Here is a 57,671-nt window from a genome sequence, read left to right as displayed (position 1 = left end):
ATTCAGAATCTCGAAAGCCAGGCCATACATATGTGCCATCGGCAACATGCAGACCACACTGTCTCCCGGATGGATAAACGGCAGGTTGTCGTAAGCAAACTGCGTATTGCTCCATAAGCTGCGGAAAGGAATCATAACCCCTTTGGAGAAGCTGGTCGTCCCCGAAGTATAGTTCAATACAGCCAGTTCTTCCGGTTGTTCGACATGATATTTAACATCGGCAGTTGTGAAGGAGCGGGGATATTTCTTTCCGAAATACTCGTTAATCCTGTCGCGCACCATCCGTACTTCCTTGTTCTTGCTCTTGATGATGGAGAAATTGTCCAGCATCATGAACAGTTTGACATCGGGCATCATCTGCTCGTTCATATTCTCCCAATTGTTGGCTCCGGCCAGTACAGCCTTTGCCCCCGAATGGTTTACGATATGATGGATATTATCCGGCTTAAACTCGTGGAGGATGGGGACGGCAACCGCACCATACGCCAGTATGCCGAAAAAGCAGATGGCCCAGTTAGACGAATTTCGTCCGACCAAAGCTACTTTGTCTCCTTTCTTTATTCCTGCATGTTCGAGTATTATATGAAATTTTTCGATACGCCGGGCCACATCTTTATAATGGTACGTGTGTCCATTATAATCTGAGAAAGCAGGCAGATCCCAATGTTCCTTGATGCTGTTCTCTATAAGTCCTAAAAAACGATTTTCCATGAAGATATATTTATATGAATAACCATGAAAACAAAACGAATGTTGCAAATATAGTAAAAAATACAGACGCTATTATTTTGTTTATTCATGAAAAGTATTTATGTTTGCGGTATTCGTATAAATCTTTGTATATTATATGATTATAAAAGGTTACAGAAAACTCTTCAATTGTTTGATGTTCTATCTTTAAACAATACATTCTTTCCCGGACAGAACCGTCTGTGGCACGGTTTACTATTTTCTTATTCTTAGTTATTTCTTAAAAAATACTGTGTTCAATATGAGTACAACAACAGCTCAGCGTGCACCCCGCAGTGCATCCAATTTTGCTCCGGCGGCGGAAGCAAATGGGTATGGTATGAACGACCGTATCAAACGGTTACGCCGGCTTTCTTTTGAGGCTGAACCTTCCCTGTCTATCGAACGGGCGCTTATCGAAACCCGTTTCTACAAGGAGAATTACGGGAAATATCCTGTTCCAATCCTGAGAGCATTGAACTTTCTTGAGATATGCAAACAAAAGACCATCTATATAGGTAAAGACGAACTGATTGTGGGGGAGCGTGGTCCGGCACCGAAAGCCGTTCCTACTTTTCCCGAACTGACCTGCCATAGTGTGGAAGACCTGCATGTGCTGAATACCCGTGAATTGCAACGTTATACCATCAGCCAGGAAGATATAGATACTTATGAACGCGAAGTAATCCCATACTGGAAAGGCCGTACACAGCGTGAACGTATTTTCAGCCATGTCCCGAAAGAATGGAAAGAGGCCTATGAAGTCGGTATGTTTACCGAATTTATGGAACAGCGTGCTCCGGGACATACGGCTCTTGACGGAAAAGTCTACCGTTACGGTTTGCTGGACCTGAAAGAACGGATTGCCGGCGAACTGGCAAACCTCGATTTCATGAATGACCCTGAAGCGACGGATAAACAGGAGGAACTTACCGCCATGTCTATCTCCTGCGATGCCGCCATTCTCTTTGCCGAACGTCATGCCGACCTGGCGGACGAAATGTCGATGGCGGAGAAAGACCCGGTGCGGGCTGCCGAACTTCGTAAGATAGCTGAAGTTTGCCGTTGGGTTCCGGCCCATGCTCCCCGTACTTATTGGGAAGCTATCCAGATGTATTGGTTTGTCCATCTGGGAACTATTACCGAACTGAACGGCTGGGATGCCATGAACCCGGGACATTTCGACCAGCATCTGGCTCCTTTCTATGAAAAAGAAATAGCTGCGGGAACCCTTACCCGTGATGAAGCCAAAGAATTGATGTCCTGCTTCTTTATCAAGGTAAATAACCATACGGCACCGTCGAAGGTCGGTATTACCGCCAAGGAAAGCGGAACCTACAATGACTTTACCAACCTGAATATCGGAGGAGTGAAAGCCGACGGCAGTGATGGGGTAAGCGAAGTTTCTTATATCATGCTTGAAACGATTGAGGAATTGCATATCCTGCAACCGGGAAGTGCCATTCATATCAGTGCCCGTACGCCGGAACGGTTTCTGCGGGCCGGATGCAAGGTGATTCGCCAGGGACACGGTTATCCTTCGGTGTTCAATCCGGACGTGTATATCCAGGAACTGATGCGACAGGGGAAATCCCTGCATGATGCCCGGGAAGGGGGGTGCAGCGGTTGTATCGAGGTGGGTGCTTTCGGGAAGGAGGCTTATGTGCTGACCGGCTATCTGAATGTCCCGAAGATACTGGAAGTAACCCTTCACAATGGTGTCGACCCGGTATCCGGCCGTAAAGTAGGACTGGAAACCGGTAATCCGTGTGACTTTGCCGGTTACGATGATTTATACGCCGCCTTTATGAAACAAGTACATTATTTTGTGGATATGAAGGTGCGTGTAAGCAATTATATCGACCGGATGTTTGCCAAATATGCACCGGCCACATTCCTTTCCCTGTTTATCGACGATTGTATTGCCAAAGGACGCGATTATTACAACTGCGGACCGCGTTATAACACCACTTATATACAATGTACGGGGCTGGGTACAATAACCGACAGTCTCTCCTCCTTGAAGAAACATGTCTTTGAAGACAAACGCTTTTCGATGGATGAAATGCTGAAAGCAATGGCTGACAATTTTGCCGGAGCGGAAGTTATGTGCCAGACAATCCTGAACCGCACGCCTTTCTTCGGTAATGATGACGAATATGCCGATGCTATTGCCGTCAAAGTATTCGATGATTTGTATGATGCTATTGAAGGCAAACCGAATACGAAAGGGGAGTGTTTTCACCTGAATATGCTGTCGACTACCTGTCATGTTTATTTCGGTAAGGTGATGGGAGCGACCCCGAACGGCCGTCTGGCAGAAAAGGCTATTTCCGACGGGACTTCTCCTTCACATGGTGCCGATACGCACGGACCGTCTGCCGTTATCAAGTCATTGGGCAAACTGGACCAGGTGAAGAGTGGCGGAACATTGCTGAACCAGCGTTTCCTTCCGAGCCTGTTGAAGCGGGAGGAAGATATTTCGAAACTGGCCTCTCTGATTCGCAGTTACTTCGCTTTGGGCGGACATCATATCCAGTTTAATATTGTGGATACGGAAACGCTGTATGCCGCCCAGAAATGTCCGGAAGATTACCGTGACTTGTTGGTTCGTGTAGCCGGTTACAGTGATTATTTCAATGATATGAATGCTGACTTGCAGGCAGATGTGATTGCCCGTACGGAGCAGGAAAGCTTTTAGTAATTGAAAATTAGTTGATGGGGTTAATATTCGATATTAAGCGTTATGCAATAAACGATGGGCCGGGCATCCGGACGACTGTCTTTATGAAAGGGTGCCCGTTGTCGTGTGTTTGGTGTCATAATCCGGAGGGGGTATCCAGCCGGAAACAGAAACTCTATACAAAGAAGAAATGTATAGGATGTCGGACGTGTATGGAGAATTGTCCGCAAAAGGCACTGGCATTGACACCCGAAGGGATTGTCACCGACAATGCTCTCTGTAATTTGTGCGGCAAATGTGCGGAGGTCTGTCCGGCTCTGGCAATGGAGATATCCGGAACCGAATATTCCGTAGATTACCTGATGAAGGAGATTGAAAAGGAAACGGTATTCATGGATCGGTCGGAGGGAGGCGTAACCTTTTGCGGAGGGGAGCCGTTGTTGCATCCGGATCTGTTGCTGGAATTACTTCGCCGTTGTGGTGACCTGGGTATCCATCGTACCGTTGATACGACATTGTTTGCCGGAGAGGAGATCGTCCGGGAGGTGATGCAACATTCCGAGCTTTTTCTGGTAGACCTGAAGCATATGGATACAGTTAAACATAAACTTTACTGCGGAGTGTCTAATGAATTAATATTGTCTAACTTACGCATGGTGGCGGAAGCCGGTCATGCGTTTCATATCCGTATCCCTCTGATAGAAGGTGTGAATGCGGATGAAGAAAATATAACCCGTTCGGCCGCATTCCTTTCCTCCTTACCCTGGCAGTATCGAACGGTGAATCTGCTCCTTTATCATGATATTGGTAAGAATAAACATGAAAAGCTGGGGACGGTATATAATCCGGCCCATTATCCGATGGCGACGCCGTCGGAAGAAACGGTGGAGCGTTGTAAGGATATTTTCAGTACGTATGATATAAATGTAATAATCGGGGGATAAAGGCGATATTATCCCCTATCGTTTTCTGTATTCTTTGGGAGATATTCCTGTGTGATGCTTAAAGTATTTTCCGAAGAAAGACTGGTTGGCAAAGTTTAAACTATCGGCTATTTCCTGTATGCTCATCTGGCTTGACTTCAATAATGTTTTTGCTTCCAGAATCACATATTCGTCAATCCAGTTTCCGGCAGGCTGCCCGCTGACTTCTTTGGATATGAGTGAAAGGTATTTGGCTGTGACACAAAGTTTATCGGCATAAAAGGCAACACTCCTTTCCTGCTTGTAGTTTTCCAGAACCGTCTGCATAAACAATCCGAACAACTCTTCTTTGCGGGACCTTTTGCCATCATCGACTGGCTGGTGTTTGCGGAAGATATTGCAGACATCGTAGAATAATGACAGTAACAGGCTTTGAATAACCTCTTTCCGGTACACATGCTCTTTCATCTTAACCCTTTTCCATAACATGGGATGATATTCGGAAAGATAATCCAACTCTTCCTCAGTCAGGATAGTGCATGGATGGTCCCTGACGTAGAAGAAAGCTGATAAAAGATTCTTCATTCCCGGGGTTGTATCGTCGATGAACTGTTTGGATACTCCCAGAAAAATACCGGCAAAGTCATCACTGCGTTCGTAATGCTGTACTATCTGGTCCGGCAGGAGAACTACCAGGTTATTAGGAACGATTGTATATTCTTTCAGATTGATGCTGATTCGTACGGAACCTTTCTGGCAAATGGCAAAAACGGCGGCATCTGCAATACGGCTGGGATAATCGAACAGTGGAATTTCATTCAAATCGTCGAAAATAACGAAATCGTCATCAAAGAAGTCTATTTTGGATGAATGTTCGACCTTTGAGATATCTATTATGGGAACTGTTTGGTTCATCTTTTCTCTATTTATATGCAAATATAGGAAAAGAATGCATACGAATGCGAAAAATAGAACAATTCTACGGCTCAACTGACCTTTTATAAAATAAGGATTCTCATCACTTTTGCATCGTTTATTTCTCTTTAAAATACTAATAAATAGATAGGTATGAAGATTGTAGAATGTGCGGGTATCTCTTTGTTTATAATTCTGTTGATGAGCTGTTCCGGCCAAAAGGATAAGCCGACGGAAGAGAAGGTAATACCGGTGAAAGTGGTTGAAATAATGGGCAGCAGCCTTGTTGATGGTCAAAATTATGTTGGAACGGTGGAGGAAATGTCTGCCTCTTCCCTGAGTTTCCAGGTTATGGGGAATGTGCAGGAGATTCTTGTCCGTGAAGGGCAGAAAGTTCATAAAGGGCAGCTTCTGGCTTTGCTGAATCGTGCGACTCTTCAGGATACGTATGACGCATCCCGCGCTTCCCTGGTGCAGGCGCAGGACGCTTATGACCGTATGAAAACATTGTATGAAAATAAAAGTCTCCCGGAAATCAAATGGGTGGAAGTACAGAGTAAGTTGCAACAGGCACAGTCGATGGAAAGCATCGCCCGGAAGAATCTGGAAGATGCCAGCCTGTATGCTCCTTTTGACGGTGTAATCGGGAAAAGAAATGTAGAGGCAGGCGAGAATGTGCAGCCCGGTAAACCGGTTTTCACCTTATTGGATGTAGGGACAGTGAATATTAAGATTGCCGTACCGGAAAAAGAAATACCGTTCATCGACCACCGGAAAGCGGCTATAACCGTTGCTGCTTTGGGAGGTCGGCTGTTTGAAGGCATGGTTACAGAGAAAGGCATTACCGCTAATCCGGTATCCCATACCTATGAAGCCAGGATAAAGCTGGATAATAGGGATGGAGCGTTATTGCCGGGAATGGTTTGCCGGGTGAGAGTGGAAGATAAGGACAGGGTTACTACCATCTCGTTGCCTAATAATGTGATACAATTATCGCACACCGGCGAACGGTATGTCTGGTGCCTGCGTGACGGAAAGGCCAAAGCGGTAACGGTTCGTATCGGAGAGTTGACCGACAATGGCGTACAGATAACGGACGGACTGAGCGAAGGTGACCTTGTCATAACAGACGGTTATCAGAAGGTAAGTGAGGATATGAAAGTGAAAGCCTTATGAAAAGACAGCAGGGAATTATAGAATGGGCCATGCATTATTACCAGATCACCTTATTGGTGCTGATCGTCTTGGTCGGTCTGGGAATTTATGGCTTGGTAAATATGCCGAAGCAGGAGTTTCCGGAATTTACCATCCGCCAGGGTGTTGTCGTGGGTGTTTATCCCGGGGCGACTTCTGCCGAGGTGGAGGAACAACTGGCAAAGCCTTTGGAACGCTATCTTTATACTTTTAAGGAGATAAAGAAGAAGAAAACATATTCCATGTCGCGTGACGGAATGGTGTATATCATGGTGGAACTGAACGATGAAGTGAATAATAAGGACGAAGTCTGGTCAAAGATTAAGCTGGGTTTGCAGAACTTCAAATCGCAATTGCCTTCGGGTGTCCTGGCTGTCATTGCGAACGACGACTTCGGTGATACCTCCGCTTTGTTGATTACGCTTGAATCGGAAGATAAAACATACCGTGAACTGGAGGATTATCTGGAATCACTGGAAGATCGCCTCCGTCGTATTGAGTCTGTTTCAAATCTGCGCCGTTACGGCATACAAAAGGAACAAATCAGTGTCTATCTCGACAGGGATAAACTGACGGCTTACAAGCTGGATACCCGAATGTTGATGACAACACTTTTCGCACAAGGATTTACCACATCGGGAGGCTCGTTGAAAAGTGAAGACCTCGATATTCCAATCCATTTCTCTAACACCTATGCTTCTGAAAAAGAGATAGCCGACCAGATTATCCTGGCGGATGGTGACGGGAATATAATCCGTCTGAAAGACATAGCACGCATTGTCCGTGAATATCCCGAGCCTGACAGTTATATAATGAATAACGGAAAGAAGGCTATCATCCTTTCCATGGAGATGCGGGAAGGTAATAATATTGTACAGTACGGGAAGGAAGTGGATAAGGTGCTGGCAGCTTTCCAAGAAGAACTTCCGGAAAGCGTGTCCATTCAACGGATTGCGGACCAGCCTAAGGTGGTGGATGATTCGGTGAGTTCGTTTGTGCGTGACCTGTTTGTCTCCATCGTGGTCGTTATCCTGGTGATGATGCTGCTTTTTCCTTTCAAATCGGCTATTGTTGCGGCTACTTCCATTCCGATCAGTATTTTTATATCTATCGGGATTATGTATGCTGTCGGCATCCCGTTGAATACGGTTACATTGGCTGCTTTAATTGTTGTTCTGGGGATGATTGTGGATAATTCCATCATCGTTATAGATGCTTATCTGGAACGGCTGGATAACGGAATGTCCCGCTGGCATGCCGCAGTATCGAGTGCCAAGAACTATTTTTCTTCCATCTTTCTGGCAACGCTCAGCCTTTGCATTATCTTCTATCCGTTGCTGTTTACGATGACGGGGCAGATGCTGGACTTTCTGAACTGGTTTCCCTGGACGATAACGATTTCATTGATGACCTCGCTGGCTATCGCCATGATATTTATTCCCATGTTGGAGCATACCCTTATCAAAAAGGGATTGAAAAACGGGCAGAAGACGGACGGAAAGAAACGTTTCAACTTGTTGGATACGGTACAGGCTGTCTATGAAAAGGTACTTGAATGGACTTTTCGCTATCCCAAAACAACGTTGTTTATCGGGGTACTATCCGTGTTGCTGGCTGTGGTGATTATGATGCGTATCCCGCAACGAATGATGCCGGAAGCAGACCGTGACCAGTTTGCTATAGAGATTTATTTGCCGCAAGGTTCGTCATTGGATAAAACGGCAGCCGTTTGCGACAGCGTATATGCTTTATTGAAAGATGACGAACGGGTTTTGTCGGCTACCGCATTTGTGGGAATGGCTTCCCCGCGTTTCCAGGCAACTTATGCTCCGAATATGGGTGGAAAGAATTATGCGCAGTTTATTGTAAATACAACATCCGTAGAGGCAACAACCGACCTGTTGGATGAATATGCCAATGCTTATGCCGATTATTATCCGGATGCTTTCATCAAGTTCAAGCAGTTGGATTATCAGACTGTGAGTTTCCCGATAGAAGTTCGCTTTATGGGAGATGATATAACAGCCTTGAAGCAGGTGGCCGATACATTGATGACATCATTGCAGGATATGGATGGCCTGGTTTGGGTTCATACGAATTTTGAGGAGATGCTGCCCGAAGTTCGTGTAACGCTTGACCCTGTGGAGTCGTCCCGCCTGGGAATTTCGAAAGCGATGGCGGCGGCTGATATGGCTATTCGTTATAACGGTATGTCGGTCGGCTCTGTCTGGGAAGGCGATTATCCGTTGGCTATCTGCCTGAAATCGGATAAGGGAGAGGATGCATACGATTCGTTTGATAGGATAGGGGATGCTTATTTGCCGACGGCTGTTCCGGGTGTCAGTGTTCCGCTTCGCCAGGTGTCTGAGATACAGGGAGGATGGAATGAAGGGCAGATTGTTCGCCGTAACGGAGTGCGTACGTTGAGTGTGATTACTCAGGTTAAACGCGGCTTTAATGAAACGAATATGCAGAAGAAGGTAGAAAAGGTGATGAACAGCCGAGTGATACCCAATCTTCCGGAGGGCGTATCTTTTGAATACGGAGGTGTAAAAGAGTCTGACGAGGAAATTATTACTCCTATAATAGAGGGGCTTTCGATTGCCGTCATTATTGTCTTCCTGTTCTTGCTGATAAACTATAAGAAAATCGGATTGGCTGTTGCTGCCCTTACTTCTATTTTACTGTGCCTGTTCGGTGCTGCTCTCGGTCTCTGGGTGTCCGGGATGGAGTTCAGTATCACTTGTGTGTTGGGTATAATCAGTTTGATAGGTATTGTGGTACGTAATACGATTATGATATTCGACCATGCCCAGGATTTACGTATCAATCATCATATCTCTGTCAAAGAGGCTGCTATGGATGCCGGTAAACGTCGTATGTTACCGATTTTCCTGACGTCGGCAACAACTGCGGTGGGGGTTGTCCCGATGATTATCAGTAACAGTGCCTTATGGACTCCGATGGGAGTCGTGATTTGTTCGGGAACAGTATTTGCCATGATATTGGCCGTTATTGTTATTCCGGTATTTTACTGGATGATATTCGGCGGGAATAAAAAGGTCGTATAACTAAATTAAGAGTAAAGAATATGTCTGGAAAAAAGATAATATATGTTTTAGGCAATCTCCTTTGTCTTTTGCTGGTACCGGCTTTATCTGTCGAAGCCCAGCGTAGTTTGACACTGGAGGAATGCAGCCAACTGGCATTGGAGAATAATGCCCGGATGAAGAACGCCCGTTTAGATGTAAAAGGTGCGGAAGAGGTGCGTAAAGAGGCTTTCACGAAATATTTTCCATCTATAAGTGCGACGGGAGGCGCTTTTACCTCAGACAATGGAATGGCAGAGTTGGCGCTGGTCCCCGGTCTGTTAGAAATGACAATGGCAAAGAACGGTATTATGGGAGGAGTGACAGCAGTCCAGCCGGTTTTTGCAGGAGGACAGATACTTAATAATAACAAACTGGCTGCCCTGGCGGTGGAAGTGAGCCGTTATCAGATGAAACAATCGGAGAATGAAGTATTGCTGACTGTCGAACAGTATTACTGGCAGCACGTTTCTTTGCAGGAAAAGAGAAAAACGGTTTCCTTACTGGAAACATTAATCGACAACTTGTATAAGGATGTGGAGGCTTCCGTTCGTGCCGGCGTGGCAAACAGGAATGAATTGTTACAGGTTCAACTAAAAAAGAATAGTATAGCCAGTGACCGGCTGAAAGTGGATAATAATTTGCGTCTGTCAAAAATGTTGTTGTCTCAGTATATCGGAATGCCGGAAGATGATTTCACCGTTCAGGCAACTTTACAGGAGCCTCTGCCTTCGCCGGAGACTTACCGGATAGACCTGATGAGTGCCTTGCCGACGACTGTTGCCTATAAACTGCTTGATAAAAATGTGGAAGCCAGCCGTCTGCAATATAAATTGAAAGTCGGTCAGAACCTGCCGTCGGTAGGAATAGGTGCCGGCTATATGTATCATAATATTCTGGATACCGATCATTCTTTCGGGATGATTTTTGCTACGGTTTCTGTCCCCTTAACCGATTGGTGGGGCGGTTCGCATGCTATCAGGAAGCAGAAGTTGCAATTGAAAGCGGCTGAATATACACGGCAGGATACCAATGAGAAACTTCTTTTGCAGATGCAAAAACTCTGGAATGAATTGGAAGAGGCCTATGAACAGGCAAAGATATCGGAAGAATCGGTAAAAACGGCAGAAGAAAATGTACGTCTGAGTACAGATTATTATCAGGCAGGAACGGAGACATTGAGCGATTTGCTGAATGCCCAGTCTTTACTACAACAAAGCAGAGACCAATATACGGACGATTATACCAATTACCTGATTAAACGGACGGAATATTTACAGGCAACCGGACGGTAAGTTAAGAAGTTGTGTTATTTAAAGAATAATGGGGGAAGCTAACTGGATTTTAGCTTCCCCCCTCGTTTTATTGTAAATACTTACTGATGACTCCCATTAGTGCCGTTAGGCCAATGGGTTTTATAAGCAGTTATTCTTCGACTTGTACTTTGACAATCACTTTGCGGATATTTCCTTCTCCGATACCGGGTGCGTGGCCGTCTTCCGGAAAATAAATGGCGAACTGTCCGGGATAGATTTTTGTATAGGCAGTCGGGCGGTCAACGAAGAAAGCGATGTCTTTCTCTTCGTTATAAGGCACGGAAACTTCCTGTAATTCGCATCCCGGTTTCCAACCGATTTTTTCTACACCTAGAAGGGGAAGCTGGATATCGATATATTTCTTATGCGTTTCGATTGCAGCATCGTTTTTATCTTTGCCGGATAAACTGGCTACGCTGACAAACAGGCGGGAACCGTCCAATTCGTATTTGCCGTCTTCCATTTTGGAGAAGTCAGTAGCTTTTACATAATCAAAAGCTTTTTTAAACAAAGGGTGCAAGCATTCAACCTTTTCTGTGTTATTCAAGGAGTCAAGTATCATAACTGTATTCGTTTTATAAATTCATTCGTTAATTCGTCTGACAAAGGTCGGGTATTCGATTGTTAAATAATAGGACAAATATACCAAATAAAACTATTAAATTCGTACATATCTTAATGAGCGTAATGAAATTCCGCAACTTTGTTGCAACTGATTTATTCGTATCTTTGTTCTACAATAGAATCGGTATAAAATAAACATAATAATGAAAGATGTAGAAAGTAAGGTACTGCCCGTCCTTGAGATGAGTTGTGCGGTTTGTGCCAATAACGTGGAGAGTACCGTCAAGGCACTACCCGGAGTAGAAGAGGCATCTGTTAATTTTGCAGCGAACACTTTATCAGTTACATATCATCCTTCGGTAATCAGTTTACAGAAAATGCAGGAAGCCGTACAGGCTGCCGGATATGATTTGGTGGTTGAGGCCGAAGACCCGCTGGCCGTACAGGAAGAGATGGCGCGTAAGCATTATAAAAAACTGAAGCGGAATACAATCGGAGCATGGATATTATCAGTGCCTTTGGCTTTATTGGGGATGGTGTTTATGCACATGCCCTACGCCAACTGGATAATGATGGTGCTGGCATTGGCTATTATGGTTCTGTTCGGGCGATCGTTTTATGTGAACGGCGTGCGCCATGCACTGCAAAAGAGTGCCAATATGGATACTTTGGTGGCCCTCAGTACTTCCATTGCTTTTATATTCAGTTTCTTCAATACGGTTTATCCGCAGTTCTGGATTGAAAAGGGATTGGAGCCGCATGTGTATTATGAAGCCTCAGGGGTGATTATCGCCTTTGTGCTGTTGGGCAAGTTGATGGAGGAGAGGGCGAAGAACAGTACTTCTTCTGCTATTAAAAGCCTGATGGGATTACAGCCTAAAACGGCCCGTCTTGTAACTGACGGAAAAGAGGAGGAAGTTCCTATCTCTTCTTTGAAAAAGGGAAATATTGTAAGTGTTCGTCCCGGTGAGAAAATACCGGTGGACGGAACTTTGCTGCAAGGCTCTTCTTCCATAGATGAAAGCATGTTGAGCGGGGAACCGATTCCTGTGGAGAAAGTTGCCGGTGACCGGGTTTTGGCCGGAACAATCAACCAAAAAGGTGCTTTTACGATGGAGGCGACCGGAGTCGGGAATGAAACGGTTCTGGCGCAAATCGTCAAGATGGTGCAGGCTGCCCAGGGAAGTAAGGCGCCCGTGCAACGTATAGTTGACAAAATAAGTGGTATATTTGTCCCGGTAGTCGTTCTCCTGTCTATCGTAACGTTTATCTGCTGGATGGTGATTGGCGGTGGGGATTATTTTTCTTATGCACTTCTTTCAGCTGTTTCAGTATTGGTGATTGCCTGTCCGTGTGCCTTAGGGCTGGCAACTCCGACGGCACTGATGGTCGGGATGGGAAAAGGAGCCGAACGGCATATCCTGATAAAAGATGCTTATGCTTTGGAGACTCTTTGTAAAGTCGATACGATTGTACTGGATAAGACGGGGACATTGACGGAAGGGATTCCGGTTGTCGTGGATTCCTGCTGGCTGACAGAATCGAATGTCTGTTATCTGGATATTCTCTATACTGCGGAATTGAAATCGGAGCATCCGCTGGCGTCTGCCATTATCCGTTGGCTGGAAGATTCGGGAGTCTCTACGTGTGAAGCCGGTAATTTTGAAAGCCTTACCGGCCGGGGAATCCGGATGGAAGTCAATGGTGTTACTTACTGGGTTGGAAGCCACGGATTGTTGGAGGTATTCGGTTCGGAGATACCGGATGACACTATGAAGCAGATACGTAAATGGCAGGACAACGGAATAAGCGTCGTTTATTATGGCGAAGGTAACCGTTTGCTAGCTGTACTGGCTATTTCAGACCGCATCAAACCGACATCGGCTGCGGCTGTAAAGACCCTGACGGATATGGGAATAGAAGTGCATTTGTTGACAGGCGATGGCGTGAAGACGGCGGAAAGAGTGGCTGATACTTTAGGTATAAAATATTTTAAGGCCGAAGTGATGCCTGATGATAAGGAAGAATATATCATGGCTCTTCAGAAGTTAGGAAAGAAAGTAGCTATGGTAGGTGACGGCATAAACGACTCGCAGGCACTGGCTCGTGCCGATGTGAGCATTGCGATGGAAAAAGGGACGGATATTGCAATGGATGTAGCGATGGTGACATTGATAACATCTGATTTGTTATTGTTACCGGAAGCGATCAAGTTGTCGAAACGAACAGTGCGTCTGATTCATCAGAATCTGTTTTGGGCCTTTATTTACAACCTGATAGGAATACCTTTGGCGGCCGGCGTTTTGTTCTCGGTAAACGGGTTGTTATTGAATCCGATGCTGGCAAGTGCGGCGATGGCCTTCAGTTCTGTTTCTGTGGTGCTTAACAGCTTGAGACTGAAATTTATGAAGTAATAGTATAAACAAAAAAATTATGGCAACAATGAAATTTAAAACAAACGCAAAATGCGGTGGCTGCGTGGCTGCTATCGGTGCTAAACTGAATAAGTTGGTGAAGGAAGATGAATGGTCTGTCGACCTGAAATCGCCGGATAAGGTTTTGGAAGTAACAGCGGATGTTCCTGTTGATAAAATAATTGCAGCAGTAACAGATGCCGGTTTTAAGGCTGAACAATTGTAACCTGCAATGGTCAAGACCAAACAAAGACAAACTTATGGTGAAGAAGTAGCCAATGTGCTGACACACGGTGCAGGAATGATTTTTGGGATAGTTGCTATCGTATTATTACTGATAGCTTCTATCTGTAATGGAAATCCTTGGGCAGTGGGCAGTTCGGTGGTTTATGCGCTTAGCATGACGCTCTCGTATGTCACCTCTACATTTTATCATGCTTCGTCCCATGCGCGGCAAAAGAGATTACTGCGTCGTTTTGACCATAGTGCTATTTATCTACATATTGCAGGTACTTATACGCCTTTTACTTTGGTAGCGCTCCGGCAGGAAGGCTACTGGGGATGGATATTATTTGCAATTGTATGGACTGCTGCCGTTATCGGTGTTTTTCTCAGTTTCAAGAAGATGAAAAAGACCGATCATCTGAAAACTACTTGTTATCTGGCAATGGGCTGGGTGGTTATTATTGCTTTCAAGCCTTTGGTTGATGTCTTTCAACGAACGGATTCAATGGATGTGTTGTACTGGCTGATTGGCGGAGGATTGTTCTATACGGTAGGATGCGTTTTTTATTTTTTCGATACATATAAATATATGCATCCGATGTGGCATTTCTTCGTTCTAGGCGGTAGCGTCTGCCATTTTATTTCGATTTATTTATTGATAAGATAAAAGAAAAGGATATTGCATAAGTGTTTGACAGTTACGGTGTCAGCTGCTTTTGCAATATCCTTTTTCTGAATAAGTATTATAACCCGCTGAAATCAACGCCATCGAAAAGTAATGACGGAATACGCCAGCTGGAGAACAGGCGAGGGTCGTTTCCTACTTCTGTCAGATTATTCCATAAAGCAATCATGTTTCCGGTTGCATTCATTTCTGAAATCGGCTGGGTCAATTTACCTTTTTCGATGAGGAAGCCTTCCACGCCATATGAGAAATCGCCGGTTGTGCTGTTGCAGTTACCTCCGTTGAAACCTGTAACGAGAATACCTTTATCTACTGAAGCGATAAGGCTGTCCGTATCTTTATCGCCCATCTGCATGGTCAGGATGGAGGGGGAGGCAATAGTCGGCTTCACTTTCATCTTGTTGGCTGAATAGGTATCGATATAATAGGTCTTCAATACTCCGTTTTCGAATACGGGCATCCGTTTGGTGGCAACACCTTCACCGTCGAAATAACGGGCGCCGGATGCTTTGATAAGATGCGGCTCGTCTATGAGGGTCAGTTTGTCTCCCAATACTTTCTGGTCGAGCTTATCCAATAAGAAAGAGTTTTTCTGCTGGATGGAAGAACCGTATAAAGCATCGATAACAGGAGATAACAAACGGCCGGAATTCATGTTGTCGACAATCATGCGATATTTGCCGGAAGCCACTTTCTTTTGTCCCAGCTTGCGGAAAACACGTTCCAATGCCTTCGTACCCAATCCTTCCTTAATCATCGTATCGAAATACAGGGAAGAATCGTACCAGTAAGATTCGGGACGGGCATCGCCTTCGCCACGGATACTGACGCTGGCAACCAAGCTGAAAGAAGAACCACAGGCTTCACCTTCGAAACCATTGCTGGCAACCATATATTTAAAGTCTTTCTCATCGCTGTAAGAAGAGTTGGCAGAAATGATACGGTCGTCTTTTCCCATCATTTCTTCACAGGTCTTCATGGCCAACGATACTTTTTCGTCCGGCTGTATGGAGTCGAATTTCGGGTCAATCAGTTGCAGGTCGGTACCGCCACCTTTGTAGTACAGGGAAGCGTCAGGCAATGTACGGGCCTTGTCTTCTGCCAGGTAACGAGTTGAATCGATTCCGTTACGGATAAATTTTTCTAGTTCCTTCTTATCCAAGCGGTTGGTGGAGAAAGAACCGTAACGGCCATCGACAAACAGATGGATAACCAGACTGTTTTCAGAAGCCTGCTGTAAGCGGTCAATCTTCATGTCCCGGATTTCGAATGAACTGCTGGAACCATTATACAGCGTTACCCGTGAGGACTGGCAACCGTTCTTTAATGCGAACTCCATGGCCCATTGGGCCAGTTTCTTATTATCGTTAGTTATCATATCAATTTTCTCCTCCTACAGTAAGTTTACTAACCAGGGCGGATGGCATACCGCAAGTTACCGGACAGGATTGTCCGTCTTTGCCGCATGTCCATGTGCCGTTATCCATCTTATAATTGTTGCCCACCATGGTGATGTCGGCTAAGGCTTTCGGGCCGTTACCGATGATGTTGATATCTTTGATCGGCTGTGTCAGTTTTCCGTCTTCAATCAGATAGCCGTCTTTTACAAAGAATGTAAAGTCGCCTGCACCGATCTGTACCTGCCCATTGGTAAAGCTGGAGGCATAGATACCTTTCTTTACAGTTGAAATCATCTCTTCTTCCGTCACGTTTCCGGCCTCCATATAAGTGGCACGCATACGGGGGATAGGCATCTGGCGGAACGACTCTCGACGTCCGTTGCCTGTAGAAGGGATACCATAATGTTTCGCACTGATGCGGTCGTGCAGATAACTCGTCAGGATACCTTCTTTCACGATATATGTCTTTTGTCCTTCCACACCTTCGTCGTCGATATTCACGGAACCACGGTTGAACGGGATTGTACCGTCGTCAACCACATTGATATGTTCGTTGCAGACTTTCTTATTCAGCTGGTCGGAGAAAATGGACGTGTTCTTGCGGTTGAAGTCGGCTTCAAACGCATGTCCGATGGCTTCGTGCAACAGGATACCTGAACCACCGGCACCCATCACGACAGGCATTTCGCCGCCTTTAGGTTTCACGGCCTGGAAGAGGATAGACGTTTTTTCTACCGCCTCTTTTGCTACTTCGGCTATGATTTCGTCGGTCAGGAACTCGGCACCCATACGGAATGCGCGGGAAGCGTAAGAGTTTTCAATCTTACCGTTGTCTTCCATGATGCAGACGGCGCCCAGGGTTACCATCGGACGATAGTCGTAATATGTCTGTCCTTCTGAATTACAGAAAAAGATGTGCGACGTTGTATCTCCGAGAGAAGCCATAACCTTATGGACACGTTTGTCGAGTGCAAAAATCTGGTCGTTCAGTTTTTGCAGGTAAGGCGTTTTCTGGTTGACGGCAATCTCGTCCCAAGGAGTTTGCACACCATAATAATTATTGATAATCGGTTCTTCAGTCAGTTTGGCCGGTCCTTTTCCTGCAGCGCCGTTAGCGATACGGGCAGCCGTACGGGCGGCTGTCAGCATCTCGTCGAGCGAGATATTTTCAACGTAGGCATAACCTGTCTGGTCTCCGGACAAGACGCGTACGCCCATTCCGAAATCTATGTTTGAAGAGGCGCGGTTTACCGCACCGTCTTGTAAACCGATGTTGTTTCGATAAGAATGTTCGAAGAAGAGGTCTGCATAATCTCCTCCTTTTTCCAGTGCTGCGTTCAGCACTTTTTTCATATCGCTTTCGCTTAAACCGAAATGGTTTAACGCAAACGAGATACCGGCAGCTTTATCAGCAGTACTACCGGCACAACCTTCTAAAAAAGAAGGAACTGCCAGTGAACCAAGCATAACCATACCTCCTGTTTTAATAAAATCACGTCTGTTGTATTTCATATTGTTTTATAAAATCTCTCTGTTTTCTTTTGCCCATTGCATCACGTTTGCGGGCGGACGCTGAGCCAATAATTCTTTTTTCATAAAATCCATATAGGGCGCTACGTGCCTGAAATATTTTTTGTAGCCTTTGCACAGATAGTTTAATCCCGGTTCGCCGCTGGCTGTATGCAGGAAGCGGTTTTTGGGACATTCTCCGTTGCAGGCAAAGAGGTATTCACATTCTTTGCATTGCACCGGCAACTTGTCGTATTTATCAGCTCCGAACTTTAACTGGTTCTGGCTGTACATCATTTCCGTTAGTGTCTGCGTGTAGATGTTGCCCAGTTTGTATTCGGGGAATACAAAGTGGTCGCACGCATAAAGGTCGCCATTGAATTCCATCACGCTGGCATGTCCGCATGTCCGGGCCAGGGTGCATACGCCCGGCTGTTCTCCGACCCAGTTTGCCAGTGTGGCATCGAATAACTGGATATAGTAATTTCCCACATCTTCTTTCAGCCATTCATCGAAGATGGCACAAAGGAAATCACCCCATTTTTCGGAATCGACGGAGAAGGGGGCCAGTTTTATATGGGCATCCTGTTGTTCCGGCGAAGTCAGCGTTGTCCCGTCCGTGTGTTGTCCCAGCCGTTCCACGATAGGGGCGAACTGGATATAATGACAATCTATTTCTTTGAAAAAGTTATAAAAATCAAGCGGATAATCGACATTGTAATCGTTTACGACTGCCATTGCATTGTATTCTACCTGATGTTTTTTCAGCAACTCGATTCCCTTCATCACTTTGTAGAAGGAGGGAAGGCCCTGGCGGTTCCGGCGGTATTCGTCGTGAAATTCCTGCGGACCGTCGATTGATATTCCAACCAGAAAGTTGTTTTCTTTGAAGAAACGGCACCAGTCGTCTGTCAGCAACGTCCCGTTTGTCTGGATGCAGTTGTCTATCTGCCTTCCACGGCCGTATTTCTGTTGAAGTTCGAGTGCTTTTTTGTAGAAACTTATCGGACGCATCAGTGTTTCGCCGCCGTGCCAGGTGAAGAGTACCTGAGGCATTGTCTGGCATTCCAGATAATCTTTGATGAATTTTTCCAGCAGTTGCTCGCTCATGATGTGATTCTTTACTTCCGGATACAATTTCCCTTTTTCCAGGTAATAACAGTACTCGCAGGCCAGGTTACAAACCGAACCTACCGGTTTCAACATCACATAAACGGGTTTTGCAAAAGGAGATATGTAAGAATTATTCATGGTGTTTTAAAACGATTCAACAATAATCTCACAAAGGTATATATTTTTATGGAATAACGGTTGTTCTTAAGGGGTAATAATTAGAAAAAATTGAGCTGTCCGATTATCGACCGGCTTATTTTCGAAAGAATGTTTGTATATATGTTTTGTCATTAAAACACCTATGTTTCAACAACGGTTGTCATATACCGTCTCCCGTTTATTTCAGTTTTTTTCTGTAACGTTTGTAATCGGTTATGAAACCTTCGCAGAGCCAGTTTGCTAAAGCCTGGCGGTTGTCGCTGAGAATGAAACGTTTCTGGTCGAAGCTATTTTGTATGTTGCCGAGTTCGACAAAAACGGAGGGAGGCGTTGTTTTTCTTAAAACATACAATCCGCGCTGGCCGACTGTCCCAGTGAATCCGCGGCCGGGCTGATGTCTGTTGTATTTGTGCTCGAAAGTCGATTTCATTGTCTTTGACAGGTGTTTGCTTTCCGAATTTTTGTCTTGATAATAGAAGAAAACATCAGTCTGGTGACTTTTACTGCGGCTGTCGATATGCATGAAGATGGCGCGTTTGTATACTTCTTTGTCTTTCTTGAATAAAGAGTTGATTTTATCGCACCGCTGTTCAAGACGGCGGAACTGGTTAAACGGTATCGGGTCACCCATGCAGGTTTCGCGTTTGCTGTTTTTCAGGAATTTGTCGTTGCGGATACCGTCTTTGGCATCCTGGATGATGATGTGCACTTTGGCGCCCCGCATCAACAGGTTGCGGGCCAGGCGGAGCATGACGTCGTAAGCATATTCGTCTTCGTGAAGTTCTACATTGCCCATTTTACCGATGGCTCCGGGGTCGGGACCGCCATGTCCGCTCACCAGATAAAAGCAGCAGCCTTTCAACTCGGAGGATGTGACTTTGTATTCGGCCATTTCCTTGCCGAATAAGGCTCGTAATTAGGTTTCCTTGCCACGGTAGCCGCTGCCCCCTTTAATGGCGGCAATTGGTATTTAACGCCCATTTTCAGGCTATTCCCATTACCGAGTTTAGTCTTGTTCAGTTTTACGAACTCATCATGATACTCTTTTCCGACACGATTATGGCGTTTCAGAAAAAGGGTGATGCCTTCTCCCTTTTTGGGAAATGCTTTCTCTTGGGCAAAGAGAGTGCCGTTGAAAATAAAGAGTGCAACGAATACAGATAGTACGAGCGTTATTTTTTTTGTAAACATGTTTTCCGGTTATAATGCGGTAAAGATAGGAAAAGCTGCTAAATAACAGAAATATCGGGAAAGAAAAAAAGACATTCGATTTTTTCCGCTCTCGCGCACGTGTTGTTGCTGTTGTTGTTACTTTACTATTCTTTACTTTACTTTGTGTACTTAAAGTCCGTTTTTGGGGAGTTTCAGACTCGGAAACTAGGGTTTCGGGAGAATTAACTATTGTTAAATTGATGCTATACTAATAATATACAGCGTGTTGAGTCTTTTTTTGTAAAAATGCCATTTTATATGTAAAATAAGTCATAATCATCTCTTCGCGTATTTTCTTCTCTATAATATATTTTCCTCCTAAAACAGGAAGAACGCCACATCCGGGAGAAAATAAATTTTCATCCGAATGAAATCGAAATTTCACCCGGGAGAAATTAAAAATGGATTCGAATGGGATTTTTACCTGTCAAATGTTATTGTATTATTTTGTTTTTATATATCCCAACTTCGTATAACGGATATTCCGGGAAGTATAATGCTTGATTACTTTGGCCGAACGGATATGCATGATTTCTCCCGCCTGATAAGCATGGTCGGCATTACTTAACTTACCGCTTTCCAGGCTACGGTCGGATGCCCGGATGGTGAAGAAAAACAGATTGCCGGATTCATCAGAAGCAACAATTTTCTGGTCGACGTAGAAATGGGTGGTTCCCCGGACTGAACGGGTTTTGTACGGATTGTCTTCCACCTTGACCCGCCGGACGGAAAGATGCAAATCGTTTAATTTCTCATCTATCGTTCCGATAAAACGGCTGACAGGCACTTTGTGCGTGCGGGAAGTGTTCAGGTCCTGATATACCCATGAATAGGTCGCTGCCAGTTCCTTGAAACGTCTTTCGCTTTGTACGCGTGCTTCATATTTGTTGGCAATCCAGGTGACATATTTAGGGTCGATGGCAGCCACTTCAAACAGATGATAACCACGGTATTTGCCAAAAGATACAATGTCGTCGGCATTATGTGAGATGGATTCCAGTCTCATTTTAATCGTCAGCCTGGCGAAAGAGTTGGCTGTCGTTTTCATCGCTTTTTCCACTGAATTAATAGCGTTCACATCCAGTGTGGAGAGAAAAACATTCGGATGAAATTCCGCTGCCGGGTTGTAGAACCAAAGTGTGTAATAAGCCGTTTTTTCATTCGGCAAAAGTATGAAATACACACCTTTATCTGTGTTTCTGCCTTCGTTAAACGTATTCAGTTTATCCAGGACAAATTGCTCAATATAACCTGAAATATTATCCATAACTCATCCTCCTCATATTCTTCCCTAACAAATATACGAAATAGGAACGAGTTTTCCTAATAAAAGTCCGGTTAATACAGGTTATTTCTCCTTTTATGCTGGAAAACAGCCGGATATATATGGTGACTTCAACAACTTCTTCATTTATTTATCTGTTATAAAATAGGAGTGAATACCACTAAATTATTTACCAGATGAAGATACACGAATATCAGGCGAAAAAATTCTTTTCAGACTATGCGATTCCAGTGGAACGGCACATTCTGTGTAACACGGCGCAAGAGGTTACGGCTGCTTTCAGTCAGCTGGGGAATGAAAAGGTTGCAATCAAGGCACAAGTATTGACCGGAGGAAGGGGAAAGGCAGGAGGTGTTAAACTGGCAGGCAATGCGGAAGAAGCATTGCAGCACGCCGAAGCGATTCTGGGCATGACGATTAAAGATTTCCCTGTCACCCGTGTGATTGTGAGCGAGGCGGTGAATATCCATCTTGAATATTATGTCAGTTTTGTTATCGACCGCAATTCCCGTTCAGTTGTCCTGATGATGAGTGCGGAAGGAGGGATGGATATTGAGGAAGTGGCTCGCCGGAGTCCCGAAAAGATATTTCATTTCCGGATCGACCCGCTTATCGGGATTCCGGATTATCTGGCACGCCGTTATGCCTTTACCTTGTTCGATAAGATAGCTCAGGTGAACCAGATGGCTGCGATTATCCGGAATATGTACCGGCTTTTTATCGAGAAAGATGCTTCTCTGGTTGAAATCAATCCGTTGGTTATGACGAAGGACGGAGTCTTGATGGCTATTGATGCCAAGATGACGTTCGATGATAACGCGTTATACCGCCAGCCTCGTGTCTTGGCACTGTTTGAACCGACAGAGGAAGAAAGGACGGAGGCGCAGGCGAAGGAAAAAGGTTTTAGTTATGTGCATCTGGGTGGCGAGATTGGTTGCATGGTGAACGGTGCCGGACTGGCGATGGCTACGATGGATATGATTAAATTGTATGGCGGAAACCCAGCTAATTTTCTGGATATAGGAGGAAGTTCGAATCTGGAAAAAGTGATTGAGGCAATGAAGCTACTTTTAAAAGATCCACAGGTAAAGGTTGTGCTGATAAATATTTTCGGAGGTATTACGCGTTGCGATGATGTTGCCTACGGGCTGCTGAAGGCTTTTGAGCAAATTGATACCGATATCCCTGTCGTTGTCCGTTTGACAGGCACAAATGAGAAGGAGGGGCGCGATTTGTTGCGTGACACTCGTTTCAAAGTTGCCGAAACAATGGGAGAAGCCACTCTGATGGCTGTTGAAGCATCACATAAACAATAAAAGAAAAGTCACCATGAGCATATTGATAAATAAATCGACCCGGCTGGTCGTGCAGGGAATAACCGGACGCGACGGCCTCTTCCACGCACTGAAAATGAAAGAATACGGAACCAATGTCGTAGGTGGTACCTCACCGGGCAAAGGCGGTACGGAAATCGAGCATATCCCGGTTTTCAATACGATGTACGATGCCGTACAGCAAACACAGGCTAACACTTCGATAATATTCGTCCCTGCCCGTTTTGCGGCAGACGCTATTATGGAGGCGGCCGATGCCGGGATTGAGCTGATTATCTGTATCACTGAAGGAATCCCGACCGTCGATGTCATAAAAGCCTATCGTTTTGCCCAACTGAAAGGGGCAAAGTTAATTGGGCCGAACTGTCCCGGATTGATTTCACCGGGTGAAAGTCTGGTCGGAATCCTGCCGGGAAAGGTTTTCACGAAAGGTCATACGGGGGTGCTCAGCCGTAGCGGGACACTGACCTATGAGATCGTTTATCATTTGACGGCCAACGGTATGGGGCAGTCTACCGCAGTAGGAATGGGAGGCGACCCTGTTGTCGGCCTCTATTTCCGCGAACTGCTGGAGATGTTCGAGAAGGATTCGGAAACGCATTCAATCGTGATAATCGGAGAGATTGGAGGAAATGCTGAGGAACTGGCTGCCGATTATATCCGTAAGCATGTCACCAAGCCGGTGGTCGGCTTTATTACCGGCCAGTCTGCACCGCCGGGTAAACAGATGGGACATGCCGGCGCTATTATTTCCGGAGGGGCCGGCACCGCAGTCGAAAAGATACGTGCATTGGAAGATGCAGGAATAAGGGTTGCCAGCGAACCATCTGAAATACCGCAACTTTTACGTTACAAATGAAACTTTATCCTTATCTTTGCACCTTCGTAAGAATGAGTAAATGAATAAGGAAGATAATTTCGGCAGGTTGCTGATGCTGTTACTTATAACGCTTTGCATCTGCCTGGGACTATATTATCTGCCGGACAACATGTTCGGCCAGAAAATAAAAAAGGTTGACTTACTTTCGGATTTACGGGTGAAAACGCAATCGTTGTCAATGGACTCGCTGCGTAAACAGCTCGAACAACCGGATACGTTGGAAATAGATTCAGTAGCATTGCGCGATTCGATTATCCGTTCGACGGGGATTGATTCGACGGCATTGGTGTTACGCGATTCCCTGTATAATATAATGTATTCTGTCCAGGGGGCGGATTCGCTCGGTACGCATATCGAAGATTATTCGGTAGGCCATATCGGGTTGAAGCGTTTCTTTACAGCCTTGAAAAACCGGGAGACAATGAACCGACCGGTGCGTGTCGCTTTTCTGGGTGACTCGTTTATTGAGGGGGATATTGTCGTTGCCGACCTGCGTTCTGCCTTGCAGAAAGAGTTTGGCGGGCGTGGAGTGGGCTTTGTTCCTATTGCTTCCGTGGCAGCACAGTTCCGTCCGACTATCGAACAGCGCTCGGAAGGATGGCACACCTGGTCGATGCTGACCGACCATGAACATGGGTATACGCTTTCCGGAATGATGTTTGAACCGAAAGGTGAAAAGGTATCCGTATCTGTCAAGACAACAAACCGTTATCCGGAGTTACAATCGGCTTCTTCACTGAAATTCCTATATGAACAGAATGCCCGAACCCGGATGAAACTGCATTATAACAATCAGCCGGATACAATCAATGAGTTATTGCCTGTCGTTTCGAAAATAACACAATATGAGCGGAAAGGGACATTTACAGAAGCTACTTTCTCTTTTACGGAGACGGAAGGTTTCCGTGCGCTGGGTGTCGCTCTGGAGGATAATTCAGGTGTTGTCGTTGATAATTACTCCCTGCGTGGTAATTCCGGTATGATATTGAACCGTCTGGATAGTTCGCTTTGCCGGAATCTGACCGAAGTCCGGCCATACGACCTGATTATTCTTCAGTATGGTTTGAATGTGGTAAGCGACAGCGTTTTACATTACGGCTGGTATAGCAAACGCATGGAAGAAGCGGTTCGCCATGTACAGGTTTGTTTCCCGGAGGCGGATATCTTGCTGTTAGGTGTTTCAGACCGTAGCCATCAGGAAGAGGGTGAGTTTGAAACGATGCCTGCCGTGCTTGCCTTGCTTCATACACAAAGGCAGATTGCCCGTAAAACAGGTATTCCGTTCTGGAATACGTTCGGTGCGATGGGGGGCGAGAACAGCATGGTCCGTTATGTTGAGAACAATTGGGCAAGCAAAGATTATACACATCTGAGTTTCAGAGGCGGGCGCGAAATAGCGACGGCTCTTTTTAATGCATTATTATTGGAAAAGGAGTTTTATGATGAAGCAGACAAAGTGGTTAATTAATTTGTCGGTTTTGTTGGCATTGCTCGCGATTACCGTAGGGGCGAAGAATCTTTCGCCTTCCCGCTCATCGTTTCAGGATGCAGGGGATGTGTTGTCCGATACGTTGACTGTGCCGGATACGATTGCCTTGCCTTTTGCTTCTTATCTTATGGGAGCCGTTGTCGACTCGATTCAGTTGCCGGCCTCCGACAGTTGCGTAAATGAATATGCTCCGTTGCATCATTTCTTTGCTGGACTCGATTCCTTGCGTGCGGGAAAAGATACGGTTATCACGATTGTGCAGCTGGGCGATTCGCATATACAGGCAGGACATTATAGCGGGCGCATGATGCGTCTCCTTCAACAGCAGTTCGGCAATGCCGGGCGTGGTTGGATTGCTCCCTTCAAACTGAGCAAGACGAACGAACCGGACGATTATTTCATTTCATCCGTAGCGAAGGAATGGATTGCCGGACGTTGTATCCAGAACAACCGGAAATGTCCGATTGGGCCGGGTGGTATCGGTATCCAGTCCGCGTCGCCATCCATCAATTTCGATATCAGCATAGCACCTAATAACGGTGCCGGATATTCTTTTAACCAGGCAGTCATTTACCGTGGGGAGAAGTCCATGCCGATGCTGCCGGCCGGAAAAATGAAAGATTCTGTCAGGACGGTATTAAGTACGGCGCCGTGTGCGCCGGGAGTGATTGCCGATACGTTCCGCATCTCTTGTCTCGTCGACACGTTGCAACTGCACAGTACGCGAAGGAAACAGGGGACGGATAACTTGCTTCCGGCTTCTTCTTTTAAGAACCTTTATTATGGTTTCAATCTGACCAACGGGCAACCGGGTATTTTGTATCATTCGATCGGTGTGAACGGTGCCATGTATGTAAATTATACAGACGAGAACTATGTCCGCCAGTTGGCTTTGCTGAATCCGTCGCTGTTGATTATCTCTTTAGGAACGAACGAGACTTTCGGCCGGCGCTTTACCCGTAATGAATTTGCCGGGCAGATTGAAGATTTTATATCCTTAGTGAAAAAACAAATGCCGCATACGGCAATCTTGCTGACAACTCCTCCAGAATGTTATAAACGGGTGTATGTGAACAAGAAACGTACGTATGTGCGCAATGAAAATACAGAACGTGCAGCAAAGGCGATTGTCGAAGTGGCACGTCGCGAAGGTCTGGCATGCTGGGATTTGTTTGCTTCGACAGGAGGGAAGAACTCTTCTGCCAGATGGCGCAAGACCGGTTTAATGGGAAGAGACCGTGTTCATTTTACGAAAGAAGGCTATCAGGAGCAAGGCATTTTATTGTATCGTGCCCTGATGCAAACCTATAACCGATATATAGCAGATAACGATGTTCGATAATATAGATTTATCCAAGCTGGGAGAGGTGCTCACCTATCAACACCTGTCGCCGATACTGTTCAGTAGCGGGTTGTTCTTTTTCCTGTTTATAGGATTCCTGATTATTTATATGTCACTCAGGAAACATTTGCTGGCCCGTATTATATATGTAACGCTGTTTTCTATCTATTTTTATTATAAGAGTAGCGGATTTTGGTTTTTCCTGCTGTTATTTACTGCCACGTCGGATTTTTGTATTGCGCAGAGAATATTTCATACTACAACCCAATGGAAGCGTAAACTGTGGGTTGTTCTTAGTTTATGTATAAACCTCGGGATGCTGGGATATTTTAAGTATTTCAATTTCCTGTTGGATATGATTGCTTCGGTAACAAGGATGTTTGGTTATCAGTTTGGAAATACAGCCCTGCAAAGCGTTACGTATCAGCCGATGGATATATTTCTGCCGGTCGGTATTTCTTTTTTCACGTTCCAGACAATCAGTTATGTCATTGATGTATACCGGGGGAAGATTACGCCGCTGACACGCTGGATAGATTATGTGTTTTATGTATCGTTCTTTCCGCAGTTAGTGGCAGGGCCTATCGTCCGTGCCCGCGACTTTATTCCGCAAATCTATAAGGAACCGACCGTCACCCGTTCCGAATTTGGCGAAGGATTGTTCCTGGTACTCTGCGGTTTGTTTAAGAAAACGGTGATTTCCGATTATATCAGCCTGAACTTTGTAGACCGTATTTTTGATGCGCCTTTGCTTTATACCGGTGTGGAAAACCTGCTGGGCGTTTATGGTTATGCTTTGCAGATTTATTGCGACTTTTCCGGTTATTCGGATATGGCGATTGGTATTGCTTTGCTTTTAGGTTTCCGGTTTAATGTAAACTTTGATTCGCCTTACCAGTCGGCGACCATTACCGAATTCTGGCGGCGCTGGCATATATCTCTGTCTTCATGGTTGAAAGATTATCTGTATATTTCGCTGGGTGGGAACCGGAAAGGGAAAATCCGTACGTATATAAACCTGCTGATTACAATGTTGTTGGGTGGTCTCTGGCATGGCGCTTCGATGAGTTTTATCATTTGGGGAGCCATTCATGGAGTGGCGCTGGCGATTCATAAGTTTATAATGAGCCGGTTCAGCAGTTTCAAGCAACTGGGGTCTGAAATGAAGCCTTGGCGCAGGGTTTTGGGCATATTGATTACGTTTCATCTGGTTTGTTTCGGATGGATATTCTTCCGTGCCGATTCGATACAAACGGTGAAGGAGATGCTTTCGCAAATCTTTACAAACTTCCATCCGGAAGTATTCACACAATTTGTAACGGGATATAAAGGTGTCTTTATCCTGATGGTGATTGGTTATGTGCTTCACTTCATGCCTAAGTCGGCTGAGAATGCGGTGCAGGGAGTCGTAACCCGTTCTCCTTTGTTGGTGCAGGCTGTTATTCTGGCGGTTATGATTTTTGTTGTAGTGCAGTTCAAGAGTGCCGGTGTGCAGCCGTTTATCTATTTCCAATTCTGATGTAAAGCAAATGTATATAGTATGAAAGTTAGCCTGTTGCAATTTTTGCTTTTGTCTGTTTTCCTGCTGGGGAGCATGGATGCGAAAGCACAGCCGAATAATAATCTGACGGCAGATGAACTGCGTATAAAGCAGGAAGTGAAACCTTTTCTGGATAGCTTGATTATTGAGGAACCGAAGATTACCGATAAAGATATTTCCCTATTCCGCTTGGAAGCTGTTTTTCCGGCAAAATCATTTACCCGTTTCGGTACGAATGAGGGTGAATTTACAGCCTTTACGCCTGATAATCCCAAAAGTCAGGGTCTTGTAAGCGAGCCGATTCCTTTGCTGGGTGGTGCCCGCATCAGCCTTATCTATTCTTTTATAGATGATTACAAGAGCAATGTCCCTATTGCGTGGAAGTATCGTTTCGAGAGTATCAGGGAGAAAGATGCTTCAGGAGAAGAAATGGTTCGCCAGTTTTTGTATCTCCATGTTTTGAACGATTTGCGGTTTTCCAGGATAAAAGTCGGATTGATGGAGGTTGTGATGTTGCCTCCTGATAATGAGGGGAAAAATATCAATAACTTGCCATCGTTGGGATATCGTTCCATGAGTTTCAGCCGGATGGAGGACAATCAGTATATGTTGACGTATTTGTTGCGCAGCAGTGAAGGGGTTTATAGTCCTATTCTTCGTTCTGAAGGTTCTGACCGTACTTTCCCGGAATACACAGGTGGTTCGACAGCACAATTCTGGTTTATCCGGCAGAATATGCAATATCCCGAGAAGGCCGCCGAAGAGGAGGTGAGTGGGACAGTCCTTGTTTCCTGCACGGTAGAGCCGGATGGCTCGGTTACCGAACCGCATATCTTTTTAGATTCGGAGCCGTTGCTGAATGATGAAGCGATTCGCCTGGTTGCCCTGACAAGCGGAAAATGGATACCCGCTACCCGTAACGGAGAGAATATCGCAGATGAAAAGGTAATCCCCATCACATTCAGGCTTGATGACGACATGCTGAAGACAATCCAAGTGGCGAAGAAACCGGGTAAGAAATTGCCGGTTAAGGCTTATCTGTTCTTTTTCGCATTGGCAGTCATATTGATTTTCTATCTGCGAAACAAATTCTTTAAAAAAGACAGACGTCCTGACCCGGCTTTGCGTCCGAATGTCTCCGTCAGTAATGACAAAATGGTGATTGTTGCAGGAGTTGGTGAAACACAAATGGCTTTAATGTTGCGTACGTTTACGGAAATATATAATACCCGCAGTTACGATGCTATTATCCGGATGCATACGATGAGTAACCAGGTATTTGCCCTGACTTTTCCGTATGACATAAGCTGGGATATTTTTCTGGAATTGCTTGACCATCTGATATATTTTGACGAAAGTGAGCATAAAGCACAAATCAGGGCATGGCTGACTTTGCCGGAACAATGCAAACTGGTCGCAGGCGAACATGCCATGTTCTTCACCAAAGAGGATGATAAGGACTTTGACCCTGTCCGGCTCACTACTCAGCATAACCACGGTTGGAAAGTCGATTATGAAACCGAACAGTTAGTAGCAACGGAGGTCCTGGAAGAATATGTTAAACCCCCGTTTGCTTATTATGAGGTGATACAAAAGAACTTTGTCGAATTTGATTGAGTCTATTTCTCTTTAAGGTCGTAAAAAAGCAGGCGTGTATGTTCATCTTTATCCTCTTCTTCCAAAGGAATAAAGCCGTTCCTTATGTAAAAGGGGATAGCTTCACGATAAGCATCTACGGTAAGAAAGCGACAGCCTGTTTTATTCGTTATGAGGAATAGATTTTTGATAAAGTTCAATAATCCTGTTCCAATCCCGAAACCTTTACAGTCTTCCGAATCTCCCAAACGACATATTTTTACGACCGGGTAGCTTTTGAGTCTTTTATCATTAACAAATCGACGTTTTCGAAAACGATTAAACTCGGCTGTTTTTTCGAAATCAGTCAGGGATATGCGGGTCATTAGCTAGGCTAAAATAGGCTAAGACATTATTTTTGTCTTCATAAATATAAGTTACTGCAAGTAATACATTACTATACAGAGGTGCTTCATTAAACAGAAAGTCATTCAAATCTGCATCTCCGCAGTTGAATGACTTTATTGTTTCTTTCTCCTTTAGTTTTCTTAAAACTTTACCGGAGTTAATTTCGCTATTCATTACAATCGAATTTAAAAATACTTTTAAAGTACTCATAATCCTTCTTTCTGCGTTCCAGTTCCTTTGAGGATACTTTCCGCGGATGCTTCATCAATCTTCGAAACGACGGGCATCTTTACCGTATAAAATCGGTGTTTCTTTAATAGGTCTGGCCATATTTTTTCTATTTATAAGGTTTATGGGCCAAAGATAATTATAATTTCGTTATTGATGAATCTTTAGCGATTGTTTTTCAATATTACTTTTATATCAGGTTCGTTGTTGATTCTATCCTCAAATGACGTAAGTCTGAACCTGATACGCCCTGGAACACCTGTAAACCGAATTCCGGAATGACAGCCAGGATATGGTCGAACACATCGGCCTGGATGTCTTCATATGGAATCCAGTCTGTGGTGGATGCGAAGAAGTATAGCTCCATGGGAATACCCTGTTCTGTCGGTTGCAGCTGGCGAACCATGCAGGTCATGTTCTGGCTTACATTGGGATTGCTTTTCAGATAATTCACCAGATAAGCGCGGAAGACACCTATATTTGTCTGGCGTCGTCCGTTTACCCAGATAGAAGCGTCGATGTTGTGTTCTTTATTATAAGTCTCCAGTTCTTCCTGTTTCGTATCGATATAATCGGTGAGTAATGATATTTTTCGGAATTTCGCCAACATCTCCGGTGTACAGAAATGTACGCTGTTCATGTCGATATTGATGGAACGCTTCACACGGCGCCCTCCCGATTCTTTCATCCCCCGCCAGTTCTGGAAAGAATCGCTGACCAGTGCATAAGGCGGTATGGTGGTAATTGTGTTGTCGAAATTGCGAACTTTAATAGCATTCAGCGTCACTTCGATCACTGTTCCGTCAGCCCCGTATTTTGACATCGTTATCCAGTCGCCCGGACGTAGCATATCATTGGCTGATAGCTGAATACCGGCCACAAAACCAAGTATAGTATCCTTGAACACCAACATTAGGATGGCAGCTGAAGCACCCAGTCCGGCAAATAACGTAGCGGGCGATTTACCGATCAGGATACTGATAATGATTATTCCACCGACAAAGAATACAATCACCTGAATGATTTGTACAAACCCTTTCAACGGTTTGTTCTTCATCGATTCTTTCCGGTTGTATATCTCTAATAACAAGTTCAGCGAAGCGTTGATGAATCGTAGTACAACGGCCACAATGTAAACACTGCATACCATCTGAAGAACACCGAGCAAAGTAGGCATTTCCTCTTTGGGTAGTGCCAGCGGAAGCATGATATAAACCAGGATCGCGGGGATCAGGTGCATCAGCTTATTGATGATCTTCCGTTCTACTATCAGGTCGTCCCACTGGTTTTTGGTTTTTTGGGCAAAACGCTTAAATAATTCGAGGAAGATATAGCGGCAAGTGTAATCGATACCGACGGTTATTGCTATTAGAAGCAGTAAGACGACCAGGTTGTCCCAAATATTTGCCGAATCGTGTACTAATCCCCATTTAATCAGGTAACTGTTGATCCATTGTTGTAATTCACTCATATATTTGTATTTAAAGTTGTGAACACAAATATAGGGAAAAAATCATTGTTGCCCAAGTTTACATTAATCAGAGTATTGATACACTTTCAGTTCAAACAGAGGAATCATCGCAAAGAAATGATCGAATATATCCGACTGGATGCGTTCGTATTCTTTCCATACTTTATTACGGGAAAAGAAATAGATCTGGATAGGCACACCGTATTCTGTCGATTGCAACTGGCTGATGATCAGGTCGAGGTCGGTGTTTACAACCGGCAGACTGGTCAGGTAACGCTCTACATAGACACGAAACATCTGCGAGTTAGTCGGTGTCACACCTTTGTCCGGCTTATAATCGGCCAGCAGGGGAATCTCTTTCCGCATGTTATCCAGCATTTCAGGTGTACAGAATTTGATTGTGTTCAGGTCGAGAAAGATGGATTTCATGACACGCCGTCCGCCCGATTCAACCATTCCCTGCCAGTTCTGGAAAGAGTTGTTGACCAGTGTATAGGGTGGAATAGTGGAGATTGTATTGTCGAAGTTCTGTATTTTAACGGTGTTCAAAGTAATTTCCTGTACAATCCCGTTTGCGTTGGACCCCGGAACTGTAATCCAGTCACCTGGCGTAACATATCATTGGCTGATAACTGTATGCCCGCTACGAATCCGAGTATCGTATCTTTGAATACCAACATCAGGATGGCGGCCGAAGCACCCAGTCCGGCAAACAATGTGGCTGGTGATTTGTTGACAAGAATGGCAATAATCACAATTCCTCCAATGAAGAAAGCCAGCACCTGAAGTACCTGCACGAATCCTTTTATCGAACGGTTCTTACTGACCTCCCTATGATTATATATATCCATTGCCACCAGGATAAATCCGTTGATGGCCAGCAACAGAACAAATACAATATAAACGGCGCAAACTTTTTGCGAAATCAACAACAATTCTTTTCCCCGGATAAAAGCCATCGGCAATAAAGTATAGACCAAAATTCCGGGAATGGCATGCACCAGATTATGTATAACTCTCCTCTTAATCAACAAAGTATCCCAGAAATAATGACTTTTCTCCGATAACTTCCGTACACTGCCGACAAAAATGTACTGACATAAGTAATCGACTCCTACAGCTACCGCGATCAGTAGTACGGCAATAATCATTTCATCGAATGTATTTGCGATTTTCGCATCCACGCCCCAGCCGACGAGGATTTTGTTCATCCAGCTACCTAAATTTACCATGTTGTTATCTCTCTTTTATAATGATAACATTTACAACTGCATTTGGTTTAAATAATAAAAAAGTCTAATCAACCCCTGATAACAAAAAGGAATCCGGTATCTTTGTAGACCATAATATAAAGATGTATGGTAATATATCCATGAAAACATTAGTTCTGATGATGTTATTTGCAAGTTGTTCGAATCTGTTTGCGGCTCAGAATACAAAAGCGCTGGAAGTAAAAGAATATAAACTAAAAAACGGATTGACAGTCTGGCTGAATGAAGACCATAGCCAGCCGAAAGTATTCGGTGCCGTTGTCGTAAAGGCAGGAGCGAAGGATTGTCCGGATACCGGAATTGCCCATTATTTTGAACATATGATGTTCAAAGGAACCGACAAAATCGGAACTGTCGATTACGATGCGGAGAAAACGTTGCTGGATTCTATCGCGCTGAAATATGACAAACTGGCGGCCACAGAAGATGAAGCGGTTCGCTCCCAGATACAGAAAGAGATAAACGAATTAAGTATCCGTTCTTCCGACTATGTAATTCCCAATGAGTTCAACCGTTTGATTTCCAAATATGGCGGTTCGGGTTTGAATGCCGCAACGTCTTATGATGCAACAATCTATTTTAATACCTTTTCCCCGCAATATATGTCCCAGTGGGCGGAAATCAACAGTGAACGCCTGCTGAATCCGGTCTTCCGCCTGTTCCAAAGCGAACTGGAAACAGTTTATGAAGAGAAAAATATGTATGGTGATTTCATCGGTGGGCCTGTTATGGACCGGTTACTTGCCCGTTATTTTGCCCCGCATCCGTATGCTTATCCGATAATCGGCAGTACGAAGAACTTGAAGAACCCACGCCTGACAGAGATGCGGAAGTTTTTTGAAGAATATTATGTGGCCTCCAACATGGGGCTGATATTAAGTGGGGATTTTGATACGGAGGCTGTATTGCCGATTCTGGAAAAAACTTTTTCCCGTATCCGTCCGGGAGAAGCTCCCAAACATGATATTGTGCCCCTTCCGCCATTTAAAGGAAAGGAGAAAATGAAAATAAAATTCCCTGTACCTCTTGTGAAAGCGATGGGAATGGGGTTCCGTGGCGTTCCGGCCAATCATGAAGACCAGGTGGCGTTGGCTGTGGCGGTTAATATGCTGAACAATGCGAACGGGACCGGTTTTCTGGATAAACTGATGGTAGACCGGAAGATTATGGCGTCTATGGCTATGAATGAAAGTATGAATGAAGCCGGGATACTGGCCGTTGCTGTTATCCCCAAGCTGATGTTCCAGACTTATGGCGGGGCCGAAAAACTGGTTTGGAAAGAAATCAACCGAGTTAAAGAAGGAGATTTCAGTGACGAGATATTCAATAGCCTGAAGCAGGAGCAACGCCGCCAATATGCCTCTAATCTGGAGAATATAGATTCGCGTGCCCGGATTATGATGTCTTTGTATTCGCAAGGTAAAAGCTGGGAGGATTATTTGCAGGAAGTTTCCGGTATTGATGCTTTGACAAAGGAAGACGTAGTCCGTGTGGCCCGTAAATATTTCAGTGAAAACTATTTATGCGTTACAAAGACGACAGGCAAATATCCGAAGGATAATTTGACGAAACCGGATTTCAGTCCGATTGTACCCAAAAACTCGGAAGCCTCTTCCGAATATGCTAAACAGTTGGAACAACTGCCGGTACAAGAGGTGAAGCCGCGTTTCATTGATTTTCAGAAAGATGTAGAAACGGTGAGTCTGACTCCGTTAGCCACTTTATATGCAACGGCAAATCCTGTTACGGATATATTTACCCTTAACCTGGTTTATCAGGTTGGAACGTTGGAGCAACCCAAACTGATGCATCTGGCTAATTACCTCCAGTTTTTGGGAACGGACTCTCTGTCGTTCCATGAATTCCGTACGCGGTTGCAGGTCCTGGGCAGTACGATTTCTTTCGATGCCACTGACAAGCAGTTTTTCATGCGGATTACCGGTTTCGACAAACATTTTAAGGAAACGGTTCAGCTGGCCGGCGATTTTATCAGGCACGTGAAAGCAGATGATAAACAAATCCGTCAGGTAATAAATGATGCGAAAGTCACCGAGAAGGCTTTCTTCGAATCGAGCGATAACATCGCAAATGCGTTGCTCGAGAAAGTGAAATATGGCGAACAATCCCGGTTTCTTACTAAGTTATCCCTCTCTGAAGTCAAGAAACTGAAAGGTAAGGAACTTTTGGATGCTTTTGTCCAGGTTCGTCAAACGGAATGCGATTTGCTTTATTGCGGAACATTACCTGTCGCCCAGGTCAGGGAAGAGATAGAAGCCTCCCTTCCGTTGAAAGAGATAACCGTATCGGTTAATGCTCCCTATCATCGGGATGCAAAGAAATATGACAAGCCGACCGTTTACTTTATGGATATGCCGACAGCCTCGCAGAGTATTGTTTACGGCTATGCAAAAGGAGAGGTGACAGACGATGCATGGTCGCGCCATGCCGCCCGGTTATTCTCTGTTTATTTCGGAGGCGATATGTCATCGCTGATGTTTCAGGAAATAAGGGAATTTCGTTCGCTGGCTTACCGGGTGAGCGGCCGGTATATATTGCCGCCTCATAAATTGGAAGGAAAAGCCGGTGAGTTTGTCACCATGCTTTCCACACAAAGCGACAAGACGCTGGATGCTTTGGGGATAATGAATTCCCTGATTCACGAAATGCCGGAGAAAGAGGAAAGGATTTCTACCGTAAAGCAATCTATCGTTAACCAGGTCAATAATGATTTTCCTTCCTTCCGGGAAGTACCGGAAAAGGTTGCCGGTTTTCGAAGGAATGGCTTTGACTGCGACCCGAGCGAAGCTTTATTGTCGGGTATCTCGGATATGGATATGAAAGATATTATCCGTTTTTACCGGCATAATGTCCGCTTGAAACCGGTTGTTTATGTCATTGTAGGCAATTCCCGGCGTATCGATATGAAGCAACTGGAAACCTATGGCAATGTGATAAGATTGAGAAAGAAAGATATATATAAATAATGTATAGTAAAGACGAATTAAAGAACCTGAAACTGGAGTTTTGGGAGAGTTTCGCCGCTTATTGTGAAGTGCAGCCTTATTTGCGGGGACGTAAAAAGATGTGGACTTTGTATGATACCAAAGTGAAAGGAGTAGAATTGAAGTTCGATATCAGCCGCAACGGTGCTTATGTGATTCTTGAAGTGAATCACCGGAGTGAAGAGCTTCGGCTTGAAATGTACGAACGCCTGACCTGGTATAAGGAAATGCTGGAACAGGACTTTCCCGGAGGTCTGACCTGGGATATTTGTTTTGTAAGGGATACGGGGAAAGAAGTAGCTCGTATTTATACCGCCAGGGAAGGACTAGACTTTCACCGCCGGCAAGATTGGGGAGAGTTCTTTACTTTTATGGCATCGCAGATGTATCTGTTGGAACGTAACTTTATGTCGATAGCTGAATATTTGAGAGAGTAAAAAGATGGCACATTCAAATCATATGATTTATCAAGTGGCTGGCATTGCGGCGGTAAGTCTGCTGACAGCCTGTTCGACGCAACAGCAAGATGTTAACTTGCAGGAAGTTGGAGTCAGCCATGAATTGGCCCGTTTCAGAAAAGAACATTTCGGGCAGGTCAGATATAACCTGTTTTTCTCCATTCCTGAATCCAGGCAGGAGCCGGTCAGGGGTAAGGCTGTTATACAACTGTCGCTGAAAGAAAAACTGCCGCTTATTATTGATTTCAGGGGAGATGCTTCACAGGTCGCTTCTGTCTTGCTGAATGGTGGGGAAGTGCCTTATGAGGTAAAAAATGAACATATCATCATCCCGGCAGAACGGAGCGTTGTCGGAGAGAATAAAGTATCCATAGAATTTACTCCTGTCGACCAGTCTTTGAACAGGAGGGACGAGTTCCTTTATACTTTGCTGGTTCCTGACCGGGCGCGGACTGCATTTCCCTGTTTCGACCAGCCGGATATGAAGTCGTTATTTACACTGACGCTGGAAGTTCCCGAAGCATGGCAAGCCGTAACGAACGGTGCCATAGAGAAAACGGATACCCTATCCGTTCCCGGACGCAAGTTGATTTCATTCAGGGAAACAGAACCGCTGAGTACTTATTTGTTCGCCTTTACAGCCGGAAAATTTATCCGCGAAACATACACCCGGGATGGAAGGGAAATCTCCTTGTACCACAGGGAAACAGACCCGAAGAAAGTCGCCCAATGTCCCGAAATCGCATCGGAAGTCTTTGACGCTTTAACATGGCTGGAAGATTATACCGCCATTCCGTATCCTTTTGCCAAGTATGATTTGATAATCCTTCCTGGTTTCCAGTTCGGGGGAATGGAGCACACTGGGGCAACGTTCTATACCGACCGTCGTATGTTCCTGAATGAGAACCCGACATTGAACGAGCAGTTGAGCCGCAGTGCCCTGATTGCTCACGAAACAGCCCATATGTGGTTTGGCGACTATGTGACCATGCAATGGTTTGACGATGTCTGGACGAAGGAGGTGTTTGCCAATTATTTTGCTTCGCAGATTGTCGAACCGCTATATCCGGGTGTAAACCATGCTTTGAATTTCATGCAGGATTATATTCCTCCCGCTTATGCGGAAGACCGTACTGCCGGAGCAAATCCAATCAAACAGGAACTGGATAATCTTCGTAATGCCGGCCTGGTCTATGGTAACATCATCTATGATAAATCTCCCGTCGTCCTGGAAATGCTGATTAAAAAGATGGGTAAGGAATCTTTCCGGAAAGGCATTCAGGAGTATCTGAAAACTTATGCCTACGGAAATGCTACTTGGGAGGGGCTGATTAGTATTCTGGATAAATATACGGATGACGATTTGTCCGGCTGGAGCCATATCTGGGTAAATGAAAAAGGCATGCCTGAGATTGCCGCTTCCATTGTTGGCGATAGCTTGGTCGTTTCGCAGAAAGACCCTTTCGGCAGAGGGTTGAACTGGCCGCAGGACCTCACTTATCTGATTGTTCCCAAAACAGGGGAACCGGAAGAAGTTTCAGTTTCTTTCGGGAGAAATTCAAATTCCATCCGGGAGAAATTGAAAACGGTCCCGGAAGAGGGGAGTTTCATTATTCCGAATACGGATGGAAAAGGGTATGGCTTTTTCCGGTTGAACGAAGCGGATGCCAAGGCTTGTGCCGCCTATCTTCCGGTTTGTGAAAATGAATTGCTGAGAGGTTCTCTGTTAATCACATTGTATGAAAATCTGTTGAACCGGACGATTTCGCCCGAATCATATATGGAGGCTATGTTGAACTATCTGCCGGAAGAAGATAATTCGTTGTTATTCTCGGCCGCTTTAGGGTATATCGGTAATTGTCAGCGTTTATTTCCGGTGGATGCTGCCCCTCTGGAAAAAACATTAGGACAGATTGTGGCGACCTCTTCCGTTCCTCAACATTGTTTGCAGGCGTTCCGCTCGTATCGTTCCATCGCAGAATCGCCGGAAGCAATCGCCGCATTATATGACTTGTGGAAGAAGCAGCAAGCTCCCGCCGGCTGTTCGTTAAGTGAAAACGATTATATCAGCTTATCTTATACGCTGGCCCTTCATTTGCCGGAGCAGGCGGATGAGATTATAAACAGCCAGCAATCTCGTATAACTAATCCTGACCGGAAACGGGAGTATGCCTTTATTTCTCCTTCCGTCTCACCGCATAAAGAAGTGCGCGACAGTGTTTTTGCCTCTTTGCTGGTGGCTGAAAACCGCCGGGTAGAACCCTGGGCATCTGCTGCTTTGGCGAATCTGAATCATCCGTCACGGCAGAAAGAAGCGGTAGCCTATATCCGTCCGGCACTGGAGCGATGCAGGAAGTGCAGCGGACAGGAGATATATTTTTCCCGACAGCCTGGGTTCGTGCCTTGCTGTCAGGCCATATGTCGCCGGAGGCAAGGGCAGAAGTTGATGCTTTTTTTGCCTCTCACCCGGATTATCCGCAGATGCTGGCAAACAAAATACGGCAACAGGCGAATCATTTATATATAATTGAACACTAAGCATAAAACAGTCGTGTAGAAAAAAAGTGTGCGTGCCTGCTAATCTTTTGATAGTTTTATTTGCTTTTTCAATTATTATTGTAACTTTGTGGCATCAATAAAATAACAAATGAGAAGAAAAGTATCACATCACCATCATCATCATTACAACGGGCAGTAGTTCGGTGGGCTGATTGGTGTGTAGATACGCATAATATAATTAGATAAGGCTTGCCGTTATACGGTAAGCCTTATTTTGTTTTCGGAAAGCATATAATTATTAAAACAAAAATAAACATGTTACGAATTGCAGTACAATCAAAAGGTCGTTTATACGATGAAACAATGCTATTATTGGAAGAAGCGGGTATTAAACTGAACAGAGGAAAGCGTATTTTGCTGTTATCGGCAAAAGGGTTTCCGGTAGAAGTTCTGTTCCTGCGTGATGATGATATTCCTCAGTCTGTCGCTAATGGCGTTGCCGATATAGGTATTGTCGGTGAGAATGAATACGTTGAAAAAGGGGGAGAAGCACGTTTGGTTAAACGACTGGGATTCAGTAAGTGCCGTTTGTCACTGGCTATTCCTAAAGATGAAGACTACAAGGGCGTGGAATGGTTTGAAGGCAAAACAATCGCTACATCTTATCCCGGCATCCTGAATACTTATCTGAAAGAAAAAGGTGTAAAAGCCGATATGCATGTCATCAGCGGTTCTGTTGAAATAGCTCCGGGTATTGGTCTGGCAGATGCAATTTTCGATATTGTCAGTTCCGGTAGTACGCTGGTCAGCAATCGCCTGAAAGAGGTGGAAGTGGTTATGCAAAGCGAAGCGCTTCTGATTGCGAACAACAATCTGTCGGAAAAAAAGCTGGCGATACTCGACGAACTGTTATTCCGTTTTGAAGCTATCCAGGTTGCTGAAGGCAAGAAATATGTATTGCTGAACGCGCCGAAAGACAAGTTGGATGAAATTATAGAAGTATTACCCGGTATGAAGAGTCCGACGGTGACGCCTTTGGCTAACGGTGATTGGGTATCCGTCCAGTCTGTCATAGCCGAGAAACATTTCTGGGAAATTATAGGTAAACTGAAATCACTCGGGGCCGAAGGTATCCTCGTTATCCCGATTGAGAAAATGATACTTTAATGTCGAGTCAGTTTCCTATTGAGGAAACTACAGTTCCCTCAGCAGGAAATTCGCGTTCCCTCGGCAGGAAACTACAGTTTCCTGAGTACAGAATTACGAGGAAACTGTAATTGACTGGCAATTAACAAATAAGGTCTTTTTCGTTCGTTCCTGATAATTTGTATTTCACATGGCTATCGATGTCTCGTCAAAACAGGTTCGAAAAGAGAAATAGTTGAACTATCCAACTGTCAAAATGGCTCATCTGTTATAGGTTCATTTGCCGTCTGCTTTAGCTGACGGTTTACGTGTTGATTCTTTTTTGGCTTTAGCCACATTTTTCTCAGATAGAGAGCTTTAAGAAATGGGACTAAAGTCCAAAGAGATAAATCCTTTATTAGTCCGTCAGCTAAAGCAGACGGCAAATGAACCTGTAATAGCCAAGTGAGGTTGACGACAGAATAGCTCAAATATGATAAGATTTAAAACTAAACAACAACAATATGGAAGTAATTAAATATCCCTCAAAAGCAGACTGGCCTTCTTTGGTGAAGCGTCCGGCTTTGGATGTTACGACTTTGTTCGATACGGTCCGGACTGTATTGAATGAAGTGCGTAGCGAAGGGGATGCCGCCGTTAAGCGTTACGAAGAGAAGTTTGACAAGGTCACGCTATCCGGTCTTCAGGTGTCGGAAGAAGAAATAAAAGAAGCTCGCGAACTTGTTTCCGAAAATTTAAAACAAGCTATTCGCATAGCAAAGGCAAATATTGAGAAGTTTCATACCTCCCAGCGTTTTATCGGACAAAAGGTGGAGACGACCTCCGGAGTAACCTGCTGGCAGAAAGCAGTTGCCATAGAAAAGGTCGGCCTGTATATCCCGGGAGGAACGGCCCCTTTGTTCTCAACCGTATTAATGTTGGCGGTTCCTGCACATATCGCCGGATGTAAGGAGATTGTACTATGTACTCCTCCGAACCGGGAAGGGAAAGTGCATCCGGCTATCCTGTTTGCCGCAGAAACGGCAGGTGTCAGCAAGATATTCAAAGCCGGAGGAATACAGGCCATCGCAGCCATGGCATACGGCACGGAATCTGTCCCCAAAGTCTATAAGATATTCGGCCCCGGAAATCAGTACGTGACAGCAGCCAAACAGCTTGTCAGCCTGAAAGACGTTGCCATCGACATGCCCGCAGGCCCTTCCGAAGTGGAAGTCATTGCCGACGGAACAGCAAATCCGGACTTTATTGCCGCCGATTTCCTTTCACAGGCAGAGCATGGAGCAGATAGCCAGGCTATGCTGGTTACATCGGCAGAAAGTATCGTATCTCCTTTAGTCGATGCCATCCAACAGCAATTATCTGAACTGTCCCGTAAGGATATTACTGCAAAAGCATTGGAACATAGTCGTATAATCGTCCTGAAAGACGAACCCGAAGTAATTGCTTTCACGAATATGTATGCCCCGGAACATCTGATTATACAAACGGAGAACTACGCTCATATCGCTGAACAGATAGAGAATGCGGGAAGTGTCTTTATGGGACCCTACACTCCTGAAAGTGCCGGCGATTATGCTTCGGGCACGAATCATACGCTTCCGACCAATGGCTATGCCAAGGCTTACAGCGGTGTAAACCTGGACAGCTTTATCAAAAAGATAACCTTTCAGGAAATCACTGCCGAAGGTATTAAGAATTTAGGCGGTACAATCCAGACGATGGCCGGTAACGAGCAACTGGATGCACACCGCAATGCAGTAACAATAAGATTGAAAACAATATGATGGATTTAAAAGACCTGGTAAGACCTAATATTTGGGCGTTGAAACCCTATTCCTCTGCAAGAGACGAGTTTCACGGAAGTGCATCTGTTTTCCTGGATGCAAATGAGAATCCTTATAACGAGCCTTATAACCGTTATCCCGACCCCTTACAGTGGGAGTTGAAAGAACGGATTGCCGAACTGAAAGATGTAGACCGTAATTCCATCTTTCTGGGCAATGGCAGCGATGAGCCGATAGACCTTGTTATCCGTGCATTCTGCGACCCGGGAATTGATACGATTGTCAGTATCGCCCCTTCTTACGGTATGTATGAAGTAGCTTCCAACGTTAACAACGTGGATTTCAGGAAAGTGACTTTAACTCCTGATTTCGAACTGGATGCAGAAGCATTACTGGAGGAAGTGGACGAATGGGTAAAAGTAATCTTTCTTTGCTCGCCGAACAACCCGACGGGAAACAGCCTGAACCGGGATGAAATATATAAGATACTGAAGAACTTTGAAGGAATAGTCGTATTGGACGAAGCCTATATCGACTTCTCGGCAGAACCTTCTTTCCTTCCCGAACTGAAGAAATTCCCGAATCTGATAGTTCTGCAAACATTATCCAAAGCATGGGGAGCCGCAGGCCTCCGGTTGGGCATGGCTTTTGCTTCTCCGGAAATTATTGCGATACTGAACAAGATAAAGTATCCTTACAACGTCAATGTGCTTACACAGAAACAGGCGTTGGACTTGTTGAATAATGAAGGCCAGATGTTGGAACAGTTGCGCCGTATCATGTCCGAACGTATCCGGTTGCAGGCTGCTTTGCCGGAACTGCCGATTGTCCATAAAATGTATTCGACCGATGCAAACTTTATCCTGGTAAATGTAGGCAAAGCTGACTCCGTATATAATAAACTGGTGAAGAAAGGCGTTATTGTACGTAACCGGAATAATGTGACATTGTGTAACGGCTGTCTGCGTATCACAGTCGGCACACCGGAAGAAAACGATGCCTTGTTGAAGGCTTTAAAAAGTTTGTAAGCATGAAAAGAGCTCTCTTTATCGATAGAGACGGAACATTGGTGATAGAACCTCCTGTTGATTACCAGCTGGATAGCCTGGAGAAACTGGAGTTCTATCCTAAAGTATTCCGCAATTTATACTTCATACGTAAACAGCTTGATTTTGAATTTGTCATGGTGACGAACCAGGACGGATTGGGTACCTCTTCTTTTCCGGAAGATACATTCTGGCCGGCCCATAACAAGATGCTGAAGACATTGGAAGGCGAGGGGATTGTCTTTGATGACATGCTGATCGACCGCTCTTTCCCGGAGGATAATTCTCCCAACCGCAAACCGCGTACCGGAATGCTGGGTAAATATCTGGCCGGTGAGTACGATCTGGCAAACAGTTACGTGATAGGAGACCGCCTGACAGATATGGAACTGGCTGCAAACCTGGGTGCAAAAGGCATATGGCTGCGTCCTCGAATGAAGAGGCAGACAGGTTGCTGGTCGGGAATCCTTCTCTTTCCCCTGTACTTATTACGGATGATTGGGATAAAATTACCGAATATCTTTTTGCCGGCGAACGCCGTGCCGTTGTGCAGCGCACCACCAAGGAGACGGATATTTACGTAGAAGTAAATCTGGATGGAAACGGAAAGACAGCGATTTCGACCGGATTAGGCTTTTTTGACCATATGCTGGACCAGATAGGAAAACATTCCGGTATGGATTTGGTTATACGTGTAAAGGGTGACCTCAACGTTGATGAGCATCATACAATTGAAGATACGGCGATTGCCCTGGGTGAAGCCTTGCTGAAAGCCTTGGGCGACAAGCGCGGCATCGAACGGTATGGCTATTCTTTGCCGATGGACGATTGCCTGTGCAGTGTGGCTCTCGACTTCGGCGGACGTCCCTGGCTGGTCTGGGATGCCGAGTTCCGTCGTGAAATGGTTGGCGACATGCCGACGGAGATGTTTCTTCATTTCTTTAAAAGCCTGAGTGATGCCGCCCGCATGAACCTGAATATTAGGGCGGAAGGGACGAATGAGCATCACAAGATAGAAGGTATTTTCAAGGCTTTGGCACGTTCTGTAAAAATGGCTATACGCCGTGATATTTATAAATATGAATTACCGAGTACAAAAGGTTTGTTATGATGAATAAAATGAAATACTGGATGATAGCCGCTGTCACAATTTTGATGGCTGCATGTAGTAATGATACGGAGCATAAGTTGGAAGGCAAATGGCAATTGCAGCAGGTGGAAGCTAATGGCGATGTGATACAGGCTGATACGGTATTTTATAATTTCCAGAATATTTTATTTATGTATCAGGTGTACATCCCGGCTGATGACAAATATGTTTTGCAATATGGCTTCAATACGATAAAGGATGAAGACCAGTTGGAATTGGAATTGACTGAAGACGCAGGCTTGGTAGATTTCTTGTCTTATACCGACTGGAAGTCTAAAACACGTACATTCTCCATAGAGAAACTGAGCGGAAAGCAACTGATTTTAAACAGCGAAGGAAAAAGGTATATATTCCGGAAATTCTAAATTATAGAAATACAGTTTACCTAAATAAAAAGAGAATGCTGGCTTTTCCTGCATTCTCTTTTTATTTAGCTTTATCATCACAGTTCTTTTTCCGCAATCAAATCTGCAACTTCGGCCCTTACTTCACGAATTAAATCATCCGGAGCTATCTGAACCTGCAATCCTCGTTGTCCGGCACTGATATATATAGTATCATATTGTCCGGCAGACTGATGGATATAGGTCGGGAAATGTTTCTTCATCCCGATAGGGGAACATCCTCCCCGGATATACCCGGTTAAAGGCAATAGTTCTTTCACCGGAATCATCTCGCATTTTTTGTTACCCGATACTTTGGCTGCCTTTTTCAAATCCACTTCATCAGCTCCGGGGATAACACAGACAAAATATCCGCTTTTATCTCCGTGAAGGATTAACGTTTTGAATACCTGTTCTACGTTTTCTCCCAATTGCTCTGCCACATGGGTGGCGCTTAAATCATTTTCATCGACTTCATAGGGAACCAGCTGATAGGCTATTTTAGCTTTATCCAACAGCCTGGCCACATTCGTTTTGCTTATTTTCATACTACAATCCTTTCATAGATAACTGAACCCGTTTACGGACCAGGTCTACACTCAAAACTTTCACTTTAACATGCTGATGGATAGAAACCACCTGTGTCGGGTCGCTGATAAAACGATCGGCAAGTTCCGAGATATGAACCAATCCGTTCTCTTTTATACCAACATCTACAAAGCAACCGAAGTTCGTAATATTGGTCACAATTCCCGGTAAGACTAGCCCTTCTTTCAGATCTTCTATCGTTTTAACGGTAGGGTCGAAAGAAAAGACCTGGATAGCCTGGCGCGGATCGCGACCGGGTTTATCCAACTCTTCCATGATGTCAAGTAGAGTCGGCATACCGACTTTCTCTGTAATATATTTCTTAAGGTCGAGCTTCTTCTTTAATTCTTTATTGGTAATTAGCTCTTCAACGGTACATTTTAAGTCCTTGGCCATTTGTTCCACAATCGGATAACTTTCCGGGTGAACGGCGGAATTGTCCAAAGGTGTTTTGCCACCTTGTATGCGAAGGAATCCGGCACTTTGTTCAAACGCTTTTTCACCCATACGCGGCACCTTTAACAGTTCACGTCTGGATTGGAAAGGCCCATGTTCGGCTCGGTAGTCAACAATATTCTGTGCCAGTGTCGGTCCTAAACCGGAGATATAAGTCAGCAGATGCTTACTGGCCGTATTCACATTGACTCCCACCATATTTACGCAACTCTCCACAGTCTGGTCCAGGCTTTTCTTTAAAGCACTCTGGTCGACATCATGTTGATACTGGCCGACTCCGATGCTTTTGGGATCGATTTTAACCAGTTCTGCCAGTGGGTCCATCAACCGGCGTCCGATACTGACGGCTCCACGTACGGTCACATCATATTCAGGAAACTCATCCCGGGCAATCTTTGAGGCAGAATAGATGGAAGCTCCGTTCTCACTGACAACAAACACCTGTACTTTCCGGTCATAACGGATATTGGTAATGAACTGTTCCGTTTCGCGGCTTGCAGTTCCGTTGCCGATAGCGATAGCATCGATGGCATAAGTCGACACCAATTGAGAGACTTTAGCTGCGGCTTTGCTCTTTTCATTCTGTGGCGGATGCGGATAGACCGCTTCGTTATGAAGCAGGTTGCCCTGGGCATCCAGGCAGACTAATTTACATCCGGTACGATATCCGGGGTCGACACCTAACACTCGCTTTTGTCCTAACGGCGGTGCCAGTAAAAGCTGCCGCAAGTTCTCTGCAAAAACACGGATGGCTTCTTCGTCGGCTTTCGTTTTGCTCAGGTTGGCATATTCCGTTTCTATGGAAGGCTTCAGCAGACGTTTGAAAGAGTCGTCTACCGCATTGGCTACCTGATCGGAAACTTCGCTGTTCCCTTTCACGAACCGTCTTTTCAAACGGTCGAGTGTAGTATCGACATCGGGTGATATGCTGACTCTGAGGATACCTTCCGCTTCTCCGCGGCGGAGGGCCAGCAAACGATGGGAACTGCATCGGTTCAGCGGTTCACTGAAATCGAAATAGTCCCGGTATTTGGCTCCTTCTTCCTCTTTTCCTTTAATAACTTTAGAAGATATAATCCCTGTATGGGCAAAAGAATTACGCACGGCGTTACGTGCCCCTTCATTTTCGTTCACCCATTCAGCGATAATATCTCGTGCCCCTTGCAAGGCTTCTGCTGCATTCTTTACTTCTCCTTTGATAAAACTCTTCACCCGGGTCAGCAAATCCGGTTCGTTTTGTATCATGATAATTTTGGCAAGAGGTTCCAGTCCTTTTTTACGTGCAATCTCAGCCTTGGTTACCCGTTTAGGTTTGTAGGGCAGATAAAGGTCTTCTATCTCGGTGCTATCCCAGGAATCTTCGATTCGTTTCTTGAGTTCAGGGGTTAACTTCCCTTGTTCTTCGATAGAACTTAATATGGTATCTTTCCGTTTTTTGAGTTCAGTCAGCTTATCCAGTTGGTCTTTGATATTCCCGATCTGGACTTCATCCAGTCCTCCGGTAACTTCTTTCCGGTAACGGCTGATAAAAGGAATGGTCGCCCCTTCATTAAGCAACCCGATCGTTCTTTCGACTTGTCCGGCCGGAATGTTTAAAGAGTGGGAGATAAGTGAATGGAATAATGTTGTCATAATTCTTTCATTTCTATTTATAGCCTACAAAGATAATCTTTTGCCGTTTATTTTACTTTTGTGGGAAGTTCTTTCTTTTAATATTTGTTACTCTCGTTTATTTTCAACACTTTTGTGAAATAATAAATTTTGAAGTTATGGAACTTGCGCATTCAGAAGAAAATGCATTGGAGCAAAAATATAAAGATTTGTCCGGGTTACTTTCGAACATAGTAGACTCAGTACCAATGTTCTTCTTTGTTAAGGATACTGGAGATGACTTCCGTTATGTTTATTCCAGCCCGATGATGAATCAGATATATGGTCGTTTTCACAATGACGTTGTCGGGAAAACGGACTTTGATTTGTTTGTTGACCCTGTTGCAGCGCAGTCTTTCAGGGATATGGATGAGAAGGTGCTTCAAACGGGAGAGATGCAACGGTTTGTTGAACAGATGCTCGACCCCAAAGGTATAGTGCGTTCTATGGATACCATGAAATTGCTGGTACCCCGCGAAGGAAAAGCGCCTTTTTTATTGGGTATGTCCTGGGACATCACCAAACAACGGCAAATTGAAGAAGAACTGCATGAAAATAATAAAAGACTGGCCTTATCCTGTATGGCAGGCCGTATCTATCCGTGGATATGGGATGTCGTGAATGAAACGGCGGAACTTTCTCATGTAGAGAACGGTGAAATGATTCATGCTTATATCTCCCACGAAAGTTTTACTGAAAAAATCCATCCGGACGACCAGCAAATGTATCGGGATGTTGTGACTGCCTTTGCCCAGGGTGAGATAGAATCATTGCGCCTGAGTTTCCGTTGCCGTTATTTTTCGGAAGAATATGTCTGGCTGGAGAAAATCGGCGAAGTATATGAATATGGTAAAGACGGTAAACCTCTGAAAGCTATTGGTATCCTGCGGGATATCACGGTGGATAAACGCCACGAAGCAGATGTACAGGCGAAGCGTCTTGCAGAGGAGAGTAACCGGATGAAATCAGCCTTTATCGCCAATATGAGCCATGAAATACGTACGCCTTTAAATGCGATTGTCGGTTTCTCTACTTTGATGGCCCAGGCGGAAACGGATGAAGAAAAACAGGAATATCTGAAGATTATTGAATCAAGCAATGAATTTCTGTTGCAATTGATTGATGATATTCTCGATATTTCAAAGATAGAATCGGGTAAGTTGGAGTTCATTTATTCAGACTTCAGTTTAAATAGTATCTTCAAACCGCAGGAGCCGGCTTTCTTACGGCGGGTAAATGCCGGGGTAAAGGTTGTTTTTGAAAATGACGGAAGCGACTACAGTATCATTTCTGAAAAGACAAGACTTACACAGGTGTTGACTAACTTTTTGTCTAATGCGGTCAAATTTACATCGGCGGGAACGATACGATATGGTTATCGTTTGACTGATAATGGCATTTATGCTTATGTCAGCGATACCGGTACCGGCATAAAGAAAGAGGATCAGGTTACTATTTTTGACCGGTTTGTTAAACTGGATAGGTTTAAACAAGGGACAGGACTTGGATTGTCTATCTGTAAGACAATTATAACGATGTTGAACGGAGAGATAGGTATTGATTCTGAGGAAGGCGTAGGTTCTACGTTTTGGTTCTCAATTCCTTGTAATCCCGTAAAAGTTAATTGATTATCGGTAGCCGGATAATAACGGAAGCAAAGCGCTCTATCTCTTCCTGATTGTGTGATGTGAAAATGATCGTGCGTTTATATTCTGTTTGTCGTTCAATTATGCGGTCGATGATGCGGATTGCGAGTGGCTTGTCCAATCCTTTGAAAGGTTCGTCAAGAAGCATAACAGTAGATGGATATGCCAATGCCCGGGCAAGGGCTACGCGCTGTTGCTGGCCGTAACTCAGTTCGTTAGGATAGCGTTCCGTGAAAGTTTCCATCTCGACCATTCTCAATGCTGTTAATGCTTCCTGTTCCGCATAAGATTGTTTATAGAGCGATGCTAACGGTAGGCAACTGTTTTGCAGGACAGTTAAATGAGACAGTAGTTCCGGTTCCTGGAATACAACAGCAAACTTTTCTTCCCGATGAGATATAATCTTTCCCTCGATTGGTTTCAATGTTCCGTCCAGCAGATTCAGTAAAGTTGTTTTTCCGCTTCCTGACGGAGCTTTTATACCATAAATGGTGCCGGGTTCAAAAGTATATGAGAAATGCGATAGTACTTTGGTATCGTCATATTGAAATGTAACGTCTGCTGCTTCTATAGGACAAGGGTGGGGAAGTGCTTCCTTTTCCGGTTTTCCATGGCTGTACTGTATGCTCCATGTAACCAGTGCCAACCGGCTGATTCCTTTATCAAACAGGAAACTTATCAAAACAGCAATAACAGTCCATGCAATCAATTCGGGAACCGATATGAATAACTGTGCACGTTTCATTTCCCCGCCGATACCGAAGGCGCATTGTGAAAGTACCTCGCCCATAATAATGGCACGCCAGCCGAATCCGGTAGCAGACGCTAGTCCACTGAATAAAAAAGGTTTCAGTTGGGGATAATATATATGTATCAGTTTGTTTTTGCGACTGATTTTGAACTGGGCTGCCATTAGGGAAAGTCCGGGCCGCAGGCTGATGATTCCTTTCGTCAGGTTTTCCGTTAATAAAGGGAACATGGTCAGAAAAGCAATTATTAACGGTATTCCTTCCGGGTCAAGAAAGATTAAAGCCAATAAGATAAAAGAGATGACCGGAACGGAACGCATGATTGTCAGCAGGGGACGGAATAACTCATAAAGTAATTCGTAACGGGCAAATAAGAAAGCTGTCATCACTGCGGCTCCCAATGATAGAATGATGCCGGAAACACCGCGTAGGATGGTTGCCGATATGCTTTTATAAAAAGTATCGGTACCGAATAACTGAAATAAGGCTTTTATCAGCTTAGGAACGGACGGAATCAATTCCGGCTGGTCCGTTGAAGAGGCTACTAACTGCCAGACAAGCAGCAGCAAGCAGACTGACACACATGAGATAAATCCTTTTTTCATCGTTCTCCTGAAATAAAGCCATTGTCCGGAAGTTTTCCTCCTATGGCTTTCGGTTCATATTGTTCTATCAGACGAAGGAAGTCGAGAATGTTTTCTTTGGCTTCTCCGGTTGATAAATAGTTAATACGGCATCTCTCTATGCTTTCCGGAGTGAGTATTCCTGGGGCAAATATATTGCGGCTCTCCAGAATCTCTATTGCTTTTTGAGGTTGACTGACGGCAAACTGACAGGACTCATTTAATAAGCTATCCAGCAATGTTCTTTTATCGTTTAACGAAGGTGCATAGACAATCGCGGTCTGGGCAAATCCCGGAGAGGTACTGTCCGGATTGTTAAGACTCGTTTTTATCGATAAAGTACTGTCTTTCCGAAGTATCACGCTTAGAAACGGCTCTGCCAGGACAGCCGTCTGAATCTGTCCGGCTAGCAATCCCTGGCTTATTTCACCGGGAGTAGTAAACGAATAATTCAAAGAATAAGATAATCCTTTTTGATGTAAATAGTAGCGGGTCAGGATATCGGGAGTTGTACCTGCACCGAAGACATATAAAGTTTCTGTTTCCGGTGATTGATTCCGTATCCCTTGCTTTTCGACAAGATACAGATTTCCCCAGACAGGGCATCCGAGTAAGGAATATTTCAATCCTTTATTATAAAGATTGGCTGCATTAATCATAGGAAGGGCAGCCAGGTCCGCTTTCCCTTTTATTAATAATGCCTGCATCAGTTCCGGGGAGTCGACTATATCTACAGATAACCGTTTACCTCCTATCTCCGGCGAATCCTCCATCATCTTTGCAAAAGCAATAACGGAAGGTCCGCGAAGAACAGCCACATGAAGCACATCATTCTCCTTTTTCCCATTATTGCAGCTGCATAGAATCAGCAGAAGTAAACAAAAGTATTTGATCATCTTTTTTGTTGCAAAGGTAGGAAATTAGGATTAATAGTCATGTAAAATAAGAGGTCGATTAAAAAAAGTATGGAATAGGAGAGGTCTATAAAAAATTAAAGCCTGTCTCACGACAAGCCCTAACCAACTTTGTTAACCTTAAATCTAATACTATTATGAAAAAACCACAATACAAAAGTACGGATCTTTTCATAAGTAGCAATAGTTAAAATGCTAATATATGTTTTCTAACATGCAATAAATACTAATGTATTCCATATTATATCTTATTAGTCTTTTCCTGCGTCATCAGGCTGACAACGACAATAGCAATAACAGACAACGGGAGAGCAAATAGAATAGGATCTATCGCAAACCAGGGGTATGTATCGATCAGCACATCTTTTCCCGTCAATGTTTTACACAGACCAACCGCGCTGGCTTCTGCCTTATGGAGAAACAGCATGGCAAACATACTTGCCAATGCTCCCGTCCAGAGACTGGCTAAAGCTCCTTGCTTTGTCGCCTTTTTCCAATACAATGCACAGAAATAGGCGGGGAGGAATGTGACTGCACAAATACCCATAAATAAGGCCGTCCCTCTGGCTATAATACCGGCACTCAACGTATAGCAGATAATATAACTCAACAGGATAGAACATAAAACTCCGATACGGACTCCCATCGTTGAGTTTGTATTTTTACGGCGTCCCAGGTTCGGAAATGCATCCGCCCCGAATGCAGCTCCCATCGTATGGAACTGTGCACTCAATGTGGACATACTGGCCGACAGGATACAAAGCATGAAGACGGCACTAAACCATTCCGGCATTGCACGGTCAATAAACAACGGGATAATTTTATCCATATCTTTGATGGCTTCCGAAGCGACAACTCCTTCTGTCTTCATAAAGAATAGATTCGACAATGCTCCGACATGGTAAATGGCTCCTACGGTTATAATCAGGAACACGCAACCGATAAGCACTCCGCGATTCAGCTGTTTGGTACTCTCCACCATCATGAAACGTACAACTAACTGAGGTTGTGCCAAGCAACCTATTCCGACACCTAAGATAAGCGATGTAACCAAGGTGTACCATTGGGGAGAACCGGTGACCGGCATCGCCGTCCATCCCTGGTGTCCCAACTCTTTGAAACGGTCGGGAACAAGCGGGGCAATCTCCGTCAATTTCTGGTTCGCTTCAATGAAGCCCATGTCCATGACTTTGTAAAACCAGAATAAAAGGAATAACATACAGCCGAACATAATCACAGCCTGTAAGGCATCTGTATATAAAACGCCTTTTATACCACCGGTAATTACATAAGCAGCCACAATCAAAGTAAATATCAATAAAGCCAGATGCAGGTCGATATGGAACATCTGTTCGATGAAAACAGCGCCTCCTTTCATGACAACGGCCGCATACAATGGCATTCCTATAAAAATGATAGTAGCTATAAATATCTGTATACTACGCGATTTATAGTGCATTCCCAATAATTGTGGAAATGTGCGCGCATTATGCTGTTCTCCTAACTTACGGGTTCCTCTACCGAAGAAGATAAAGGCTACGACCACTCCCATAAACATATTCAGCAGGCATAGCCACTGGATACCCATACCGAAAGTAGCTGCGACACCGCCAAAACCCACTATAGCCGATGCAGAAATAAATGTAGCTCCATAGGAGAGGGCCATGATGATAGGATTGACTTTTCTTCCTCCTAGCAGATAATCACTGGCATTTTTTGTCTGTTTATATCCGATATACCCTAACCAGGCAATGACAAACATATAAAGGATAACAACAATTCCAAGGGTAAGGGTACTCATTTATCAGGTTGTTTAGGGTTATCACTCTCTTTATCTCCTTTATTCCAATTGGTAATTCCGAACCATAAAGAAAAAATTAAACACACAAAGGCTAACAGGTAGGCTAACCAGATACCGGGATCTTCTATTCCGAACATTTGTTATTTGTTTTTAGGGTGGAGAGGCTGTTGTAAACCTCCCCACGATAAATAATATTATAATTTCATCAAGTCGCTTTCGCAAATGCATTCCAGATTCTGACGACGGATTACTTCACGGGCTGCTTCCCGGTTATTAGTACGAAGAATAAGGATCGATTTGTCATTCAGTGAAAAACAATACATATATTCTATGCTCAGACCGGCTTTTGTAAAATGTGTCAATGCCTGTGCAAAACTTCCGGCACAAGAGTTAGTCACGATAGCCAGCACGTCTGTCAGATTTGCACTTACATTGTTGCTTTTCAATATCTTGTATGCTTTCTGCGGATCGCTTACAATAATACGCAGAATACCATATTCAGACGTATCCGCAACAGTAGCAGCAATGATCCGTATATTTTCTTCAGCAAGCAGAGCCAGGATTTCACTTAGCTTTCCATATTTATTCTCCAGGAAAATAGAAATTTGATTTACTGTCATAGCTGTATCTTTTATTTGTTGAACAATTGTTTTAACAGAACTTACGCAAGTCTTTTACTCTTACGGCTTTACCATCCTGAACGGGCAATGAGCCTTTGGCTACCAGTTTCAGACGCGGGGTCAACAGCAATTCATCTTTCAGCTGTCGGGTAATGTCTTTTGCAAGACGTTGCAAGACGCTGTAATCGTCGGTAAACAGGTCGCTCAGTTCTACTTCGATCAGCATTTCGTCACTGTTGTTAACCGTTTCGAGAGTGATCAGATAGTTGCTTCCCAGTTCTTTGAACTGCATTAAAATCTTTTCGATCTGGATCGGGAAGAGATTCACGCCTTTCAGGATGATCATATCGTCACTGCGTCCTTTGAAGCGGGCCAGACGTTTATGCGTTCTTCCGCAAGGACATTCACCTGGGATAATGCAGGTCAGGTCACGGGTACGGTAACGTAACAGCGGCATGGCTTCACGATTGATTGTCGTTAATACCAGTTCGCCTACTTCCCCTTCCGGAACAGGCTGTAATGTCTGGGGATCTACAATCTCCACAATCGTATAATCTTCCCAGATATGTAATCCGTTTTGTTCCGTACATTCGAATGCAACACCGGGGCCATTCATTTCAGACATACCGAAACAGTTATATGCTTTTACACCCAACAGTTGTTCGATGCGTTTGCGTTGTTCTTCCGAGTGAGGTTCGGCACCGATACAAACCGTGTGCAGTTTGGTGTCTTTGCGCGGATCCAGTCCCATTTCATACATTACTTCAGCCAGGCGAGTGGCATAGCTGGGAATAATATGCAGGCAGGTCGTTCCAAAATCAGTAATAAATTTGATCTGGCGTTTGGAATTACCGGCGGCGGCAGGAACAGTTAATGCTCCAAGTCTTTCTGCGCCATATTGAAATCCCAAACCACCGGTGAACATACCATATCCGGAGGTGTTCTGGAAAACGTCTGTATCACGTAAACCGACCATATACATGCAGCGTGCCACCTGATTGGCCCATTGGTCCAAGTCCTTTGCCGAATGTAATACGACGGTAGGATTTCCGGTTGTACCGCTGGAAGAATGTACTCTTACGCAATCCTTGATAGGAATAGCCGCCATTCCGAACGGATAATTATTACGCAGGTCGTCTTTCGTTGTGAACGGAATTTTTTGCAGATCATCCAATGACTGGATGCTGTCTGCCGTTATGCCGTTGTCTTTAAGAACTTTGCTGTAGAAAGGAGAGTGTCCGGCTAATTCTATTGTTTGTTTCAGTCGTTCCAACTGTAGTTTATTCAGTTCTTCACGACTCATCGTCTCAATATCTTTCTGCCAATACATCATAGCTTTTTCGTATTATATTGTGTTTAATTCATGAAATTAGACTGCAAATGTATCTTTTATTTTGATTAGATGCAGCATTTTTGCTCAAAATTATAAAAACAGGTAAATTAAATGTTGATTTTCTAAGGTTCCTGAAAAAATATCTTTACATTTGCCTCCAACAGTAAGTTACAATTATAAACCTTGATTTCTAATATATGAACATGTACGAAAACCTTTCAAAAGAAGAACTGATCCAGCGCATTAAAGTGTTGGAGACAGATTTGGCAGCATCAGTCATGAAGAATGCGAGATAGAGAAAATGAGCGAAAATCTTCTTAACCAGCGTAAAATTAATTTCCTGAATATCTTAATGAATACTATTCTGTCAAATATCTTTGTCGTTATAGCCGTAAAAGATGTTTTCGACAGTTTTAAATATATTTACTTCAATCAGGCGGCCGAAGACTTTATGGGGGTTAAATCTTCCGAGGTGTTAGGTAAGACAGACTTTGATTTGTTTTCTGATCCGAGAAGGGCACATGAAATCCGTACGGAAGATTATTCAACGATCAACCACGGACGAATCCATAAATCGGTGGTTGAATATGAGAAACCGAACGGGGAAATCCGTATTGTGAACATCATCCGTTTATTGATAACCAACCCGGACCCGGGAGCTTCTCCTTTGTTATTGGCTATGCTTTGGGATATTACGGAACAGCGGCAAAATGAACTGGATCTGATCAAGGCACAGGAGGCGGATAAAATGAAGAATGCCTTTATCGCTAATATGAGCCATGAGATCCGTACGCCATTGAACGCGATAGTAGGCTTCTCCCGGTTGATTACCGAAACGGATAATGCCAGTGAGCAACAGGAGTATCTTACAATTATTAATAATAACAGTGACCTGTTGCTCCAATTGATCAACGATATTCTGGATTTTGCCAAGATAGAATCCGGGACGTTGAATTATAATATGTCGTGGGTGGATCTGAAAGATGTCTGCCAGGAGGTTTATATTTCACAATCGTTGAAAATGACTTCGGATGTGGCATTGCTGTATAATGGGGATATGTTGCCTTCTGTCAGGTTACGGACAGATACGCAGCGTATTGAACAGGTATTGCTGAATCTTTTATCCAATGCTATAAAATGTACGAACCAGGGATTTGTCTCTTTGTCGTATGAGATAGAAGGAGATTTTGTCCGGGTATCTGTCACTGATACCGGGATTGGCATCGATAAGGAGAAGCAGGCATCTGTATTCGAGCGGTTTGTGAAATTGGATGATTTCAGGCAAGGGACCGGCTTGGGACTGTCTATCTGTAAGATGATCATAGAAAAGTTAGGTGGAGAGATAGGTCTTCGGTCGGAATTGGGCAAAGGGTCTACATTCTGGTTTACGCTGCCATTAGTTGTTCCGGAAGAGTCTGAAAAGAAAGAAGCAGGCAATGAAATTCCTATGGAGATCATTCCGGATGCTTTACCAGGGCAATATACAATCTTGATTGCAGAAGATGTGTTGGAAAATTATCTTTTGCTGCAAGCAGTCTTAAAGCAACATTATCGTCTGATTTATGCAGAAAACGGACAGATTGCCGTACAGCAGTTTAAGGATTACAAGCCGGATATTATTTTGATGGATATAAAAATGCCGGTGATGGACGGTTACGCCGCCACTTGTAAAATACGTGAATTATCTTCGGATGTTCCTGTTTTGGCTCTTTCTGCATTTGCATTTGATGAAGAAAAAGAGAAAGCGAAATGTTGCCGGTTTAATGATTATCTGGTGAAACCCGTAGATATTCCATTGTTGAAATATAAGATCAAGTATTATCTCAATAAAAAATAATATAATATGAAGCAAGCGTTTATATTCCTGGCTACAGGATTTGAAGAAATAGAGGCGTTAGGCACAGCCGATATTTTACGTAGGGGAGGTGTCAGAGTCTCTACCATCTCGATTAACGGTGAAACCCGGGTAATGGGGGCGCATAATATCCCGGTGATAGCAGATTACCTGTTTGAAGAGGCCGACTTTAGTGTAGCAGATGCTTTAATTCTCCCGGGAGGTATTCCAGGAAGTAATCATCTGAATACTTGTACCCGCCTAAAAGAACTTATACTGGAAAAGAATAAAGAAAATATAATTCTGGGAGCAATCTGTGCAGGACCTATGGTTTTAGGCGGCTTAGGATTATTGAAAGGACGTAAGGCCACTTGTTTTCCGAACTTCGAACCGACTATGATAGGAGCCATCCCTACCGATAATGGTGTTGAGCAAGATGGAAATATCATAACTTGCCAGGGCCCCGGTTTTGTATTCGAATTTGGATTATCCTTATTGAAAGTTTTACGGGATGATGAAATAGCGGGAGAAGTGGCGGATGCCTTGCTAGTAAGAAACTGAAAATAAAAGAAACGGGAGTTATTAATAACAATAGCTCCTGTTATGCAACCGCCATAATCAGAGTTACTTGACTATTACCAGGTTTATTTGCCGTCTGCTTCAGCTGACGGTTTAAAGTAGTTTCTTTCTTTTGGCTTCAGCCACATTTTTCTTAGATAGAGATTAGTAATAAATGTGACTAAAGTCTGGAGAAATAGATAATTTACCAATCCGTCAGCTGAAGCAGACGGCAAATGAACCTGTAATAAGGCTTGTTTTATTGACTAGCTTTAACAATCCCCCTCCCGGCTTCCTCTCCAGATTGGAACTTCATAATAATGTTTCATCAAATGTACTGTCATACTATCATATTTTTATATAATGCACCATTACTGTCCCGTAAAAGTGGATAAATAGTTCTTTGAAATAATTGAAATATAGTCTATTAGATACTACTTTTTAGGCGCGACGATTTGAAATCATACCTTTGAGGTCA

At 44.4% G+C, this 57,671-nt stretch carries 41 protein-coding genes and 4 pseudogenes (1 of these 45 running past the window's edge); 25 read left to right on the top strand and 20 right to left on the bottom strand.

Going from position 1 to position 57,671, the window contains the following annotated elements; genetic code table 11:
• Window positions 1–711 carry the 5' portion of an AMP-binding protein gene (locus DXA15_RS07210; protein WP_128133588.1) on the bottom strand. It extends 954 nt beyond the left edge of the window, so the window shows 711 of its 1,665 coding nt (coding positions 1–711); its start codon is at window positions 709–711; its stop codon lies beyond the left edge, outside the window.
• Window positions 712–1,069: 358 nt separating this feature from the next.
• On the opposite strand from DXA15_RS07210, the gene hypD reads away from it, so the two are divergent.
• Window positions 1,070–3,430 carry a trans-4-hydroxy-L-proline dehydratase gene (gene hypD / locus DXA15_RS07205; RefSeq protein ID WP_233566952.1) on the top strand — a complete coding sequence of 787 codons (2,361 nt, stop codon included), beginning with the start codon at window positions 1,070–1,072 and terminating at the stop codon, window positions 3,428–3,430.
• Window positions 3,431–3,447: 17 nt separating this feature from the next.
• Window positions 3,448–4,356 (top strand): glycyl-radical enzyme activating protein, encoded by a 909-nt coding sequence (locus DXA15_RS07200; protein ID WP_128133586.1) that lies wholly within the window; start codon window positions 3,448–3,450, stop codon window positions 4,354–4,356.
• A gap of 15 nt (window positions 4,357–4,371) precedes the next feature.
• On the opposite strand, the gene DXA15_RS07195 is transcribed toward DXA15_RS07200, so the two are convergent.
• A complete protein-coding gene (locus DXA15_RS07195) occupies window positions 4,372–5,250 on the bottom strand; it encodes an AraC family transcriptional regulator (protein WP_128133585.1) in 879 nt (292 codons plus the stop codon).
• 153 nt (window positions 5,251–5,403) lie between these two features.
• On the opposite strand from DXA15_RS07195, the gene DXA15_RS07190 reads away from it, so the two are divergent.
• From DXA15_RS07190 to DXA15_RS07180, 3 genes are read left to right on the top strand one after another with little or no spacing between them, the layout of a single operon-like run.
• Window positions 5,404–6,426, top strand: coding sequence for an efflux RND transporter periplasmic adaptor subunit (locus tag DXA15_RS07190; protein WP_128133584.1), 1,023 nt, complete (start codon window positions 5,404–5,406; stop codon window positions 6,424–6,426).
• A complete protein-coding gene (locus DXA15_RS07185) occupies window positions 6,423–9,515 on the top strand; it encodes an efflux RND transporter permease subunit (RefSeq protein WP_128133583.1) in 3,093 nt (1,030 codons plus the stop codon). Before DXA15_RS07190 ends, DXA15_RS07185 begins: the two co-directional genes overlap by 4 nt.
• A 20-nt stretch (window positions 9,516–9,535) precedes the next feature.
• Window positions 9,536–10,828 (top strand): TolC family protein, encoded by a 1,293-nt coding sequence (locus DXA15_RS07180; protein ID WP_128133582.1) that lies wholly within the window; start codon window positions 9,536–9,538, stop codon window positions 10,826–10,828.
• A 130-nt stretch (window positions 10,829–10,958) separates the two neighbouring features.
• On the opposite strand, the gene DXA15_RS07175 is transcribed toward DXA15_RS07180, so the two are convergent.
• A complete protein-coding gene (locus DXA15_RS07175; RefSeq protein ID WP_010803046.1) occupies window positions 10,959–11,411 on the bottom strand; it encodes a YhcH/YjgK/YiaL family protein in 453 nt (150 codons plus the stop codon).
• Window positions 11,412–11,616: 205 nt separating this feature from the next.
• Here DXA15_RS07175 and DXA15_RS07170 point away from each other — a divergent pair, with 205 nt between their 5' ends.
• The 3 genes from DXA15_RS07170 to DXA15_RS07160 are packed head-to-tail and all read left to right on the top strand — an operon-like array spanning window position 11,617 to window position 14,719.
• Window positions 11,617–13,827: a cation-translocating P-type ATPase gene (locus DXA15_RS07170; RefSeq protein ID WP_128133581.1), complete on the top strand. Its 2,211-nt coding sequence runs from the start codon at window positions 11,617–11,619 to the stop codon at window positions 13,825–13,827.
• Window positions 13,828–13,846: 19 nt separating this feature from the next.
• Window positions 13,847–14,053, top strand: coding sequence for a heavy-metal-associated domain-containing protein (locus DXA15_RS07165; protein WP_128133580.1), 207 nt, complete (start codon window positions 13,847–13,849; stop codon window positions 14,051–14,053).
• Window positions 14,054–14,059: 6 nt separating this feature from the next.
• Entirely contained in the window at window positions 14,060–14,719 is a 660-nt protein-coding gene (locus tag DXA15_RS07160) for a hemolysin III family protein (protein WP_128133579.1), read from the top strand.
• 76 nt (window positions 14,720–14,795) lie between these two features.
• Here DXA15_RS07160 and DXA15_RS07155 read toward each other — a convergent pair whose 3' ends face one another.
• The 5 genes and pseudogenes from DXA15_RS07155 to DXA15_RS07135 form a co-directional block, all read right to left on the bottom strand.
• Window positions 14,796–16,115, bottom strand: coding sequence for a TldD/PmbA family protein (locus DXA15_RS07155; RefSeq protein ID WP_128133578.1), 1,320 nt, complete (start codon window positions 16,113–16,115; stop codon window positions 14,796–14,798).
• 1 nt (window position 16,116) lies between these two features.
• Window positions 16,117–17,649, bottom strand: coding sequence for a TldD/PmbA family protein (locus DXA15_RS07150; RefSeq protein WP_007656925.1), 1,533 nt, complete (start codon window positions 17,647–17,649; stop codon window positions 16,117–16,119).
• A 6-nt stretch (window positions 17,650–17,655) separates the two neighbouring features.
• Window positions 17,656–18,897, bottom strand: a complete 1,242-nt coding sequence (locus DXA15_RS07145; protein WP_128133577.1) for an anaerobic sulfatase-maturation protein — start codon at window positions 18,895–18,897, stop codon at window positions 17,656–17,658.
• 199 nt (window positions 18,898–19,096) lie between these two features.
• Window positions 19,097–20,109, bottom strand: a pseudogene (locus DXA15_RS07140) (N-acetylmuramoyl-L-alanine amidase).
• 463 nt (window positions 20,110–20,572) lie between these two features.
• On the bottom strand, window positions 20,573–21,397 hold the full coding sequence (locus tag DXA15_RS07135; protein ID WP_128133576.1) for a hypothetical protein: 825 nt from the start codon (window positions 21,395–21,397) through the stop codon (window positions 20,573–20,575).
• Between the two features lie 194 nt (window positions 21,398–21,591).
• Between DXA15_RS07135 and sucC the strand changes: the two genes are divergently transcribed.
• Genes sucC through DXA15_RS07105 form a run of 6 tightly spaced genes read left to right on the top strand, consistent with a single transcriptional unit; the run spans window position 21,592 to window position 29,617 of the window.
• On the top strand, window positions 21,592–22,731 hold the full coding sequence (sucC, locus tag DXA15_RS07130; RefSeq protein ID WP_128133575.1) for an ADP-forming succinate--CoA ligase subunit beta: 1,140 nt from the start codon (window positions 21,592–21,594) through the stop codon (window positions 22,729–22,731).
• 13 nt (window positions 22,732–22,744) lie between these two features.
• The gene (gene sucD / locus DXA15_RS07125; protein WP_128133574.1) at window positions 22,745–23,608 is read left to right on the top strand and encodes a succinate--CoA ligase subunit alpha; all 864 of its coding nucleotides are present in this window, start codon (window positions 22,745–22,747) and stop codon (window positions 23,606–23,608) included.
• A gap of 40 nt (window positions 23,609–23,648) precedes the next feature.
• Window positions 23,649–25,097 (top strand): hypothetical protein, encoded by a 1,449-nt coding sequence (locus tag DXA15_RS07120; protein WP_007656918.1) that lies wholly within the window; start codon window positions 23,649–23,651, stop codon window positions 25,095–25,097.
• Window positions 25,069–26,460: a GDSL-type esterase/lipase family protein gene (locus tag DXA15_RS07115; RefSeq protein ID WP_199676252.1), complete on the top strand. Its 1,392-nt coding sequence runs from the start codon at window positions 25,069–25,071 to the stop codon at window positions 26,458–26,460. Before DXA15_RS07120 ends, DXA15_RS07115 begins: the two co-directional genes overlap by 29 nt.
• The gene (locus DXA15_RS07110) at window positions 26,450–27,979 is read left to right on the top strand and encodes an MBOAT family protein (RefSeq protein WP_128133573.1); all 1,530 of its coding nucleotides are present in this window, start codon (window positions 26,450–26,452) and stop codon (window positions 27,977–27,979) included. Before DXA15_RS07115 ends, DXA15_RS07110 begins: the two co-directional genes overlap by 11 nt.
• A 21-nt stretch (window positions 27,980–28,000) precedes the next feature.
• The gene (locus tag DXA15_RS07105) at window positions 28,001–29,617 is read left to right on the top strand and encodes an energy transducer TonB (RefSeq protein ID WP_128133572.1); all 1,617 of its coding nucleotides are present in this window, start codon (window positions 28,001–28,003) and stop codon (window positions 29,615–29,617) included.
• Between the two features lie 2 nt (window positions 29,618–29,619).
• On the opposite strand, the gene DXA15_RS27900 is transcribed toward DXA15_RS07105, so the two are convergent.
• From DXA15_RS27900 to DXA15_RS07090, 4 genes and pseudogenes are all read right to left on the bottom strand, one after another.
• On the bottom strand, window positions 29,620–29,844 hold the full coding sequence (locus tag DXA15_RS27900; protein WP_309296722.1) for a GNAT family N-acetyltransferase: 225 nt from the start codon (window positions 29,842–29,844) through the stop codon (window positions 29,620–29,622).
• 94 nt (window positions 29,845–29,938) lie between these two features.
• Window positions 29,939–30,157, bottom strand: a complete 219-nt coding sequence (locus DXA15_RS27895) for a hypothetical protein (protein ID WP_309296721.1) — start codon at window positions 30,155–30,157, stop codon at window positions 29,939–29,941.
• A gap of 244 nt (window positions 30,158–30,401) precedes the next feature.
• Window positions 30,402–31,682, bottom strand: a complete 1,281-nt coding sequence (locus DXA15_RS07095) for a mechanosensitive ion channel family protein (protein WP_128133571.1) — start codon at window positions 31,680–31,682, stop codon at window positions 30,402–30,404.
• A gap of 63 nt (window positions 31,683–31,745) precedes the next feature.
• Window positions 31,746–32,914: pseudogene (locus DXA15_RS07090) on the bottom strand (mechanosensitive ion channel family protein).
• A gap of 158 nt (window positions 32,915–33,072) precedes the next feature.
• On the opposite strand from DXA15_RS07090, the gene DXA15_RS07085 reads away from it, so the two are divergent.
• From DXA15_RS07085 to DXA15_RS07050, 8 genes and pseudogenes are all read left to right on the top strand, one after another.
• Window positions 33,073–35,937, top strand: coding sequence for a pitrilysin family protein (locus DXA15_RS07085; RefSeq protein ID WP_128133570.1), 2,865 nt, complete (start codon window positions 33,073–33,075; stop codon window positions 35,935–35,937).
• Window positions 35,937–36,392 (top strand): DUF4268 domain-containing protein, encoded by a 456-nt coding sequence (locus DXA15_RS07080; RefSeq protein WP_007656906.1) that lies wholly within the window; start codon window positions 35,937–35,939, stop codon window positions 36,390–36,392. Before DXA15_RS07085 ends, DXA15_RS07080 begins: the two co-directional genes overlap by 1 nt.
• Before the next feature lie 4 nt (window positions 36,393–36,396).
• Window positions 36,397–38,951 (top strand): annotated as a pseudogene (locus DXA15_RS07075) (M1 family metallopeptidase).
• Between the two features lie 276 nt (window positions 38,952–39,227).
• A complete protein-coding gene (gene hisG / locus DXA15_RS07070; protein ID WP_128133569.1) occupies window positions 39,228–40,079 on the top strand; it encodes an ATP phosphoribosyltransferase in 852 nt (283 codons plus the stop codon).
• Window positions 40,080–40,561: 482 nt separating this feature from the next.
• The gene (gene hisD, locus DXA15_RS07065) at window positions 40,562–41,842 is read left to right on the top strand and encodes a histidinol dehydrogenase (RefSeq protein WP_128133568.1); all 1,281 of its coding nucleotides are present in this window, start codon (window positions 40,562–40,564) and stop codon (window positions 41,840–41,842) included.
• Entirely contained in the window at window positions 41,839–42,870 is a 1,032-nt protein-coding gene (hisC, locus tag DXA15_RS07060) for a histidinol-phosphate transaminase (protein ID WP_128133567.1), read from the top strand. The genes hisD and hisC overlap by 4 nt, the downstream gene beginning before the upstream one ends.
• Before the next feature lie 2 nt (window positions 42,871–42,872).
• A pseudogene (hisB, locus tag DXA15_RS07055) lies at window positions 42,873–43,999 on the top strand (bifunctional histidinol-phosphatase/imidazoleglycerol-phosphate dehydratase HisB).
• Window positions 43,996–44,403: a lipocalin-like domain-containing protein gene (locus DXA15_RS07050; RefSeq protein ID WP_233566950.1), complete on the top strand. Its 408-nt coding sequence runs from the start codon at window positions 43,996–43,998 to the stop codon at window positions 44,401–44,403. The pseudogene hisB and the gene DXA15_RS07050 overlap by 4 nt, the downstream one beginning before the upstream one ends.
• Window positions 44,404–44,480: 77 nt before the next feature.
• Here DXA15_RS07050 and ybaK read toward each other — a convergent pair whose 3' ends face one another.
• On the bottom strand, window positions 44,481–44,969 hold the full coding sequence (gene ybaK / locus DXA15_RS07045) for a Cys-tRNA(Pro) deacylase (RefSeq protein WP_128133566.1): 489 nt from the start codon (window positions 44,967–44,969) through the stop codon (window positions 44,481–44,483).
• A 1-nt stretch (window position 44,970) separates the two neighbouring features.
• Window positions 44,971–47,097 carry a Tex family protein gene (locus DXA15_RS07040; protein WP_128133565.1) on the bottom strand — a complete coding sequence of 709 codons (2,127 nt, stop codon included), beginning with the start codon at window positions 47,095–47,097 and terminating at the stop codon, window positions 44,971–44,973.
• Between the two features lie 137 nt (window positions 47,098–47,234).
• Between DXA15_RS07040 and DXA15_RS07035 the strand changes: the two genes are divergently transcribed.
• A complete protein-coding gene (locus tag DXA15_RS07035) occupies window positions 47,235–48,743 on the top strand; it encodes a PAS domain-containing sensor histidine kinase (protein WP_128133564.1) in 1,509 nt (502 codons plus the stop codon).
• Here DXA15_RS07035 and DXA15_RS07030 read toward each other — a convergent pair.
• The 6 genes from DXA15_RS07030 to DXA15_RS07010 form a co-directional block, all read right to left on the bottom strand.
• Window positions 48,736–50,115 (bottom strand): ATP-binding cassette domain-containing protein, encoded by a 1,380-nt coding sequence (locus DXA15_RS07030; protein WP_128133563.1) that lies wholly within the window; start codon window positions 50,113–50,115, stop codon window positions 48,736–48,738. The genes DXA15_RS07035 and DXA15_RS07030 overlap by 8 nt on opposite strands.
• Complete coding sequence (locus tag DXA15_RS07025) at window positions 50,112–51,029, bottom strand: ABC transporter substrate-binding protein (protein ID WP_128133562.1); 918 nt, start codon at window positions 51,027–51,029, stop codon at window positions 50,112–50,114. The genes DXA15_RS07030 and DXA15_RS07025 overlap by 4 nt, the downstream gene beginning before the upstream one ends.
• Window positions 51,030–51,288: 259 nt before the next feature.
• Window positions 51,289–52,848 (bottom strand): sodium:solute symporter, encoded by a 1,560-nt coding sequence (locus DXA15_RS07020; RefSeq protein WP_128133561.1) that lies wholly within the window; start codon window positions 52,846–52,848, stop codon window positions 51,289–51,291.
• Window positions 52,845–52,985, bottom strand: a complete 141-nt coding sequence (locus DXA15_RS25460) for a symporter small accessory protein (protein WP_199676250.1) — start codon at window positions 52,983–52,985, stop codon at window positions 52,845–52,847. Before DXA15_RS25460 ends, DXA15_RS07020 begins: the two co-directional genes overlap by 4 nt.
• Window positions 52,986–53,042: 57 nt before the next feature.
• Complete coding sequence (locus DXA15_RS07015) at window positions 53,043–53,468, bottom strand: hypothetical protein (protein WP_007656879.1); 426 nt, start codon at window positions 53,466–53,468, stop codon at window positions 53,043–53,045.
• 31 nt (window positions 53,469–53,499) lie between these two features.
• Window positions 53,500–54,801 (bottom strand): phenylacetate--CoA ligase family protein, encoded by a 1,302-nt coding sequence (locus tag DXA15_RS07010; protein ID WP_128133560.1) that lies wholly within the window; start codon window positions 54,799–54,801, stop codon window positions 53,500–53,502.
• Between the two features lie 301 nt (window positions 54,802–55,102).
• Between DXA15_RS07010 and DXA15_RS07005 the strand changes: the two genes are divergently transcribed.
• Both DXA15_RS07005 and DXA15_RS07000 read left to right on the top strand, forming a co-directional pair.
• On the top strand, window positions 55,103–56,638 hold the full coding sequence (locus DXA15_RS07005) for an ATP-binding protein (RefSeq protein ID WP_233566948.1): 1,536 nt from the start codon (window positions 55,103–55,105) through the stop codon (window positions 56,636–56,638).
• A gap of 6 nt (window positions 56,639–56,644) precedes the next feature.
• The gene (locus DXA15_RS07000) at window positions 56,645–57,196 is read left to right on the top strand and encodes a DJ-1 family glyoxalase III (protein ID WP_128133559.1); all 552 of its coding nucleotides are present in this window, start codon (window positions 56,645–56,647) and stop codon (window positions 57,194–57,196) included.
• The last annotated feature ends 475 nt before the right edge of the window (window positions 57,197–57,671 follow it).

Origin of the sequence: Parabacteroides sp. AM58-2XD, from assembly GCF_003463685.1 — a bacterium.
Taxonomy (GTDB): Bacteria; Bacteroidota; Bacteroidia; order Bacteroidales; family Tannerellaceae; genus Parabacteroides; species Parabacteroides segnis.
This window is presented reverse-complemented; position numbering and strand designations above follow the sequence as displayed.

Excerpts from the sequence above, each read along its gene's own strand:
- DXA15_RS07085 (WP_128133570.1), top strand. The coding sequence starts at position 33,073 with ATGATGTTATTTGCAAGTTGTTCGAATCTGTTTGCGGCTCAGAATACA.
- DXA15_RS07080 (WP_007656906.1), top strand. The coding sequence starts at position 35,937 with ATGTATAGTAAAGACGAATTAAAGAACCTGAAACTGGAGTTTTGGGAG.
- ybaK (WP_128133566.1), bottom strand. The coding sequence starts at position 44,969 with ATGAAAATAAGCAAAACGAATGTGGCCAGGCTGTTGGATAAAGCTAAA.
- DXA15_RS07120 (WP_007656918.1), top strand. The coding sequence starts at position 23,649 with ATGAATAAGGAAGATAATTTCGGCAGGTTGCTGATGCTGTTACTTATA.
- DXA15_RS07040 (WP_128133565.1), bottom strand. The coding sequence starts at position 47,097 with ATGACAACATTATTCCATTCACTTATCTCCCACTCTTTAAACATTCCG.
- sucD (WP_128133574.1), top strand. The coding sequence starts at position 22,745 with ATGAGCATATTGATAAATAAATCGACCCGGCTGGTCGTGCAGGGAATA.
- DXA15_RS07195 (WP_128133585.1), bottom strand. The coding sequence starts at position 5,250 with ATGAACCAAACAGTTCCCATAATAGATATCTCAAAGGTCGAACATTCA.
- hisG (WP_128133569.1), top strand. The coding sequence starts at position 39,228 with ATGTTACGAATTGCAGTACAATCAAAAGGTCGTTTATACGATGAAACA.
- DXA15_RS07050 (WP_233566950.1), top strand. The coding sequence starts at position 43,996 with ATGATGAATAAAATGAAATACTGGATGATAGCCGCTGTCACAATTTTG.
- DXA15_RS07180 (WP_128133582.1), top strand. The coding sequence starts at position 9,536 with ATGTCTGGAAAAAAGATAATATATGTTTTAGGCAATCTCCTTTGTCTT.
- DXA15_RS07200 (WP_128133586.1), top strand. The coding sequence starts at position 3,448 with ATGGGGTTAATATTCGATATTAAGCGTTATGCAATAAACGATGGGCCG.
- DXA15_RS07150 (WP_007656925.1), bottom strand. The coding sequence starts at position 17,649 with ATGAAATACAACAGACGTGATTTTATTAAAACAGGAGGTATGGTTATG.
- DXA15_RS07035 (WP_128133564.1), top strand. The coding sequence starts at position 47,235 with ATGGAACTTGCGCATTCAGAAGAAAATGCATTGGAGCAAAAATATAAA.
- DXA15_RS27895 (WP_309296721.1), bottom strand. The coding sequence starts at position 30,157 with ATGAATAGCGAAATTAACTCCGGTAAAGTTTTAAGAAAACTAAAGGAG.
- DXA15_RS07165 (WP_128133580.1), top strand. The coding sequence starts at position 13,847 with ATGGCAACAATGAAATTTAAAACAAACGCAAAATGCGGTGGCTGCGTG.
- DXA15_RS07095 (WP_128133571.1), bottom strand. The coding sequence starts at position 31,682 with ATGAGTGAATTACAACAATGGATCAACAGTTACCTGATTAAATGGGGA.
- DXA15_RS07000 (WP_128133559.1), top strand. The coding sequence starts at position 56,645 with ATGAAGCAAGCGTTTATATTCCTGGCTACAGGATTTGAAGAAATAGAG.
- DXA15_RS07170 (WP_128133581.1), top strand. The coding sequence starts at position 11,617 with ATGAAAGATGTAGAAAGTAAGGTACTGCCCGTCCTTGAGATGAGTTGT.
- DXA15_RS07135 (WP_128133576.1), bottom strand. The coding sequence starts at position 21,397 with ATGGATAATATTTCAGGTTATATTGAGCAATTTGTCCTGGATAAACTG.
- hisD (WP_128133568.1), top strand. The coding sequence starts at position 40,562 with ATGGAAGTAATTAAATATCCCTCAAAAGCAGACTGGCCTTCTTTGGTG.
- hisC (WP_128133567.1), top strand. The coding sequence starts at position 41,839 with ATGATGGATTTAAAAGACCTGGTAAGACCTAATATTTGGGCGTTGAAA.
- DXA15_RS07185 (WP_128133583.1), top strand. The coding sequence starts at position 6,423 with ATGAAAAGACAGCAGGGAATTATAGAATGGGCCATGCATTATTACCAG.
- DXA15_RS07015 (WP_007656879.1), bottom strand. The coding sequence starts at position 53,468 with ATGACAGTAAATCAAATTTCTATTTTCCTGGAGAATAAATATGGAAAG.
- DXA15_RS25460 (WP_199676250.1), bottom strand. The coding sequence starts at position 52,985 with ATGTTCGGAATAGAAGATCCCGGTATCTGGTTAGCCTACCTGTTAGCC.
- DXA15_RS07030 (WP_128133563.1), bottom strand. The coding sequence starts at position 50,115 with ATGAAAAAAGGATTTATCTCATGTGTGTCAGTCTGCTTGCTGCTGCTT.
- DXA15_RS07005 (WP_233566948.1), top strand. The coding sequence starts at position 55,103 with ATGAGCGAAAATCTTCTTAACCAGCGTAAAATTAATTTCCTGAATATC.
- DXA15_RS07175 (WP_010803046.1), bottom strand. The coding sequence starts at position 11,411 with ATGATACTTGACTCCTTGAATAACACAGAAAAGGTTGAATGCTTGCAC.
- DXA15_RS07145 (WP_128133577.1), bottom strand. The coding sequence starts at position 18,897 with ATGAATAATTCTTACATATCTCCTTTTGCAAAACCCGTTTATGTGATG.
- DXA15_RS07190 (WP_128133584.1), top strand. The coding sequence starts at position 5,404 with ATGAAGATTGTAGAATGTGCGGGTATCTCTTTGTTTATAATTCTGTTG.
- hypD (WP_233566952.1), top strand. The coding sequence starts at position 1,070 with ATGAACGACCGTATCAAACGGTTACGCCGGCTTTCTTTTGAGGCTGAA.
- sucC (WP_128133575.1), top strand. The coding sequence starts at position 21,592 with ATGAAGATACACGAATATCAGGCGAAAAAATTCTTTTCAGACTATGCG.
- DXA15_RS07025 (WP_128133562.1), bottom strand. The coding sequence starts at position 51,029 with ATGATCAAATACTTTTGTTTACTTCTGCTGATTCTATGCAGCTGCAAT.
- DXA15_RS07010 (WP_128133560.1), bottom strand. The coding sequence starts at position 54,801 with ATGATGTATTGGCAGAAAGATATTGAGACGATGAGTCGTGAAGAACTG.
- DXA15_RS07155 (WP_128133578.1), bottom strand. The coding sequence starts at position 16,115 with ATGATAACTAACGATAATAAGAAACTGGCCCAATGGGCCATGGAGTTC.
- DXA15_RS07115 (WP_199676252.1), top strand. The coding sequence starts at position 25,069 with ATGATGAAGCAGACAAAGTGGTTAATTAATTTGTCGGTTTTGTTGGCA.
- DXA15_RS07160 (WP_128133579.1), top strand. The coding sequence starts at position 14,060 with ATGGTCAAGACCAAACAAAGACAAACTTATGGTGAAGAAGTAGCCAAT.
- DXA15_RS07020 (WP_128133561.1), bottom strand. The coding sequence starts at position 52,848 with ATGAGTACCCTTACCCTTGGAATTGTTGTTATCCTTTATATGTTTGTC.
- DXA15_RS07105 (WP_128133572.1), top strand. The coding sequence starts at position 28,001 with ATGAAAGTTAGCCTGTTGCAATTTTTGCTTTTGTCTGTTTTCCTGCTG.
- DXA15_RS07110 (WP_128133573.1), top strand. The coding sequence starts at position 26,450 with ATGTTCGATAATATAGATTTATCCAAGCTGGGAGAGGTGCTCACCTAT.